General features: G+C 38.3%; 47 protein-coding genes. 30 read left to right on the forward strand and 17 right to left on the reverse strand.

The features are described from left to right. Positions 1 to 6: 6 nt before the first annotated feature. The 5 genes from PG840_RS12090 to PG840_RS12110 all read right to left on the reverse strand — a co-directional run bounded on the left by PG840_RS12090 (position 7) and on the right by PG840_RS12110 (position 5,609). Entirely contained in the window at positions 7 to 1,974 is a 1,968-nt protein-coding gene (locus PG840_RS12090; RefSeq protein ID WP_270613683.1) for an ABC transporter permease, read from the reverse strand. A 90-nt stretch (positions 1,975 to 2,064) separates the two neighbouring features. Beyond that, on the reverse strand, positions 2,065 to 2,208 hold the full coding sequence (locus PG840_RS12095) for a hypothetical protein (protein ID WP_173684410.1): 144 nt from the start codon (positions 2,206 to 2,208) through the stop codon (positions 2,065 to 2,067). Between the two features lie 58 nt (positions 2,209 to 2,266). Next, positions 2,267 to 3,502: a radical SAM/SPASM domain-containing protein gene (locus tag PG840_RS12100; protein WP_025580259.1), complete on the reverse strand. Its 1,236-nt coding sequence runs from the start codon at positions 3,500 to 3,502 to the stop codon at positions 2,267 to 2,269. 1 nt (position 3,503) lies between these two features. After that, entirely contained in the window at positions 3,504 to 4,604 is a 1,101-nt protein-coding gene (locus PG840_RS12105) for a radical SAM protein (RefSeq protein WP_117843972.1), read from the reverse strand. Between the two features lie 18 nt (positions 4,605 to 4,622). Continuing rightward, on the reverse strand, positions 4,623 to 5,609 hold the full coding sequence (locus PG840_RS12110) for a S8 family serine peptidase (protein WP_025580261.1): 987 nt from the start codon (positions 5,607 to 5,609) through the stop codon (positions 4,623 to 4,625). A gap of 525 nt (positions 5,610 to 6,134) precedes the next feature. Here PG840_RS12110 and PG840_RS12115 point away from each other — a divergent pair. The 12 genes from PG840_RS12115 (at position 6,135) to PG840_RS12170 (ending at position 20,883) form a co-directional block, all read left to right on the forward strand. Then, positions 6,135 to 6,515: a hypothetical protein gene (locus PG840_RS12115; RefSeq protein WP_025580263.1), complete on the forward strand. Its 381-nt coding sequence runs from the start codon at positions 6,135 to 6,137 to the stop codon at positions 6,513 to 6,515. A gap of 24 nt (positions 6,516 to 6,539) precedes the next feature. Continuing rightward, the gene (locus tag PG840_RS12120) at positions 6,540 to 7,250 is read left to right on the forward strand and encodes a conjugal transfer protein TrbL family protein (protein ID WP_004223652.1); all 711 of its coding nucleotides are present in this window, start codon (positions 6,540 to 6,542) and stop codon (positions 7,248 to 7,250) included. A 13-nt stretch (positions 7,251 to 7,263) separates the two neighbouring features. Continuing rightward, positions 7,264 to 8,187: a hypothetical protein gene (locus PG840_RS12125; RefSeq protein ID WP_025580265.1), complete on the forward strand. Its 924-nt coding sequence runs from the start codon at positions 7,264 to 7,266 to the stop codon at positions 8,185 to 8,187. Between the two features lie 2 nt (positions 8,188 to 8,189). Then, complete coding sequence (locus PG840_RS12130) at positions 8,190 to 10,013, forward strand: lysozyme family protein (protein WP_025580267.1); 1,824 nt, start codon at positions 8,190 to 8,192, stop codon at positions 10,011 to 10,013. An 11-nt stretch (positions 10,014 to 10,024) separates the two neighbouring features. Next, on the forward strand, positions 10,025 to 10,648 hold the full coding sequence (locus PG840_RS12135) for a DUF5038 domain-containing protein (RefSeq protein WP_025580269.1): 624 nt from the start codon (positions 10,025 to 10,027) through the stop codon (positions 10,646 to 10,648). Then, complete coding sequence (locus PG840_RS12140) at positions 10,645 to 13,827, forward strand: TraG/VirB4 family ATPase (protein WP_117843971.1); 3,183 nt, start codon at positions 10,645 to 10,647, stop codon at positions 13,825 to 13,827. Before PG840_RS12135 ends, PG840_RS12140 begins: the two co-directional genes overlap by 4 nt. Positions 13,828 to 13,881: 54 nt before the next feature. Next, positions 13,882 to 17,865 carry a VaFE repeat-containing surface-anchored protein gene (locus tag PG840_RS12145; RefSeq protein ID WP_117843970.1) on the forward strand — a complete coding sequence of 1,328 codons (3,984 nt, stop codon included), beginning with the start codon at positions 13,882 to 13,884 and terminating at the stop codon, positions 17,863 to 17,865. Between the two features lie 60 nt (positions 17,866 to 17,925). Next, positions 17,926 to 18,288, forward strand: a complete 363-nt coding sequence (locus PG840_RS12150) for a hypothetical protein (protein ID WP_054351054.1) — start codon at positions 17,926 to 17,928, stop codon at positions 18,286 to 18,288. Positions 18,289 to 18,734: 446 nt separating this feature from the next. Then, entirely contained in the window at positions 18,735 to 19,145 is a 411-nt protein-coding gene (locus tag PG840_RS12155; protein WP_004223692.1) for a zinc-finger-containing protein, read from the forward strand. A gap of 14 nt (positions 19,146 to 19,159) precedes the next feature. Then, the gene (locus PG840_RS12160; RefSeq protein WP_054337558.1) at positions 19,160 to 19,729 is read left to right on the forward strand and encodes a sigma-70 family RNA polymerase sigma factor; all 570 of its coding nucleotides are present in this window, start codon (positions 19,160 to 19,162) and stop codon (positions 19,727 to 19,729) included. Positions 19,730 to 19,742: 13 nt separating this feature from the next. Then, on the forward strand, positions 19,743 to 20,429 hold the full coding sequence (locus PG840_RS12165; protein WP_004223695.1) for a hypothetical protein: 687 nt from the start codon (positions 19,743 to 19,745) through the stop codon (positions 20,427 to 20,429). A gap of 13 nt (positions 20,430 to 20,442) precedes the next feature. Then, positions 20,443 to 20,883, forward strand: coding sequence for a hypothetical protein (locus PG840_RS12170; RefSeq protein ID WP_025580278.1), 441 nt, complete (start codon positions 20,443 to 20,445; stop codon positions 20,881 to 20,883). A 277-nt stretch (positions 20,884 to 21,160) separates the two neighbouring features. On the opposite strand, the gene PG840_RS12175 is transcribed toward PG840_RS12170, so the two are convergent. The 5 genes from PG840_RS12175 to PG840_RS12195 form a co-directional block, all read right to left on the reverse strand. Further along, positions 21,161 to 22,042: a sensor histidine kinase gene (locus PG840_RS12175; RefSeq protein ID WP_179976650.1), complete on the reverse strand. Its 882-nt coding sequence runs from the start codon at positions 22,040 to 22,042 to the stop codon at positions 21,161 to 21,163. 13 nt (positions 22,043 to 22,055) lie between these two features. Continuing rightward, entirely contained in the window at positions 22,056 to 23,657 is a 1,602-nt protein-coding gene (locus PG840_RS12180; RefSeq protein WP_117843968.1) for an ATP-binding cassette domain-containing protein, read from the reverse strand. A 19-nt stretch (positions 23,658 to 23,676) separates the two neighbouring features. Beyond that, positions 23,677 to 24,927 (reverse strand): radical SAM/SPASM domain-containing protein, encoded by a 1,251-nt coding sequence (locus PG840_RS12185; protein WP_025580532.1) that lies wholly within the window; start codon positions 24,925 to 24,927, stop codon positions 23,677 to 23,679. A gap of 280 nt (positions 24,928 to 25,207) precedes the next feature. After that, positions 25,208 to 26,017: an ABC transporter permease subunit gene (locus tag PG840_RS12190; protein WP_054337552.1), complete on the reverse strand. Its 810-nt coding sequence runs from the start codon at positions 26,015 to 26,017 to the stop codon at positions 25,208 to 25,210. Then, positions 26,004 to 26,933 carry an ABC transporter ATP-binding protein gene (locus PG840_RS12195; protein ID WP_015526838.1) on the reverse strand — a complete coding sequence of 310 codons (930 nt, stop codon included), beginning with the start codon at positions 26,931 to 26,933 and terminating at the stop codon, positions 26,004 to 26,006. The genes PG840_RS12190 and PG840_RS12195 overlap by 14 nt, the downstream gene beginning before the upstream one ends. Positions 26,934 to 27,154: 221 nt before the next feature. Between PG840_RS12195 and PG840_RS12200 the strand changes: the two genes are divergently transcribed. Continuing rightward, positions 27,155 to 27,829 carry a response regulator transcription factor gene (locus PG840_RS12200; protein ID WP_226824569.1) on the forward strand — a complete coding sequence of 225 codons (675 nt, stop codon included), beginning with the start codon at positions 27,155 to 27,157 and terminating at the stop codon, positions 27,827 to 27,829. Between the two features lie 374 nt (positions 27,830 to 28,203). Here PG840_RS12200 and PG840_RS12205 read toward each other — a convergent pair whose 3' ends face one another. Beyond that, positions 28,204 to 28,443, reverse strand: coding sequence for a hypothetical protein (locus tag PG840_RS12205; RefSeq protein ID WP_025580526.1), 240 nt, complete (start codon positions 28,441 to 28,443; stop codon positions 28,204 to 28,206). Between the two features lie 390 nt (positions 28,444 to 28,833). Between PG840_RS12205 and PG840_RS12210 the strand changes: the two genes are divergently transcribed. From PG840_RS12210 to PG840_RS12250, 9 genes are all read left to right on the forward strand, one after another. Beyond that, complete coding sequence (locus PG840_RS12210; protein ID WP_015526835.1) at positions 28,834 to 29,472, forward strand: single-stranded DNA-binding protein; 639 nt, start codon at positions 28,834 to 28,836, stop codon at positions 29,470 to 29,472. 99 nt (positions 29,473 to 29,571) lie between these two features. After that, positions 29,572 to 30,357, forward strand: coding sequence for a hypothetical protein (locus tag PG840_RS12215; RefSeq protein WP_055151549.1), 786 nt, complete (start codon positions 29,572 to 29,574; stop codon positions 30,355 to 30,357). Positions 30,358 to 30,370: 13 nt separating this feature from the next. Next, the gene (locus PG840_RS12220) at positions 30,371 to 32,188 is read left to right on the forward strand and encodes an AAA family ATPase (protein WP_015526834.1); all 1,818 of its coding nucleotides are present in this window, start codon (positions 30,371 to 30,373) and stop codon (positions 32,186 to 32,188) included. Continuing rightward, the gene (locus PG840_RS12225) at positions 32,076 to 32,453 is read left to right on the forward strand and encodes a helix-turn-helix domain-containing protein (RefSeq protein ID WP_225084396.1); all 378 of its coding nucleotides are present in this window, start codon (positions 32,076 to 32,078) and stop codon (positions 32,451 to 32,453) included. Before PG840_RS12220 ends, PG840_RS12225 begins: the two co-directional genes overlap by 113 nt. Then, the gene (locus PG840_RS12230) at positions 32,450 to 34,579 is read left to right on the forward strand and encodes a vWA domain-containing protein (protein ID WP_117843966.1); all 2,130 of its coding nucleotides are present in this window, start codon (positions 32,450 to 32,452) and stop codon (positions 34,577 to 34,579) included. The genes PG840_RS12225 and PG840_RS12230 overlap by 4 nt, the downstream gene beginning before the upstream one ends. Positions 34,580 to 34,596: 17 nt before the next feature. Continuing rightward, positions 34,597 to 35,334 (forward strand): hypothetical protein, encoded by a 738-nt coding sequence (locus PG840_RS12235; RefSeq protein ID WP_054337547.1) that lies wholly within the window; start codon positions 34,597 to 34,599, stop codon positions 35,332 to 35,334. Positions 35,335 to 35,396: 62 nt separating this feature from the next. Beyond that, complete coding sequence (locus tag PG840_RS12240) at positions 35,397 to 35,945, forward strand: AbrB/MazE/SpoVT family DNA-binding domain-containing protein (protein WP_055151554.1); 549 nt, start codon at positions 35,397 to 35,399, stop codon at positions 35,943 to 35,945. Position 35,946: 1 nt separating this feature from the next. Then, positions 35,947 to 37,002, forward strand: a complete 1,056-nt coding sequence (locus tag PG840_RS12245; RefSeq protein ID WP_117843965.1) for an SAM-dependent methyltransferase — start codon at positions 35,947 to 35,949, stop codon at positions 37,000 to 37,002. A gap of 288 nt (positions 37,003 to 37,290) precedes the next feature. Further along, positions 37,291 to 37,857 carry a hypothetical protein gene (locus tag PG840_RS12250; RefSeq protein ID WP_227295519.1) on the forward strand — a complete coding sequence of 189 codons (567 nt, stop codon included), beginning with the start codon at positions 37,291 to 37,293 and terminating at the stop codon, positions 37,855 to 37,857. Between the two features lie 49 nt (positions 37,858 to 37,906). Here PG840_RS12250 and PG840_RS12255 read toward each other — a convergent pair whose 3' ends face one another. The 3 genes from PG840_RS12255 to PG840_RS12265 are packed head-to-tail and all read right to left on the reverse strand — an operon-like array spanning position 37,907 to position 40,133. Further along, positions 37,907 to 38,494, reverse strand: a complete 588-nt coding sequence (locus PG840_RS12255; protein WP_054337544.1) for an SOS response-associated peptidase — start codon at positions 38,492 to 38,494, stop codon at positions 37,907 to 37,909. A gap of 42 nt (positions 38,495 to 38,536) precedes the next feature. Beyond that, entirely contained in the window at positions 38,537 to 38,845 is a 309-nt protein-coding gene (locus PG840_RS12260; protein ID WP_054337543.1) for a hypothetical protein, read from the reverse strand. 19 nt (positions 38,846 to 38,864) lie between these two features. Then, a complete protein-coding gene (locus PG840_RS12265) occupies positions 38,865 to 40,133 on the reverse strand; it encodes a Y-family DNA polymerase (protein ID WP_054337542.1) in 1,269 nt (422 codons plus the stop codon). A 410-nt stretch (positions 40,134 to 40,543) separates the two neighbouring features. Between PG840_RS12265 and ligA the strand changes: the two genes are divergently transcribed. The 8 genes from ligA (at position 40,544) to PG840_RS12305 (ending at position 47,732) form a co-directional block, all read left to right on the forward strand. Next, complete coding sequence (ligA, locus tag PG840_RS12270) at positions 40,544 to 42,559, forward strand: NAD-dependent DNA ligase LigA (RefSeq protein ID WP_117843962.1); 2,016 nt, start codon at positions 40,544 to 40,546, stop codon at positions 42,557 to 42,559. A gap of 10 nt (positions 42,560 to 42,569) precedes the next feature. Continuing rightward, positions 42,570 to 42,986 (forward strand): hypothetical protein, encoded by a 417-nt coding sequence (locus PG840_RS12275; RefSeq protein WP_004223763.1) that lies wholly within the window; start codon positions 42,570 to 42,572, stop codon positions 42,984 to 42,986. Between the two features lie 118 nt (positions 42,987 to 43,104). Next, the gene (locus tag PG840_RS12280) at positions 43,105 to 43,791 is read left to right on the forward strand and encodes a DUF3990 domain-containing protein (RefSeq protein WP_015526830.1); all 687 of its coding nucleotides are present in this window, start codon (positions 43,105 to 43,107) and stop codon (positions 43,789 to 43,791) included. A 3-nt stretch (positions 43,792 to 43,794) separates the two neighbouring features. Further along, entirely contained in the window at positions 43,795 to 44,040 is a 246-nt protein-coding gene (locus PG840_RS12285; protein ID WP_004223767.1) for a hypothetical protein, read from the forward strand. Between the two features lie 76 nt (positions 44,041 to 44,116). Next, positions 44,117 to 44,578: an NADAR family protein gene (locus PG840_RS12290; RefSeq protein WP_004223769.1), complete on the forward strand. Its 462-nt coding sequence runs from the start codon at positions 44,117 to 44,119 to the stop codon at positions 44,576 to 44,578. 86 nt (positions 44,579 to 44,664) lie between these two features. After that, on the forward strand, positions 44,665 to 46,023 hold the full coding sequence (locus tag PG840_RS12295; RefSeq protein WP_015526829.1) for an ATP-binding protein: 1,359 nt from the start codon (positions 44,665 to 44,667) through the stop codon (positions 46,021 to 46,023). Between the two features lie 196 nt (positions 46,024 to 46,219). Then, positions 46,220 to 46,966: an LPD11 domain-containing protein gene (locus PG840_RS12300; protein ID WP_015526828.1), complete on the forward strand. Its 747-nt coding sequence runs from the start codon at positions 46,220 to 46,222 to the stop codon at positions 46,964 to 46,966. Positions 46,967 to 47,006: 40 nt separating this feature from the next. Then, the gene (locus PG840_RS12305; protein WP_015526827.1) at positions 47,007 to 47,732 is read left to right on the forward strand and encodes a YkgJ family cysteine cluster protein; all 726 of its coding nucleotides are present in this window, start codon (positions 47,007 to 47,009) and stop codon (positions 47,730 to 47,732) included. 50 nt (positions 47,733 to 47,782) lie between these two features. Here the strand turns inward: PG840_RS12305 and PG840_RS12310 are convergent, their stop codons facing one another. The 3 genes from PG840_RS12310 to PG840_RS12320 form a co-directional block, all read right to left on the reverse strand. Beyond that, entirely contained in the window at positions 47,783 to 48,415 is a 633-nt protein-coding gene (locus PG840_RS12310; RefSeq protein ID WP_015526826.1) for a metallophosphoesterase, read from the reverse strand. 1 nt (position 48,416) lies between these two features. Beyond that, on the reverse strand, positions 48,417 to 49,574 hold the full coding sequence (locus tag PG840_RS12315; RefSeq protein ID WP_147417360.1) for a nucleotidyl transferase AbiEii/AbiGii toxin family protein: 1,158 nt from the start codon (positions 49,572 to 49,574) through the stop codon (positions 48,417 to 48,419). 66 nt (positions 49,575 to 49,640) lie between these two features. Continuing rightward, positions 49,641 to 50,411 carry a DUF6577 family protein gene (locus tag PG840_RS12320; protein ID WP_117457421.1) on the reverse strand — a complete coding sequence of 257 codons (771 nt, stop codon included), beginning with the start codon at positions 50,409 to 50,411 and terminating at the stop codon, positions 49,641 to 49,643. Positions 50,412 to 50,475 lie beyond the last annotated feature (64 nt).

The following is a 50,475-nucleotide window of genomic DNA, read 5'->3' on the forward strand; positions in this document are numbered from 1 at the left end:
TACTCGCTATTTTGCGTTTACTTTATATGAAGCAGCAACATCATCTATGGTAGTAAATTGGATAGGCATTTCATTTTGAAACATCTTTCTAATCATATCTTCTGTTTTTGAAACATTTGTATCACTTGTTGTTTTTATACTCAATTGATAAGTTAAATTTAATACATCTTTTCTTAATTCTTCCATATTAGATAAAGGCATATACACCATATTGTAGCCGCCATAATCAGCACCATTTTCTACAATTCCTACAACCTCATATTTTACTGGTACACCCTCGCTATCTAAAATATTAATTGTATCACCAATTTTAACTTCCCAATCCCATAAAGTTTCCCACTCACTTGCTTCCGAAACTACAATTCCATTTTTCTGTTGCATTTTCTTAAAATCTATTTCACCATCTACTAAAAATTTCTTTAAATTAGTAATATCCCCCGATTGTATTCCGTCCACAACAAAAATATCTGTATCGCCATTCGGTAATGTTATGTCACAAACTGTTCCTTTATACTGTTTAATTGATTCGACAGCTTGCATATCCTCTAATTTTTTTAGCAACTCTTGATTTAAAATATTATTTTTTTGTAAATCAAAATATTGTTTACTCGTATAAGACTGTGGTCCGTATGTTCCAAGTTCAATTTTTATTTCACCATTTGGCATTGATTTTTTTGCCATATTATATGGATCAATAGAATTTAAGTAGGAAGAGCTAGCCATAAGAACTATTCCACAAATTCCTAAAGAAAGTATTGTTAAAAACGTTTTTTTCTTATTACGCTGCACACTTAACAATGCTAATCTCCACAATGTAATTTTTTTATATGAATGTTTCCTATTTATATTTACCTCTGTATCTGCAAAATATCGTAATGCTTCTATTGGAGAGGCTGCAGATGCTATTTTTGCTGGTTTATAAAGAGATAACATTACAACAAAATAAACAAACGCACTCGCCATACCTGATATTAAAATAGTATTCACTAAATACCATCCTTTTGGTTGAATAAAGTAAGCTATAATACCCCCAAAAACACATCCCCAAAAACAACCTTTTAGAGTTAAAACATTCCCTTCTATTTTTATTATTTTTCTGATTTGCTTTTTAGTCATACCCAATGTTCTCATCTGTCCATATTTTCCAATTCTCTCCAAAACAGAAACAAAAAATATACTATAAATAACTATACTTGATATAATTGCAATGACTAAACTCACGCCCAAAATAACACTTATATATTGAATACTTTTCTGACTAATAAGAGAAAAATAATAAGATGAATAAACAATGCTATCCTTTGGTACATCTAATTGTTGTGCTATTTTATCAATTTCACTCTTTATTCCGGCTTCGTTCCAGCCTTGAGTATCGTTAATTTTAAAATATATGCTATATAAAGCCCCTGGCATTTTTCTTTCAATCAATTTATCAGATACATATATCGAATGTGTATCTGCAGTACTCTGCATAGGTAAAATTCCTGCAATAACATAGCTTTCTTTTCCATCTCCTAAATCTATCTCTATAGAATCACCTATTTTGGCCTTTGATTGAACCTCTTCTAAATATGAATCAGTTACTACAACTTCTTTTTCCATTTCAGGTAATTTCCCCTTTAATTCGGGATATCTTCCTAACTTTAGTAACGACTCTGTCATTGTTCTTATAGTAATTTTATAAGTCCCCTGGTTTAATGTCCCCAGTGTTCTAGTTTCTCCCATTTCAACATTCTTCATGGCTTTCATTTTATTGACAACCTTAGAATTAACATCCATAAATGTCGCTTGATACCGACCTTCAGCATCTTGAATTGAAAAACGTTGTGTTTGTACAAAATAAAGTGTTACCACTATAATTAATGCTGTTGACAATATTATCGTTAAAATGCCACAAAACTTCTTTAACCTCACACTATTCAAATCCTGTCTTGCTAAATGCCCTATTACCTTTTTTTCATTATTGCCTTTCATTTTTCCTACCTCAATTCTATATAAATTTACGAAAAATCCCATTTTCAAAACCAAATTCTGATTTTGAAAATGGGTTTTTCCTAGCACATCTTACTGCTCTGGTGATAACCAATAAGTACCGTCTAAGCAATCAGTTAAGCAATCTTTTCTCAGTTTACCGTAGCAAATAATGACGAGATCATACGCATTAACTTCTGCCTCTGTTAATTCCTTATTCTCTTTATGTTCCAGCATTTTGACTCCTCCTTTCATTAAAAATTTATATAAATAGTTTTCACTAATTATATACATATCACAAAAATTGCTGATACTCTTCCTCTTCACAAAATTTTATAAATCTTTCCAAATTTATTGCTATATTTTCATTTTTATCAAATATAAACATGCTATATATAAACATAATTTTTCTTAATGTGCAGTCAGAATCTACTCCTTCTTCTATAAGTGCTGGACACATTCCTCCACAAACACAATTAAATTTGCAAGTCTTACATTTTTCATTAGGCATATAAAATAACTTTTCCACATTGTCATTAGACAATATTTTTTCGATCGATTGCTCTATATCCGTCTCTTGTTCTATACTGCCTATTCGATATTTTTCTTTAACCAGAGAATGACACAAATATATATTTCCATCAGGGAAAAAAGCAGCCATTTTTCCAAATGCTGAACATGGATGGCTCAATTCTACCGCATGAAAAAGATTTCCGGCAAAACGTTTATTCGTATAGCCCTTTTCTATGATATATTTAGCAAAATAGCAGTATACCTTTAACCTTTCTTGATAATTTAATAATGGATAACCTCTATCTGCTGCACTCCCTGCATAATCTACAAAATGCAACAAAAAATCAGCATCGTAATATGCAGCCATATCTATGATTTCTCGAAGCAACATCTTTTCCTTTTCATTCTGATATGTAAATGTTAACACTACATCTATTTTGTATTTATTCAATAAAGCAATCTTTTCTTTTAATTGCTCAGTATTTTTATAATGGGCTGTACTAATTTCTATGGAATTAATAATTCCATTAAGGCTTTTAATAGTCTTTTCTGTTAATAGAGTCGCATTTGTCTGAACAATTATTTTTGTATTAATATTTTCCTTCAACTCTTTAAGAATATCTAGTATGTCCTCTAGGACAAACGGTTCCCCACCACTGACTATTAACTTTCTAGGGTTAGCCTTCCTAATTTTATCAATTACATGTTCTTTTACTTCAAGTTGAGACAATTTCTCTTTTTTGATATCCTTATTATTAGAACGCATAGCACAAAATTCACAGTTCAGATTGCAATAATCCGTAACAAATAGATAAATTGTATTCATCTGTTTTTTATTCTCAGGAAATGTCACATCATATTTCTTTCGCATTTTTGAAATTCCATCTATAATTTCCCGAATCTTTATGTCACCCTCTTCTTCAAATTCTTTTTTCTTCATTTTAAAACAAATATTTTTTTCTCTTTGGATAATTAGAACATATTCTCCAATTTCCACCACCCTATATTTATATCCCATACTACAACTCTCTCCTATAATGCTTTCGAAGCATTGCTACTTGTTCTTCACTATATTTTTCTCGAAATATATTGTTTACATGTCGAGTAAGTTCACAGTTAATTTCAGAAGGTATATAACAATTTCCTGTATTTTCGTAATTTCCAAATAAACAACTGCAAATTCTACATTTATTTTCTTTATACTCTTTACACTGTAAACATCTCGTATTTTGCGTTTTCTCTATTTTAATAATTTTTCTTATATACTCTGCATCTAACCCCTTGTCTACACTTCCTATCATATATTTTTTCCCAGTTTCTATACAAGGATATAACTCTCCTTTCACTGTTACAAATAACGAAACCAATCCTGCTTTACAAGGGAAAAAAGGCAAATAATCTGCTACAAAGCCTTCTAACATATCATTATAAAATTTCCATACCCATAGTTGTCCTCTATTTCTAGAAGAAATGTAATACTCAAATGCCTCATCAATTTGCTGAAACAAACAAATTTTATCTTCCTTATTCCATTTCTGATAGGCATTTATCTCCGTTTCTATATATCGAAATCCCAATTCATGTAAATGCCTAAATGAAGCTGAAAATTTAGTATACGTATTAGTATTAATAAGTTGTGCTGCATGTACAGCAATTCCTGTCATTTTCTCAAATTCTTCTTTGTATACAAGTTTTTCTTTAACTTCACTATAACTTCCAACACCATTCACAAATTTCCTGTTTTCATTATGAACATCCTCTAAACCATCTATGCTAATTTTGAATCGTACTCTTTTTTCAATCATAAATTCTATAATCTCTGTTGTAAATACAGTTCCATTTGTAGTGGTACTATAAAAAATATTTAATCCAATTTGTTCGTTTTTCTTTTCTATATAAAAAATAATCTCTTTCAAAAGCCCGAAAGCAAGCAAAGGTTCTCCACCAATAAAATACACACTTAAAGTTTTATCTTTCTGCTTGATGGCCTCACGCATAGCTATATCTATTGCCAATTGTGCTGTTTTCCATTTCATATTCACTTTTTCTTTATTTTCCACGTAGCAATATGAACAATTCAAATTACATCTTTTAGTAATTTCTAATGTTAATGAATACATTTACTCTCCTATCATCTACTAAAAATATAGCTGTTCTATTAAAATTCCTTTCTCAGTCAAAAACCTGTATCTATCATAATACCCCAAAAAAGGATATCGAATATAACAGTGCTTATAAGCATCACGGATATCATATACAAAATTTAGCAAATCCTTTTTAGCTGACATAAAATCGCTATATTTATCAATATCTATAAACAACTTATCGTAATAACCAACTATTTTTTGTGCTTCTAAATTATTTATGTCTATAATATGAACTTTAGAAAAACATTGTTTGATAAATTCTTTTTGCCTCTGGTTATCACTCCTATTAGTTACCAAAATTGCATTTTCAGAATTATTCTGTTTAACGCTACTTATCTGGTTCAGACTAGAAGACATTATTAAATCAACTATATCTTCAATCCCCAGATTTTTGTTTTCTCTAAAACAACTTATTATTCCCGTAAGTTTCGCTGTATACCAACTATTGCCTTGCATCAAATGTTCTTGATCTAACTGTTTAAACGAAACATAAGTCTTATTATTCAATAATAAATTCTGATTTCCACTCCTTTTGAGAATAACATTTCCGTCAAACTCACGCCTAATACCAATAACATTATCATACGATGCAGGATATGCAGTTTGGTTATTATTTGCATGTGCTGCCACTATTGGCACTGGACTTTTTTTACATAAATCATACAGCTCTTTTGAGAATGGAATCTCTACTCCTAAACTAATATTAATAATATCTACATTTTTTTCAATTAATGCTTCCAAACTTCTGTAAAGTAGTTCTCCCTCATTCCCAGCATTGCCACCTATTATATTATAAAGTAATATCTCAGACGTAGGATTTTCCAACAAAATACATGCACATACATATTCCGCATGAGAAAATGGGAAATTTTTATTTTTAATGCAATATCCTGGATTCATTCTTTTTATTTCTATCTTTTTGCCATAAAAAAACGGGTGTTGAAATATGGCATCTGAATCAATCACACCAATCCTCATTATACTCATTCCCCCTTTCATTTTAGATCTTATTCCATACGTTCATTCTCTTTTTTAAAATTCATATTCACATAAACATAAATCCTAATCCCCGAAGCTATATCCCAGTATCAATCTATATGCTTATTTTTTATGTTCAACTATCTAAGACATTTTCAATATACCCTTATTCTTTTTTTTAGTAATATTTTTTGTCTACATTGTCTTTTTTCTTTCCTCGTTGGCGCATACTATTCCTTTTTATGTCCCAACTTGGCACACTTCTGCGATTTACAGGGAAATCTACCCATGTTAGAATGATACTGTCAAAATTATATGTAGCGAAAACGTAGCTTTCCAGGGAATGCCTCTTCTCTGGTACAAGCTGCGTTTTTTAGTGCATGGAAAGGAGTATCACAACTAAATATAGAATAAGCGTTCCTCCGTATTGACCGGATTGAAGCTTTTATGAGGCAGGAAAACTATAAGCCAGGGCAAAGTGAAAGATCTCACTTTGCCCTCTTTTTATGAAGGAGGTTCATTTACTTGAAAAACCATGTACACAAAGAAGCCCCACCGGGCATGAAACATCATCGGAACTATGGAAAATATCTCTATACTGCCTTCCTCGCTTTCACTCTGATTGCCTGTAATGTACAACCCGTTATGGCTGCTACCATCTGGGACAAAGCTTCAGAAATCATGAAAGACGTATATAACCAGATTATTCTGATTTCCACCATTGCGGCTGTTGTAACTGCATCGGTTGCTTTGCTCTTGATGAATTTTTCCAAATCTGGAAAAACCGTGGATGAATCCAGGGCATGGCTCAAACGAATCATCATTACATGGGCGATTCTCAATGGTCTGGGATTTATCATGGCTTACATTACACCGTTCTTTGCCGGCGGGCAGTGGAATGGATAATGCAGATAAGGAGGTGGCTCTGTCATGGGAATACTTGACGGAATTGTAGAATGGATTGCCGAACAGGTCATGAACATTCTGGATTTGATTACTACTTCTGTTCTGGGTGCACTGGGATGTTCCATGGATACTTTTCTCCGTTATTTTCCAGCAGCGGAAACAATGTACCAGATTTTTCTGGCACTGGCTATCGGACTCATCCTTTTAAACTGGGTTTGGCAGCTTTTTAAGAATTATTTTATGGGGACAGGGATTGATGCTGAAGATCCAATCAAATTATCACTGCGGACATTTATGTTCCTTTTCCTGACATTCTATGCCAAGGACATCGTGGATCTTCTATTGAATATTGCAGGAACCCCGTATAGCTGGATTCTGACTGAAGATCTTCCACCACTGGAATTTGCCAAATTCAATTCTGTGATCACAGTAATCCTGGGGGTATGTGCCAATGGTGCTGTTGCCATTGTTGCCCTCATACTGGTACTGATCCTTGCCTGGAATTACATCAAGCTGCTTTTTGAAGCTGCGGAACGTTACATACTACTTGGAGTTCTGGTCTACACCGCACCTGTTGCGTTTTCCACGGGTGCTTCCCAGGCTACCGGAAATGTTTTTAAGAGCTGGTGCCGTATGCTCGGCGGACAGTTCTTTTTGCTTTTAATGAACGCCTGGTGTTTGCGGCTGTTTACTTCCATGGTCGGAACATTCCTTGCAAACCCTTTATCACTCTAGGAAGGAGGAGATTATGAAACATAAGAAAACACTGCTCTGCAGCCTGCTATTGATTTCTTGTCTGATTCTTGTAACTTCCATGCCGGTCTTTGCCGCTGAACTTACAGAAGCAGAGGTGCAGCAAGCTGTAGATGCACAGGGAAAAGAAACGGTCACCGGTAATGTCTTTATCTGGTTTCTGTGTGCCATTGCTTTTTTGAAGGTTTCTCAAAAGATTGACAGCTTTATGGCAAGTCTGGGAGTCAATGTTGGAAATACTGGTGGAAATATGATGGCTGAACTTTTAATCGCCGGAAGAGGTCTTGCAAGTTCCTTTCGAGGGCATGGAGGTGGAAGCCATAGTAGTTCCCATTCTTCCTCTCCCGGAAGTGCTGCAGTACAAAGTTCTTTCCTTTCCGGAGGATTAGCCGGAGCCGTTGGAAGGCAGACAGAGCGTTCTGCGGTAAATGCAGCCACCGGATATACCGAAGGACCAAGTATCGGAAATGCACTCTATCAGTCTTCCCTTGAAAAGGGCGGAGATTTTGCCAATAACGTTATCAGCAATATTGCTCAGGGAAACTATGGTCAAGTTGGCTCGATCAAAGGTGATGGGGCTGTTTCTGCATTTCAATCCTACATGGGAATTCAAAATGAAGATAAAACAGATCATTCCTATACCAATGTTGAAATTGGCGGCGGCAGGATAACAGGAGTTGAGTCCGGTTCCAATGGAGACAGCCGGGAATTTGCTATGTACCATGCCGATCAATATACGGCTCCTACCCATGGAACCTATGAAACTGTTCAATCTGTAGACGGAGCTACCTGGTACAAACAGTATGCTGAAAATACGGTATCCAAAATTCCTTATGATGCTGGCGATGGAAAGATAGCCTACAACGAATCCATTGTCCAAAAGCTTCCTCCTACTCCTCCAAGAAAGGATCGGATTTAGTGATGGATACAGAACGCTCTGGACTTGACGAAGCAATGGATGTAGGCTCCAGTACCATTTCTCACCTAAAGTCCTTAAAAACAGCAGCCACTTTCTCCAAAGCAGGATATGGTGCAGCCCTTGGCGGGCCTTTTTCAGCAGCGATTGGAGCAGTCATAGCCAACCGGAATCAGTTCGCTAAAATTCTCCTTGTTATTCTCGCCATACTGCTGCTTCCGGTTTTATTTATTGTGATGCTCCCTGGTCTGATCTTTGGAAGTCTGACCGAACAAAGCGATGTACTGAACAGCAACTCTATGATCAGTGAAAACATCCGTGCTTCCCGTGAAGCCATCGTTGAAGTGTTAGAAGAAAGCCATGAAGACATTCTGGCAGAGATCCATGCAGCAATTTCCCGTCTTCCACAAGGTGATACTGCATCCATCAATGACCCCTATACATACAGCATCTCCGTCAATGCCAATCTGCTGATTTCACAATTTTGTGCCAGCCAGGATGACTATAAAAACATCAACCTAAACCAATTAAAGAAACTCATCCGTGAAAACAAAGAAGGACTTTTTTCTTATGATGTAGCAACCGAGACAGTTACCATGGAAGTTACCGTTGATGGCGATGCAGAAGGAGAAGCCGGCACAGAACAGGGGCAGGCACAAACACAGACGGTTACTTTTACGAAACACACCTATACCGTTGTTTATGCTGGAGATTCCTATTTTGCAGACCATGTATTCCATCTTACAGACAAGCAGAAAGAACTTGCCAAAAACTATGCCGAAAACCTGACTGCTTTCTTTGGTACTGCTTCTTCCGGCATAGTAGCTGCTATCAATCTTAGCGATGAGGTATTGTCCTACCGCCCTGCTGTAGAAAGAGCTGCTGCGAAATATGGTATGAGTGATTATGTGGATTTAATTCTGGCAGTCATGATGCAGGAATCTGGCGGACGAGGGCTGGATGTTATGCAAGCAGCGGAAGGTGGATTTAATACCCGCTATCCCCATGTGCCAAATGGGATTACAGATCCTGAATACTCCATTGAATGTGGAGTACAGGAATTAAAATATGCCCTCGACAAAGCCGGCTGTACCGGACCTACGGACTTAGACCGGATTAAACTGGCTCTTCAGGGTTACAACTACGGTTCTGCATACATTGACTGGGCAATGGAGCGTGACGGTGGTTATACCAAGGAAAATGCGATTGCCTACTCTGATATGATGTGTGCAAGACCAAGCTGGCCTTATGACCTGTATGGTGATAAAGAATATGTGGATCATGTCCTTCGGTATTACCAAATTACTGCCAGTGGTGGCAGCTATCCCGCAAACGGTATGCAGATTCCACACTATCTCCAGACAGACTATGGAAACATTCCATACGGCGGGGGTTCCATCGCCAGCAGCGGATGCGGTCCGACAAGCTTTGCTATGATTGCCAGTTATCTTACAGGCACTACCATTACACCTATTGATGCAATATCCTGGTGCGGAAATTCCTATTACAAACCAGGAGTCGGCACTTACTGGTCTTATTTCCAGGCAGCGTCCGATCATTTTGGGTGTGGGGCTGTCACACAGACCAGTGATCCCAACCAGGTACTTCAGGCTTTATCTGAAGGTCATCCGGTCATCAGTTCCCAAAGAGCTGGGCTTTTTACCAGTGGCGGACATTTTATTGTCCTTCGTGGTGTAACGGCTGGAGGTAAAGTATTAGTCAATGATCCCAATGACAGTTCCTCCAAAAACTACATCAACCGTGAATTCGATATGATGACGGAAGTGCATGCAACCGCAAATGCCTATTGGATCTTCGCTAAAAAATAAAGGAGACACTTATGAACAGAAAAAAAGCAATTCTGGCTATCTTTATGATGGCCTTTTTAATTATCATCGGATTTGTCTTTCCCTCCATCTGGAAATCCCAAAAAGGAAACAAAAAATCCGAGACAGAAAATACTCAACACGATAATAATGAAAATACCGAGACAGAACAAGCAGAAAATAACGAATCCATAAGCTTTCAGGATTTTGAAGCTTTGGAAGACTTTTTCTCCAAGGAACAGGTGAAACTTTTTCAGGAAGAACTGACCTCCTATCTTAAAAACGTAAAACAGATGTCTCTAACTTCCATCCGTTTCCTTGCTGATGATACTACCTATCCCAATGCTTCTGATATTAATTTTTCGTTCCAGCTTCCGGATAAGTCCGTTCTTCCTGTGTACTACACTTCCTCTACTGGAAGATTCTTTTTCGGTGAGGAACGTACCCCTGATTCTGGAAAAGAAATCATCTATGAACGTCCGACAGATGACAAACTTCCTTCCATCACAACAGAGGAAATTGAACAGTTGCAAGAAGGCGGTTATGATGATACCTCAGTGAATTCGGAAAAAGCTGCCCCTGTCACAGAAGTTCCGGAAACTCCTTCCATGGAAGAACCAAAGGAGGTGCAGCCATGAACAATACTGAAGAACAACATCCTGTCTTCATCCCTCGCAATTTTATAGAAAAAGGGACCTTTATGGGCGGAATGTTTAAAATCCGTAATGCCATCGAAGGCGGTATCCTGGCAATCCTGATCACCATTCCTGTTATCAATCTGCCTCTGACACTCACTGTCAGGATTATTATTCTCTGTATGACTGCTCTGCCTGCAGCTATGATTTCTCTAATTGGAATCGGTGGGGAAAGCATTACTGCGTTTTTAATGAACGCTCTGCGTTTTCTGAAAAACCGCCGGGTTATTTACCGTATGGATGTACATCCGGAGCCGAAAAAAAAGTACCGGATAAAAAAGCCCCGCAACAAAGAACCAAAAACCAAGAAACGCAAACGGCATCCAAAACAACCTGCAGAATCTTCTTCTGAAGAGAACTGCTCACAGATGTCTTCCGAAGAGGAGACAAAAGAATCCTCTGCTATTAAAAAAAAAGAACGTCGGCAGTTTGATACTTCTACAAAACGTGGAATACGCAAACAGGCTCGTGAAGACATCCGGATTCTTAAATTTGAGTCCCGACAATTAAAAAAAGAACAAAACGTTGCACGTAAAAGTGCGAAAAGGCAGGCAAAACTTGAAAAACAACAGATAAAGCAGCAACTTTTGGAGGAACGAAAAAAAGAAAGAACTGCGAATAAAGCTTCCAACCAGTCATCTGCTGCTTCCGGGAAAAGCAAAAAGAAAAAACGAAAAGAAATCACCTTGGAAGATTATCTTCCTATTGATAAGATTGCCAATGGTGTTATCTACACGACAGACCATCGTTATGTAAAAATCCTGGAGATTGAACCGATCAATTTCCTCTTACGCAGTGCTAGGGAACAACAGGGGATCATTTTCAGCTTCATCTCCTACCTAAAAATCAGCCCTGTGAAACTGCAGATTAAGATGATCTCCAAAAAAGCGGATATCAACAAACATCTGGAACAGTCCCGTTTGGAAATGGAACGGGAATCAGATCCTAACTGCCGGCAGTTACAAAAAGACTATATCCAATTTGTCCGGCAGTTAAGTTCCAGAGAAGCGGTTTCCAGACGTTTTTTCCTAATCTTTGAATACGAACCTTTCAATGTGAATCGGAAGGTGGAGGAAAAGGAAATCCTGGCAGCTTTGGAAACTGCTGCACAGACCGCAAAAACCTTTCTATATCAATGCGGCAACGATGTGCTGGTTCATGACAATGAAGATGAGTTTACAACCGATGTACTCTACACTTTACTGAACCGTACCAAATGTACCGAAACCCCTTTGCCAAAACGGATTAACCAGGTACTGACCCGCTATATGGAATCTGGTCGTGAGCAGGAAGTGGATAACATCCATATCAATGAATTCATTGCACCAGAGTCTTTGGACTTTAAGCACAGTAACTATGTGCTGGTAAATGGCATCTACCATTCTTACCTGCTGGTGCCGTGCGATGGTTACAAAGCAAAAGTAATGCCAGGCTGGCTGTCCCTGCTTATCAATGCTGGCGAAGGAATTGACATTGACTTTTTTCTGCATAAACAGCCCAAAGATAAGATCCAGCAACGTCTTGGACAGCAAATCCGGATCAACCGTTCAAAGATCAAAGATGCCTCTGATACCAATGCGGATTTTGATGATCTGGATTCTGCCATCCGTTCCGGCTATTTCCTCAAACAGGGACTTGCTAATAATGAAGATTTCTATTACATGAATCTTTTGATTACGATTACGGCAGGTGATCTGGAAGAACTGCAATGGCGGATTCAGGAGATGAAAAAACTTCTCATCTCACAGGATATGGATCTGCGGTCTTGTTACTTCCTGCAAGAACAGGGATTTTTATCTTCCCTTCCTCTTGTAAACCTGGATAAGAAGCTCTATGAACTCTCAAAACGAAATGTCTTAACCACCGGAGCTGCCAGTTGCTATCCTTTCGTCAGCTACAGCATTTGCGATGACAACGGCATCCTATTTGGAGTAAATAAGCATAACAACTCTTTAGTGATTGCTGATATTTTTGACTCCAAACAATATAAAAACTCCAATATTGCGATTCTTGGCACTTCTGGATCCGGAAAAACCTTTACCATGCAGACTATGGCACTTCGTATGCGGCGTAAAGGAATCCAGGTATTTATCATCGCACCGTTAAAAGGTCATGAGTTTTATCGGGCTGCCAGAAATGTAGGAGGAACCTTTATCCAGATTTCTCCTGCCAGCCAAAACTGCATCAATGTCATGGAAATCCGAAAAGTAGATAACTCTGTCAATGAGCTGCTGGACGGTCCAACTTTAGACGCATCTGCCTTAGCCAGTAAGATTCAACGTCTGCACGTTTTCTTTTCTCTGCTCATTCCAGATATGAGCCATGAGGAAAAACAGCTTTTGGACGAAGCACTGATTAAAACCTATGCAAGAAAGGGAATCACCCATAAGAATGAATCCCTCATTGATCCCAAACACCCGGATCATTATAAAGCGATGCCAATTCTTGGAGATGTATATGATGTTTTGATGGAAACTGAAGATACCAAACGACTGGCTCACATCCTGAACCGTCTTGTCCATGGCTCTGCTTCCTCTTTTAACCAGCAGACCAATGTAGATCTGACCAATAAATATACCGTTTTGGACATTTCAGAGCTGACTGGTTCCAGTGATCTCTTAACGGTAGGGATGTTTGTTGCTCTGGACTATGTATGGGATAAAGCCAAAGAAAATCGTACCGAAGAAAAAGCCATTTTCGTAGATGAAGTATGGCAGCTCATCGGTGCCTCCAGTAACCGTCTGGCCGCTGAATTCGTTTTGGAGATCGCCAAGATCATCCGGGCATACTCTGGTGCCGGTATTTTTGCAACCCAGGACCTCAACGACTTTTTTGCTCTTGATGACGGAAAATATGGAAAAGGCATTATCAATAACTGTAAAACCAAAATTATTCTTAACATGGAAGATGAAGAGGCACAACGTGTAAAAACCATTCTTCGTCTTTCCGAAACCGAAGTTATGAATATCACCCATTTCCAACGTGGAAACGGACTGATTTCAACAAACAACAATAATATCACTGTGGAATTTAAAGCTTCCAACCTGGAAAAAGAATTAATTACCACAGACCGACAGGAACTCCTGGAAATCTTGAAACGCCAGGATAAAAAAGTCGGTTAATGTTACCTGCAGCCCGAATATGGCTGCTTTTCTTTTTAACAAAGGAGGAGATTTATGTTAAAACCAGCAAAACAACCTCATATCCGGCTAACCGCCCTTTTTCTTTGTGTCACGATGTTTCTTAGCACACTCTTTTTCAATGCCCATACCGCTTATGCTGCAGATGGAACCATTGATTATAAGGCAGGAGCCAAAATTCCATACGGGGACTATTATACTTCCCGCATGAGTTTTGATGGTAATAATACAGCTTATTGCGTTGAACCATTAAAGAAAACACCTGCTTCCGGACAATATCCTTATAATCTTTTAGGAAAGGATTCCCCGCTTAGAAAAGCACTCTACTATGTCAATGGTGGATACGGCTACGAAAAGCTCATAAAAGATCAATATTTCCAAGGATGGTCCGATGACAACTCTTATGTCATTGGTCATCTGGTCGTTTCCTATATCCACGCTGGAAATAACGGGGACACCGGTGCCTTCCATGGCGCACCTCAAAATTATATTGACAAAGCATTGGAAGTTGCCAACGCCATTGAAGGGCTTCCTGCCCCACCAGAATCCTTCCGTGCTTTTATCGTTCCTGGCAATGCTTCCCAAACTTTTGCAGGAAGCTGGTATCAGGTTCCAAACGGCTTTATCGAACTGCAGAAATCCTCTGCCAATACCGATATTTCCGATAAAAATGGCAATTACTCTTTAGAAGGAGCCAAATACGGAATCTACAAAGGGGAAGAACTGGTAGAAACTCTTGTTACCGATAAAAAAGGATATGCAAAATCCAAAGAACTGGCTGAAGGAAGTTACACCGTCAAAGAAATCAGTGCCCCAGAAGGATTTGCTATAGATACTTCCGCCCATAATGTTACGGTAAAAGCAGAAGGAACATCTACCGTAAAAGTAAAGGATATTCCTCAAAATAATCCCGTAAAACTGCTCCTTAAAAAGCTGGATGCTGACACACAGCAAAATTCTGCACAGGGAACCGGCTCTCTCGCCAATGCCGAATTTACAATAAAATTCTATACAGAGCAGTCAGCTACCGATCCCGGAGCAAATGGTAAGAAACCGGTTCGCACCTGGATATTGAAAACAGATGCCTCTGGAGAAATCCATTTTACAAAAGATTATTTGGTATCCGGGGATGAATTTTTCTATGCCAGTGATGGAAAGACCGTCTGCTTCCCACTGGGTACAGTAACCGTACAGGAAACCAAAGCCCCTGCCGGCTATCTTCCAAACGAATCTGTTTTCGTGCAGCAAATCACCAGTACCGGTACGGAAGAAACTATCTCTATTTATAACGCTTCTTCTGTCGAAGAACAGGTCTTCCGAGGCGGCGTCAAAATTCAGAAGCGGGATCTGGAAACTCAGGGAACACAAGCACAAGGAACCGCATCTCTTGCAGATGCCGAATTTACCATTACCACTCTGAACAAACAGCCAGTATGGGTAGGTGGAAAGCTCTATGAAAATGGTCAGGCAGTGCTTACAATCAAATCGGATACACATGGTATTGCTGCAAGTGCCGCTGATGCCCTGCCCCTTGGACATTACCGGATAGAAGAAACCAAAGCGCCTTCCGGATACCTAACCGATGGTGCAAAGGCTCTTGAATTTGACATCACCCAAAATGGAGAAATCGTAGATTTAACAACAGAAGAGACTTCTGTTTCTAACCAGATTATCCGTGGCGGTGTCAAAATCCAAAAACGGGATCTGGAAACAGGAGAAGCCAAACCACAGGGAAATGCTTCTTTAAAGGATGCAGAATTTACAATCACCAATCTTGGTCCAAATCCTGTTCTTGTGGATGGAACCCTTTACGAAAAAGATCAAGTAGTTCTCACTTTGAAGACAGATGAAAAGGGGCTTGCTTCCACCAAAAAAGATACGCTCCCTTATGGTCATTACCGGGTTGATGAGACAAAAGCACCGGAAGGTTATTTGAACGAGGGCAAACTCTCTCAGGAGTTTCATATCACAGAAAATGGGAAAATTTTGGATTTAACTGCAAAAGAAACAGCGATTTCCAATCAGGTAATCCGTGGCGATTTAGAATTCGTAAAGGTCTCTGACGGAGATTTAAACCGGCTGGCAAATGTCCCATTTTCCATTACCTCCAAAACTACAGGAGAAAGTCATACCATTGTAACAGACAAAAATGGCTATGCCAGTACTTCCTCAGAATGGAATAAGCACACTACAAATACCAATCGTGGGGAAACTTCTGAAGACGGAATCTGGTTTGGCGCTTCTAAACCTGATGATGCCAAAGGAGCCCTGATTTATGATACCTATATTTTGGAAGAACAACGCTGCGATTCCAATGAAGGTATGAACCTCTTAAAAATTGAGGTCTCTGTATACAAAAATCACGTAGTCGTGGATATGGGAACTTTAACGGATGATCAGATTACCATTGGAACTACTGCCCTTGACAAAGACAGCAACTCCCACTTTGCCAAACCAGAAGAAAAAATCACTCTGGTTGATACCGTAGAATACGAAGGCTTAAAGAAGGGACAGTCTTATAAGCTCATCGGTACACTGATGGATCAGGAATCCGGAAAGCCAATTGAAATAGATGGAAAACCTGTCACAGCAGAAACCACCTTCAAACCAAAAAAATCTTCTGGTTCTGCAAAAGTGACCTTTACGTTCAATGCCTCTTCTCTGAAGGGCAAAACAATCGTAGTATTTGAGGAACTGTACCAGGAGGATTTAAAACTGGCTGTTCATGCGGACATTACAGATCAGGATCAGACTATCTATTTCCCAGAAATCGGGACCACTGCAAAAGATAAGGAAACAGATATGAATCTTTCCCAAGCAGATAAAGAAGTTACCCTTGTAGATACGGTAGCTTACAAAAATCTTCTGCCCGGCGAAGAATATGTTATGACTGGAACCCTTATGGATAAAGAAACCGGAAAACCTGTCGAAATAGATAAGAAAGAGGTTACTGCCGAAACCACATTTACTCCTAAAGAATCCTCTGGAACGGTAGATGTGATTTTTTCTTTTGATGGGACCTCCCTTGCCGGAAAAACCGTAGTTGTTTTTGAATCTGCTACTTATGACGGCAAAGAATTTGCAACACACGCAGATCTTGAAGATAATGGGCAGACCATCTACTTCCCAGAAATCGCTACTACTGCAAAAGATAAAGCAGACGGAGATCATTTTACCAAAACCGATAAAGAGATTACCATCGTTGACACGGTTAAATATAGTAACCTAATTCCAGGAAAAGAGTATGCACTTACCGGTACCTTGATGGACAAAGAGACAAAAGAGCCTCTTCAGGCAGATGGTAAACCGATTACTGCCACTACGACCTTTACTCCTGAAGATGCCTCTGGCAGTATTGAACTTACCTTTACATTTGATGGCAGCATCCTGTCCGGCAAAACAATTGTTGTCTTTGAGTCTTTAACGTATCAGGAAAAAGAGATTGCTGTTCACGCCGATATAGAAGACCATGAACAGTCTATCTACTTCCCAGGAATTGGAACTACTGCGAAGGACAAAGCGGATGGGGATCAGGAAGCCGTTGCTACGAAAGAAGTAACCATCATTGACACCGTATCCTACCAAAATCTGATTCCGGATACTCCATACAAACTGGTCGGCACACTGATGGACAAAACAACCCAAAAGGAAGTTCTGATTGATGGAAAACCTGTCACGTCAGAAACAGAATTTACACCAAAGGATTCCAATGGTTCTGTCGAAGTCATCTTCACTTTTGATGGAAGCACATTGGCTGGTCATGATGTAGTCGTTTTTGAAAAACTTTTTTCCCTTGAAGGAGAAACAGCACTTGAAATTGCTTCCCATGAGGATCTGGACGATAAAGGACAGACGATAAAACTTACGGAAGTTCCAAAAGACACACCGGAACCTTCCAAACCAGTCAAGACTGGAGATGAAACAACCATTCTTCCTTATCTTTTACTGGCAGGTGCCGCACTCCTCTTTGCTGCCGGATTTGGTATTTTATATATCCGTAAGCGAAAAAAAGATAAGTAACTATCAATAAATATGCTCACAGGCAGCTTCTTACGGCTGCCTGCTATAAAGGTGATGAATATGGAACAATCTCGTTGTAATGCCGATGCCAAGCACATCCGGCATTTTTTAGATATTTGTGATGGAAATTGGCATTCCTGTATTTATGTTCGCTGCGTTTCCTGTAAAACCCCAGGTTATTGTAATGGCCCACACTTCTTATATCATCCAGATGAAAACGGCAGTCCTTGTATCCTGCCCATGGCAGATGCCCGTATGCTCTTCTCCCGCATACCGGAACCAACGGAATGCCTGTCCGCCATAACACTGGAACAGTTTCAGTCCTTATATGGACTCTACTTTGCAAAAGAAGCATTGACCGATAAGCCATGTCCTTGTTTTGCTTTACTGCGGCATCAGGAAGCATCCCATTATTACTGGTAAAAGGTTGCACTTTTGGTACTTTCTGCGTACAGGATAAGAAAGGAGGCGATTTTATGTTGAATTTCACTGCTATGATTCAAGGAATCGATACAATATTTACGAACTTAATTTTTATTCCTGCACTTTTAATCCTGTACCTGAAGTTTCGTCCGAGAAAGCCCTGGAGCAGACGCACCAGAAATCTGTATCGGCTATGTATAGCTCTGATTTCTGTTTATGTCATCCGGATTTTCTGTGCAGGGTTCATCTTTACACCAGTAAATTACTCACGTTTTGCAGACAGCGGTTTCTTTCCGCTTATCAAGGCACTGTTCTATTCTTAGATTTTCTGCCATTTTGTGCCATTTAGTCCGAATCTGGGAGTAGTTTCTATGCCCATCCTATGGGAATTCATCACCTGCTTTCTTACAATATACGTATAAAACACGTAAGCGAGGTGAATCTTTATGAAACAGAAACAAATCCGCTGCCCATACTGCGGCAGCATCGCAATTTTAAGGGATGCGTCCTATGTATATGGAAATAAAGCGAAAGATGGAAAACTCTATGTGTGCAGTCACTTCCCACAGTGTAATTCTTATGTAGGAGTTCATCCTGGCACTACCAATGCCAAAGGAAAACTGGCAAACAAAGAGCTTCGGCAAAAAAGGATCCAAGCACACCGGGTGTTTGACCAGATATGGCTAAACCACATCTTTACGAAATCGGAGGCTTACCGCTGGATTGCTGATAAATTCTGTCTGACTGCCAAGGAAGCACACATCGGAGAATTTAGCACTTATATGTGTGATCAACTAATTCTGGAATCCATGAAGATTCTGGAGAATAACCATATCCCTCTCAGGGCCATTGGTTGAAAGGGGGGATATGTATGATCATCCCGATGACAGATGATGAACGCCGATTGACAGAGGAGTACTTATATTTGGTACCTGAAATGGTAAAAAAATTGACTACTCGTTGTGCTTATGTCTCATACGATGAGCAGCAAGACCTTCTGCAAGCCGGAAACTTAGCTTTATGCAAAGCCGCCATGAACTATGACAACACCCGTCCCTTTGCAGTTTACGCCAGAGTTGCCATACGAAATGCCATTTACAGTTATTGGAGAAAACTGCAAAAAGAACGAAAATACACCTGTTCCATGTATGCATCTTCCGAATTTGACATGGAACCCCTGCTTGTAGACCAAAAAACCGAACTATGGCAGGAACAATGTATGAACCAGGAACCCATTTATAAGCACCTGCAGTCCTTAGAAGCGAGAAGCTGCAATACACTAAGAAAAGGAATACATGCCCTGCTCCTGCAGCAAAAAGGATATACCAACCAAGAAATTTCCAAACATTATGGTGTCCCAATGAATCATGTCCGGGCATGGCAAAGCAAAGCCCGGAAATACTTACAGCAGGATACCAAATTATATACTCTTTTATCTTGAAGGGAGAACGATTATGCTGACACTTTATACTGCAGTCGGAATCCTACGATTCCAGGATTCCATAAAGGAACATAAAACACCGACTGTTATCAATAACCGGCAGGAATACGGACTGACAGAAGAAGAATTCTTTCTGTGGAGCAGCCTCGCATTTCAAATCCGACAGATCCATGAATTGCAGTCTGCTTTTTCCGAACGCTTGAAAAAACATCACCGTTCGGAAAATATCCCCATTGAACCTTACCTGAATCGGCTGCTGCTTCGAGGACTGGTTGTAAAAGGGGATGGTTTAACTGGTGTGGATGCCCTGTACCGCCTCTTAGGAGAACTTTATATCAGCCCATTGCAGGACAGTTTTTCAGTACGGCTTTTTACCTGCATCTATCTCTGCATGAAGAAAAAACTGCACACAAAGGAACTGATCCATTATCTAAAAAAGCCGGCACGGACTGCTATAGAGGACACGGTACTCCAAATAGCAAAAAAAGTACAGATTTCTACGGCAGAGCTTGTAACCTGTGTAGAACAGGGCATCCATCCACAAAATACAGAGCAACTTTTGACGCAGCTCTATGAAACCTCGGATGCAACATTCCGTACCCTGGCACAGGATATCCAATTCACCCATGCCGGTTATCCTGTACTGGAAGCCATCAGTAATTTGTACCTCAATAAACAGATTGCATTTGAAAAATTATAGGAAGGAGCAAATTATGCCAAAACCATTTCTTAATAAGCTGATTGTCCATGGGGCAATCGGCTTTTTCTGTGTCCTATTTGGATGTATTTACGGATTTATAACAGACGACCAGATATTTCTCCTTATGAGTCTTTGCATCGGTGTTGGAACTGCCATACGAATTGTGAGTCTGCTACATACCATCAAGATGCATGACTATACCGAATTAACTGGAACCTGTACAAAACGTGAAGTCAGCCCACTTACCAAGAAACAGAAAATTATTTTCCGTTCCACTGACCAGAAAGAATATCACTTTACATTCGATAAAAATATCCGCCTTTTATCTGGACATTATTATCGCCTATATTTCCGGAATGTAGCAAACCTTTCGGGTGAAGAAAAGGTTACTCCGGATTTACTTGCGTATGAGGAATTATCCCTAAATGAAGATGTTTCCCCGAAGAACTCTTAGATTTCTTCTCTAAATACAATAGAAGTGGATATGCCACTTTCACATACCCACTTCTATTATGCTTTATAAGTTTTCCTTCTGCCGTCCCAGTGAAATGACAAAAACCACTCCGAACTACCACGTATTCTGTCTCAAGGATGACAGCATAACAGCAATCGCAGGGAATAATAATCTATTGTATTCCAGAAGACTCTTCAAAAAATGGACAGTGCTTTCACTTTCAGGGTTTCAAAATGCAGTAACCATATCTTTTATTTTTCTACTGTGACCAATTTTTTCATATTAAGGGCAACTTTATACTGACAGTGAAAATTCCCGCTTCATAATTCACTTGAATATCACCACTTATTTGTATTACTAGCTTTCTAGTAGCATACAATCCGATACCACTGCTTTTTGTCCTTGCTTCATCTTTTGTGTAAAACAAATCAAATATAGATTTTAATTCTTCATCACTAATATAATCAGAAGGATTGCTTATTTGTATATGACAATACTCGGATTCTCCCCACATGTAAAACATTATATCACCAGTACTATACTTTAAAGCATTATCTATTAAATTACATAAAATTCTAATTAATATTTTCTCTTGAGCAAGTATCCAAATGTTTCCATGTGGCAGTCTAATATCTAATTGTTCTGAGGCACGTTTTGAATTTTGAATATATTCCTTTAACAAAGAAGTGACTACCTCTGTAATATTGACTGATTTCATATCAACTTCGCTCTCTATTGCTTCACTCCAAAACAATAAATATAAATCGTCTACTAATTTTTTTAAATAATCCGCCTTTTTTTCAATATGTTCTATATAGCTATTAACAGGTTCATTCACATTTTTTTCTAATCTAATTAACTGCAAGTAACCAATAATAACAGTTAATGGAGTACGTAAATCGTGTGATAAATTTGCTACCATCTTTTTAAAATTTTTATCCTGTTTTTTTAGCTGATGTTCTTTTCGTTCATCTTCTTTAATTCGCTTGTTGATACTAAGTGCAAGGTTCTCAATATCTTTATCAAATACATTGACCGAGTAGATATGCTCATTATGTTCTATCCATTCTATAATTCTTCTAATTTCCCTCTTCAGATGAAAAATGTATAATATGCCTAATAATATAAACACTCCTGTTATTAAAAAGACAACTAGCAAACTTCATATCTCCTTATAATATTAGAATCTCATCACATGTATTCAAGATTGCATTATCATGTGAAACAATAATAATTATTTTATGATTTTTAATTTGATCGATCAACTGTAAAAATTGTTTTTTTCCACTCTCATCCATAGCTGAGGTAGGCTCATCAAAAATCATTACCTGACCGTCTTGCACTACTTGGCGAATAATTGCAATTTTTTGCTTTTCTCCACCGGAAATATTACTTGACTTTTCATTAATTTGCAAATCCCAATTATCTCTTTTCAAAATACTATCACCAAAGCAATCAACGGCTCTCTGTATACATTTTACATCAAGCTTTCGATATAAAGCAATATTATTATATATTGTATCTGCTATTAAAGTCGGCTCCTGTTCTGTTACACTGATTACATGTTCTCTTATATAATCCATATCTAAATTTCTCATTTCTGTATCGTTCCATATTATATTCCCTTGATATTCATCTACATACATACCCATTAAAATTTTAATAAGTGTACTTTTCCCACATCCGTTTTCTCCTTTCAATCCATAAACTTTCCCCTTTTTTAAGTTTGTAGAAAAACTTTTTATGGTTTCTTTCTGGTCATATGCAAAATTCAAATCCTGAATTCTAATTTGTTTGATTTCATTAAGTCTTATACACCCCTTAGACTGCTCCTTAATTTCTAAAATAGATTTTATACGTTCAAAGGATACATAAGCCTCTTGGTATTCTTGACCGTATGCCACTATTTCTTTTCCATATTCCAAAATCATATTAAAATATACTGAAATCATATAGAAATATCCTATTTGCATATCTCCAGTAAGTATCTTTTTTCCTCCAATCCAAAGTAAAATGCATACAGATATTGCCCCTACAATCCCTTCAAGATTTGCAAATGCCTGGATAGTCGCTTGTTGTTTAAATATAGATCGATATAATTTTTGATATGATGCTACTAACCTATTTGAAAAAAATGAACCCATACTATGTATTTTTATAAACTCTATTTTTTCTAATTGTTCCTGCAGTCTGGAGAAGAAATTGGATTTCTCCTCTTTCATTCCATAACTGCAATTATAAATACGCTTTTTGAAGCCAATATATATAAAAAAATAAAGTGCTAATAAAAACATTGTAACTATAAAAGCAATCGAATCCATTTTCCAAATCATAAATAAGATTATACCCGCTGAAAAAACTGAAAATATCAATTCAGTCAAGGAGCTGATGAAAAAAATAAGTACATCATTCGCATCATTGTTTATCCTTTGAGATAAGTACGATAAATCAGTTCTGCCAATTACGAGTGGCGAAACTTTTTTTAAATGATTTACAATTTCGAAATTTAATGAAAATGCTGCATTAGTCTGTATCCTTATATAAAGTATTTTATTGACATAGCAGACAATTTCCTTACCAACATACAATAACAGTAATAAAAATATGAATTTTAACATTGCTGAATATGTTGTTTCCACATTAAACATATTAATAAATTGTCCCATAGCAGCCGGTATAAATGTATTTAACCCGCACAGTATAATACCCAACAAAAAATATATCCCATATTCTATTTTATATTGAAAAACATATTTACTGCAAAATTTTATCATTCCAATTCTCCCTGCTATTTCATTGAGCCATTTCTTTCATCAGCTCCAACATCTCTTCTGCATTCCATTTTACTGAAGAACAAATCTTATTTTTATAAGCAGCACACCCACCATAACATACTGGAAAAAATGAACAATCTTTACATTCTTGATCCTTTACGACATCATAGGAAAGCCATTCTACAAATTTATTTGTAAGTTTGATTCCTTTTTCCAAATTACCGATACTTCGTTCACTATATCCAATATCATTCCAACATTTATACAACGCTCCATCTGGACCTATCACAAATGAATTTAAGCTAATTGCTCCACATACACCATAATTGCTCGGCTTAACACCTTGGTACATAAAGCCTCTCTTAATCCCTTCTTTATAAAACGCAATCTCTTCTTTTGCGTACTGTGGTCGTTCCATACATATATGATTATTACATACTCCATTAATATCATCTACTGGTGCTAAATAATAACCAACTCTACCTTTTAAACCATATCTTTCTAGCCAATCAAATATTTCTGTTGCTTCGTTTATATTTGTCTTGTCAACATTAATTCTTATCGAAATATTCAAAATATCCGCACATTCTCTTATATTGTCCAATATATGTTCGAAGGTAGGCTGATGATTATGGAGAATCCTTCTACTATCATGGGCTTGTTTTGAACCATCTAAAGTAACTTGAATATAGTGGATGTCCATGTCTTTTAATTTTTCAGCTACTCTTCTAGTCAATTTATAACCATTTGTGACCATATCCGCATTATATTTGCAACCAAGTGGCAAAACAGACTTTATCTTTTTGGTTAATTTTTCAATAGTTTCAATTGCCAATAATGGCTCCCCTCCATACCAAGATACCGTTAATTCATGTATATGCTGATATTTTTCTTTGAGCTGCGATGTTAATTGATCCTGAACAGTCTCAGACATAGTAATATATTCTCTCCCTTTTTCATAGCAATAGGGACAACAAAAATTACATGCCATAGTTGGGGCAATAGTTAATGTAAGATTTGAATCCGCAAACCTTTCTATTTTATTTCTTATAAGCAATTCTGCAAATTCATCTTTATCATCTTCAACTAGCATACCACCCTCTAATAATGCTGACTCTAAATCAGGCTTTGAACATTTTTTCCCTTCTTTCATTTCATAATATGATTTTTCATAATCAGTATCTAATTCCAGTATTGCAGATGTGACCGTATTGTAAATCAAACAACTTTTATCTTCTTTTTTCTCTATATTGTATCTTGATAATTTCATTATTATATCCTCTTTTCTTAATCTCTTGTTTTCACAGTGTTCTTTGCAATAATGAAAATGTGCCCAGCATATTGCTGAGCACATTTTCCTTTACTGACTACAAATATCTTTAGTAACGAATTACACATGTAGCCTTTTTAGATCCACAACCTTTATCATTGTAAACCCAGCAGATTCTTGTACTTTTGTCCTCTGATGCTTTGTTAATCCACTTCATTGCAATATCCTCCTGTAAAATATTTATTTATTTCAAAGTAGTAAGAGCTACTTGAAACACAAATTAAAGTTCTTGACGTTTCAATGCAAAATGCATTAAAACTATCCCCACCAGGCACGCACCCATACCATACATAATAGTTCCAACAACAATCCCATTTGTCATCCGATATCCACAAATATTATACATATAAGTGGTCGGGTTCATAACACAAAATGCTTTAAGAAGCACTGATTGATTTTGAAAATTCTCATATACCATAGGATAAGTAATCGCACCTGCAAAGAAATATACACATGATAAAGCTGCCACAATTCCTGTATTCTTTACTAAAACCGTAATCAAAACCGCCACAGCTTCCATTCCAATCATAGCTATCATATTTAAGGTAACCATTCCGATAAAAATCAAAAATTCCTCACCTTTATAATGAAAACCATACTTCCATGCTAATCCTAAGCCTAATGCAGTTTCCACAATATAATAGAGAATAAAAAAGTGAACATTTATCACCAGTAATTTACTTAAAAATAATTTGGTTCGATTTATCCCATATACGACAGAAGCTCTTATTGTTCCTTGATGAAATTCTGCAGATACCATTGTCGTAATATAGACAATTAATCCAATCCAAGAAAAAAAATTAATTGATAATGCAAATCTTGCGATTTCTGCAGCTTTTACATTATTCATGTCGTCTATGTAGCAAATCCAACCAATGCTATCTATATTTCTATAATCACCAAAAGTCATAAACAATGTATCATTTCCCACAACGAACGGTATAAAAAAAATAAATGCCATAAATACTAAAACCCACTTCGAGGCTCGCGAATATTTCATTTTATAGTACTCTGCTTTAAGCTGTCTCATTCGATTTCACCTCCGATAATAGATTTGTGTAATACTCTTCTAAGTCTTCTCCTTCATATCCTATTTTTTCTACACCAACTCCTCCATATACTAATTCTTTTGTTATATCAGAAATATTTTTATTATAACCAAATACCTTAATCACATTTCTTAAATAAACTTTTATTTGACTTTCTGGATACCTCTCATCTAAAATGCAACTAGCCTTTTCCACATTGTCTACTTCGATATGAACATGACGACGACATTTCTCATCTAATTCTTTATCTGTAATCTGTTGTAACATTTTTCCATGATGTATAAATCCATATACAGTTGCAAGTTGATGTAACTCTGGCAAAATATGACTGGATATAAGTATCGTTGTACCATCTTCTTCATTCATATTCTTTAAGACTTCTCGCACATATTTAATTTTGGTTGGATCTAAGCCATTTATTGGTTCATCTAAAATTAGCAACTGTGGGCGACCAAGCAATGCAATTGCAATTCCTAATCGCTGTTTCATCCCTAAAGAAAAAGCCTTCACTCTTTTATTTCCAGCGTCCTTTAAATCCATTATTTCCAGAACTTCATCAATACTACTTTTTCCTGGAATTCCTCGTTGAGTACGCTGGATTTCCAAATTTTGGCGTGCTGTCATGTCCATATACAAAGCTGGATTTTCAATTAAACATCCTATCTTATTTCTTTCATCTTCAAGATTTTTTTTACCAAATAAACTTATCTCACCTGAAGTCGGCTTTGTTAGTCCTGTAATAACTTTCATCAGGCTACTTTTTCCTGCACCATTTTCTCCAACCAGTCCATATATCTCGCCCGCTTTTATCGTAAGATTTACCTGATTAAGTACCATATTTTTTCCGTATGCTTTACAAATATCTTTTGCTTCCAATATTTTTTCGGGTTCTTTCATTCTAATCACTTCCCTCGTTTCTTAAATCCTATAATGATAATGATAATGTCTAATTCTAACATTTCTCTTAAATCAGTTCTTAAATTTCCATAAAATTATAAATTTATCTTTATATTTTCCCACTCGCCTATGAAACCTTCAAATTATTTAAAACAGTAACTTGTATGAAATTACAAATCATGTTAGTATTTTTACCATACCTATTACCAAAGGAGTTTATTATGATTGATATATTATTAGTAGAAGATGATAAAGAAATTTGCTTTATTCTTACAGAATTATTAAAAAGAAACCCTTACAATGTTTCAGCATATCACAATGGGATAGAAGCAATTGAAGCTCTTTCCTCTAAAAAATATGATTTAATGTTATTAGATTTGATGCTTCCCGATTTGCCTGGTGAAAAAATACTATTTCACCTAAAAAAACACAACAATTCTATTCCAGTTATTGTTATATCTGCCAAAAATCAGCCTGAGATTCGTATAAACCTTCTCCGATCCGGTGCAGATGATTATATAACTAAACCTTTTTATCATGAAGAAGTTCTCGCACGAATAGAAAGTGTTTTGCGCCGTTGCAGCGAAAGTCCCCAAACGGAATATTCCTTTAAAGATATTCGCATAAATGTGGATGATCACAAAGTACTTGTAAATAACACAGAGCTTACTCTGACTACTACCGAATATAACCTCTTACAGCTACTAATCAAACATCCAAAACAGACTTTTACAAAGGAATCTTTATATCAACTTATTTGGGGAAAAGATTATATTTCAGATGATAATACTCTCAATGTCCATATAAGCAAACTAAGAAAAAAACTAGAGCATATAGGAAACCAAGCCCCTTATATCGATACTGTATGGGGAATAGGTTATAAATTACACCGTTAGAATAAATTCACGCAAAAAATACCATTACAAAGATTAATCTGTAACGGTATTTTTTACCCTATTCACTTTTTTCATACTTTCAAACAACTAGGTATACCCTCAACAATTTTTTCAGGCACAAACACTTCATTAACTATCACATACGTCCAAGCACCATCTGAGTTATCCGTAGTTTTAGACACTACAATGGCTTAACTTCCACGCAGTATATATTAAATCTACGAATTACAAATGCAAAGACACAACTTCGAACCACTACATATTCCTTTCCAAGGTAACGGTGATTGTGGTCTATGAAAATCATTTGTATTTCAGCTGACCATAAAAAACACCGTTGCAGATTCACTCCCCCACAACGGCATCTTTCATTTTTTTTATTCGATTTTATCTTCTCCTGTTGCCTTTATAAATCTCATAACCTCATCAATGGTTTTCCCAGATGCTACCAAAGCCTTAAACAGCTCATCTTTCTGCTTCTCTTCTATCTCTTTTTGAATCTCTTTTGCTTTATGACGCAGTTCCTTTAAATCGGACTCTTTTGTACGAATCTCCTGTTCCACATACTCCAGTTGCTCTTCCAAAGATGTGTTTTCCAGTTTTTTTCGTCTTGCCATAATGCATCCTCCTAATAATTTTTCCTCATTCTACCACATTTTATCTACTCTGAAAAGGTAGTAGTGTTTTATGAAAATTTTATATCTATTTGGGATTATCCTCATAAAATACTACACTTCCAAGCATTTTGACACAAAAATTATTATTTCGAATCGCAAAATACTATATATGGTATTTTATCATTGACCTTCGCTATATCTTGTGTTACTATGATATTGTATTTAAGTTTTGTGTTATCCCTTTATAGGGTGTCTGGATACTATCTCCAGTACACATGCAGTTTAAGTTGGAAAATCGTGTCATTATAATGCCGTTTTATACGGTGCTATAATGGCACTTTTTTTATTTATCACTATTTTATCGCCCAAAGGGCAGAAAGGAGAATTTTTATGTCATCTATTATCATTGTAACAGGAAGGGTAACTGCCGATCCGGTTATGCAACAAGCAAAGAATTCCGGAACTGAATACATCAGTCTGGGGCTTGCTACCAACCAGAGAGGTCAAAGCGGAAAGGAAGAACCCATCTTCTATCAGTGTTACTGCAACAAGTTTCTTGCAGATCGACTGATAAAAGCCGGTGTCAAAAAATCAACGTGTCTCATGGTCTACGGAGATTTAGAACTCCATCCGTATATTCACCAGAAAGGCAATAATGCAGGTCAAGCAGCTATCACGCCGCAAATTATGGTAAAGGACTGGCAGTTCTTACCTGCGAATCGTAATGATACCAATGCAGCAACACCTGTACCGGGGAATCCAATGGTCGGAAATCCAAATGTTCCACCAGTACCAGCAAACGGTGCTACTTATAATGGAAACCCGGGAATGAATCCTTCCGGTACCGTGCCTACTGGCGCAATGCCAGTCAATAACAATATGATGCCACAGGCCGCACAACAGATGTCTTATGCTCCGGCAGGGGGATCGGCTTATGCACCACAGGGATTTACGGCTGGCAATGTATCTGGTGATGGATTTACCAATATTCCGGAAAATACACCACCACAGCAGCTTCCATTCCCGTAAATTATCAAAGATCCCTAAAATGAAGGAATTGCGACTTTCCAGTATCTACTGGTCTGCTGCAATTCCTTTTTCTATTGAAACAAACATGGAGGAAATGAAGTGAATACACAAAAGAAATTTCTTAAAGTTCTAAGTATGCTCACAATAATTTTGTTAATTGCAACTATATTCATACCAGGAAATGGAAATCGTAATGCAGTCGCAAGTATCGGAATCCTTGGCATCCTGCTGCTATTTCTTTCCACACTTCTTCCTAAAATCTATAAACTGACTCTAAACCTACTCAAGAACCAGGGCAAAACAAGCCCTTGGTCTTCTTTGAAATCATCTGAGCCAGTTTCCGAAACAGAAGAATTGCTTTGGAGACAAATCAGCTATCAGATTACCGACAAACTACAGGCTGCATTTCCAAATGCAACATGGGAATTCCAGAAGCCGCCATCCATGAAGCAGCTTCTTTGCGGAAATCCCATACGTCTGAGAACCTTTCATACGGAGGACTACAACTTTGCGGAAGCACGTATGAACCAATACGGATATCTGGAACTTCAAATGCTGACCATTGCCAGCCTCAAAAAGACTGTCACAGTTACCGATGAGGACGATGTTCCTTTTGCTGATCCGGAATCCTGGTATTCCTTAATTGGCAAGAAAAAACTGGAGAACCTTATCGGACAGCTCCATGCGAAAGGACACCATAAACTCTATATTAATGAAAACGGGCAAATTTACATCCAAAATGGTGATACAGCGGAAATCAAGGATTGTTTTGATTATTTCCCGCCACGAAACTATTGGGATATTCTCATTTCCATCTTCCAAAAAGATGAATTGACCGCAAAAGAAAAGGACCAGGCACTAGAATTATCCTGGATAAAAGAATAAAGGAGGAAATACTATGCCAAATACAAACTTTGTCCCTAACTGGACTTTTGAAAGAACGCTACCATCTCCATTTGACAGCTATTCCGGGAAAAGTGCAGTGATGAAAGACATCGCTTCCAAATACTGTAATCAGCCTAAAAAACGGGCTACTCTCCATTCTGCTACTTTGCAGGCAGTTTTTTCTTATATGAATTTGGAAAATCCACCTGCTGGAAAAGCAGAGGAAGAACTCGGAGCCATTGGAAGCCAGGCAAACAATTTTACAATCGCAGAATATCCAAGCCGTACCGGGTTGCTGCATGTAGTGGTCTACAACCGTATGACTGGGAAATTTATAGCCGGAAAGTATGAAAAACCTTTGGATCTGGACAGTAAACCAGAGCCATATCAGTTTAAAAAAGATGAAGATTCCGGAAGTGCTCTTTATTTTGCTTTAATGCCTACTTTCCTTTCAGATGACGAATTCAATGAAAAATATCAGGAATTAAAGCAACACCGTGATGACGGTTTTCCTGACCTGCCCAAAGCTGCAGAAACGGCTGCGGTTCTTTGTGATAACGTGTACCGCAGGATCCGTTATGGTGATTCCCTTCCTATCGGGAACATCAAAGTTGACACTCCTGCAAATGGCGTGCTCCAAAGACTTACACCACTGAATATCCAAAAAGGTGTTTATGCACCAACGGAAATTATCCAGGGTACCTTTCAGGTATTAAAAGGTGGACATCACTATACTGCTTCCGCCGTTTCAATTCCCAAAGAAGATTTTGTCGATAAATACATCCTGTCCAATTCTCGGACATTAACTCCCCAAGAAGAATCAACCGTTCCTATTCTCGAAGATTGGTATGTAATCCCAAAAGAAATCCAAAGAATATGCGAACATGCCAAATTAACAACTGACAGCAAGCAGCCTATGAGGAATTTTATGCTCCGTGGGCCTGCTGGAACGGGAAAGACCGAAGGTGCCAAAGCCATTGCTGCAGGACTTCACCTTCCTTACCGATGCATCACCTGCTCGGCAAATACAGAAATTTTTGACCTTCTTGGACAGATTTTACCTGATGTAGATGAAAAACAGCTTTCTTTGGTAGGGGAACTGCCCTCTTTTCAAGACATTACCCTCGATCCGGCTACTGCCTATGAAAAATTAACGGGTACTTATGATGAAAAGGTATCAGAAAATACAGTTTATGAAGAATTGATCCATCATATATCTGAGGAAATGAAGCAGAAACAAGCTGCTACCTCCAGCAGCCAACAGTTCCGCTATGTGGATACACCACTGGTTGAAGCCATCCGAAACGGCTATCTGGTAGAAATACAGGAGCCTACGGTGATTGCCAATCCTGGTGTACTGGTAGGACTTAATTCCCTATTGGACCGTTGTAACAGCGTATTTCTGCCAAACGGGGAAGTCATCCATCGGCATCCGGATACTACCATTATAGTCACAACTAATCATGACTATGCCGGCTGTCGTCCCATGAACCAGTCTGTCATTTCAAGGATGAATATGGTCATAGATATGGATGAACCGGATGAAGAGACCATGGTAGAGCGTGTTCTTGCTATTACCGGATGTTCCGATAAAAAATCAGTACGTACCATGACACAGATTGTACGTTCCATCGCACAGTATTGTCAGGATAACCTGATAACAGATGGCTGCTGTGGAGTCCGGGAATTAATTGCCTGGGTTCAGTCTTTTATGGTATGTGGCGATATACAGGAAGCTGCTCATTATACCATTTTATCTTCCGTCACTGCCGATTCTGAAAGCCGTATCGAAATTGAAGGTTCTTGCTTGGATACAGTTCTTGCATCATAACACACTATTGAGGAACACCTTTTATACCGAAGCCGAACTACGCAAAACTCTGGCAGAAAATCTCGTTTATTTAAGAAAATCCAAGCAGACGAAACTCTCTCAGAAAGCCGTAGCAAGACTTCTGCATCTACCGGAAAAAACAATTATGAACTATGAAAATGGGCATACGCTTCCATCTGCTTACGCCGTCTTTCGGTTAGCCCAGTATTACGGCTGTACAATGGAAGATCTCCTAACCCAAAATATGAAAAAGAAAGAAAGGTGAAAAAATTGAATAACACTCAAAAAGCTTTAAAAAGAATGATCCGGGATACGGAGTCAAAAATCACTGATGAAGAACTCTTTCTTTCATCGGCTTTCCAAAAATACCAAACATCTCTGGCGAAAGCGGCTACTGGCCGTTCTCGCTATGGACTTCAGGTGCTTATGGAATGGGACAGTTCTGAAAATGCAGACATCGCTTATACAGATAATTATAGAATTCACTGTAACGCCGCAAACTCGATAACCCAAAGCTTTCCTTCCCGATTTCTGCGGTCACAAAGCCTGACTGGTCTAACTGGACATGAAATCGGACATCTGCGTTACTCTGATTTTGCATCACTACAGCTTTATCTGACCAATATGGAAAATGGTTCCTTCTATCCAGAAGCACCAGACAATCTGCCTTCTGGATACAAGGCAAATCTGCAGGACATCTTAGATGCCATGGAAGAAAAAGATAACGCAACGTGTCTGACGCTATCCCGCTGTGCTGCACAGTATAATAATATACTGGAGGACATCTACATTGAAGCCCGGATGTGTGAAGAATATCCCGGAACTTTTAAGCAGGGAATACAGATCAATAATCTGCGGATGTCTGAATTGATTCCTTCTATACAGGAACAAATTGACTGTGGCTATCAGCCGTTTTCCATTATGAGCAATTTAATTTTGTCTTATTGCCGGACTGGTAATATAAATAACCGCACGAATTATTCTGGAGAATACACAGACACCCTTTCAGACTGCATGGATTATATTGACGATGCTTTAATTGCCACACAGGGGAAAGAACGCTTACGTGCTTCCAACTATCTTTTAGTACTTTGCTGGAACTATATTCAGCCTATGGTAGAGTTAACCAGAGAGTCTTTAAAAAAGCAGGATAGTACCCAAGTTGGCGATGCTCTGGAGGATCTGCTGCGGAAAGAATCAGGTAGCGGATCTCCTCTTCCAACTGGTAAAAACGGAGGAATCCCTAAAAACATTCCAGGTCCTACAGTAAAATCAAAAACTCCTATAACCTGTGACTTATCTGGTCTTGATCCAAATTACAGGCAAGATGCAATCAACCAGGCAGAAAAGGTACTGCAGGAAGAAGGAGGAAGAATTGAACTTGCTAAAACTACAGCAGTATTAGATGGAAATAATCCAGGAATCACATACGCATCACAGTATGCCGGTTCCGGTTATGAAAATGCAGCGAATGATCTTGCACGCATCCTAAATGATGTTGCTACGGAAAAAGCCCAAAATGATTATGAACAGGAATTAACAGAAGACTTGCAAAAATCGGCGGATGAAATACATTACGGAAATGCCCATGCAGGCATCCATGTAACAATCCACCGCATCAATCCAGTTTCCGACTTTTTTATCAAATCTTATCAAACAGTTGCTTCCCCTCTTTTGCGGACCTCCAAAAGGCTGCAAAGTTCCATTCTTCCTTTATTAAAAGAAGAGGCAGAAGGCGGGAAACAAAAAAACCTGTTATTTGGTAAAAGGCTGGATATGCGGGCTTTACACCGAAAGGACGGCGGTATCTTTACCAGAACCAGGCTTCCGGATGAAGAACAAAAACTTTCCGTGGGACTTTTGGTTGATGAAAGTGGTTCTATGGGCTGGGGAGATCGTATTACCCATGCCCGGAAAACTGCAATCGTGCTGTATGATTTCTGTATGAGCCTGGGAATTCCTATTACCATTTATGGGCATTCTACAGATTCTAAGGGGGTTGCTTTGTATTCCTATGCTGAATTTGATTCTCTGGATGCCTCTGACCGTTACCGGCTGATGGATATGTCTGCCCGTAATGGCAACCGGGATGGAGCTGCACTTCGTTATGTTGCGGAACACCTGGCAAAGCGTCCGGAATCACAAAAACTCCTCATCATAATCTCTGACGGACAGCCCGCAGATTGTGGGTACAGTGGTACGGAAGCAGAAGCAGATCTTCGTGGTATCAAGAATGAATATCGTAAACGTGGCATTGTGATCTTTGCTGCAGCAATTGGTGATGACAAAGAAAACATCCGCAGAATCTATCAGGATGGTTTTTTAGATATTACCAAATTAGAAGATTTGCCCAAAAATATGACACAGCTTGTAAAACAATATTTGAAATAGAAAGAAGGAAAACATACATGAGTGAAAATTATCAAAACTCAATTACAGATCAGATATGCAAAGTACAGACCAGTAAAAAATTAATTGCACTGTATGACCGTCTCCGCTACACAAGTTATAACAGCTATGCACAGCTTCATGCAAAAGGAGAATTTGAAGAAAATGGTCATAAAGTTCACTCCCTTATTGGAATCTCCATACAGGATTACTCTAGTGGTACCGGTGATAAAAATATTATCACCCGTTTTCATCTGGCACCCGAACAAATTCAATTTCTGCTGTCCAGAGTTACCGCTGGCTTTCCTGAATTTGAATGGTCGCAAAGCAAAATATTTGGTGTGCCGGATGGCAATGGCTATTCTACTGCACAACAGTTTTTTATTTCCCGCCACGTATATAACAACCAGCAGGAAATACTGACCAGCCCATGGAGAATTCAAATTAATAACGGAAAAGGTATCAAGAAAAAGAATCATAACGGCGGCACTTATATGCAGGCTCAAAGTTTTATCTCTGAAAAAAGTGCTTTTATCCAATTGACAGATATGGATTTTTATATGCTGTTAAAACGTGCTGATTCCTATATCGTAAATTGGGAAAACTACGTTGCATCCTTCCTGATTCAAAACGGCAAACAACAATTTAAAAAACAACAGGACGCACGAATGGCACAAAATATACAGCCGCATGAAATGTCTTCCTATATGCAAGAACAACCACAAGAACAATATCTGAATGGTATGTATGTCGCTTAAAGAATTTCAACAAAGAAGCAGCCGAAAAGACTGCTTCTTTTTATAAAGGAAAGGAGATTTCTATGGATTATGCCACAACACTAAATATTGACCAACAAGGGCGGATCATTATTCCTGCCAAAGTAAGAAAAGCCCTACAGCTTCATACAGGCGATGTATTGATGCTGGAAGCTGACACACGCAACATCTGTCTTCGTAAATGCGACTCCCATATCCCTATGGATATCCGGTTAGACAGTTTTCTGGATATTTTACATAGTAATGTCCCTTGCCGGATCCTGTTATGTAATGATTCCAAAATCATTGCTTCCAAGAATTATCATACAGCACTTAATATGCCTGTAACAGAAAGTATTCAAAGGCTTCTGCAACAGGGAAAGATGAAATTATTCTCTGAAAAGGAACGCATATACCCTACTATGACAGGAAAATATCCCATATCAGTCTTTTTCCCTATTTCTAAAAAAGACGAATTTGGTGAAACGTTGGGTCTTTTACTATGTGCAAAAAACCAACAGCCTTTCAGCGAAATGGATTTAGGCTGTGCCAAAATGACTGCGGCGGCGATTTCCCGCTACATCCAACAAAATTATGAAAGGAAGGTGACATAAAATGAATGACTTAATGCTGCATCGGGCAGCACAATTATTAGAAGCTGAATTTGGTCCCCAATGGCGTACTGTCGCTGACATGCTTGGAACGGAAGGATTGCGAAAACGTGTAGGAAAGGAACTGACTTCTTTCATGGCATACCCAGAACGTGGAGCAGGCGGTAACAGCCAGTGGCGTGGTAACTGCTCCCCCGAAGTGGTTGCAGCACTTCTACGCTATTGCCTGGACGATAAGCGATATTACGGAAAAGATACCAGCACCTTTACCCTCTTAGATCCTATGAGTGGCTCTGGGACTTCAAAGGCGGCTGCTGACCGTTATCAGGTACGCTCCCTGCTCTATGATCTAAATCCGGCACCTGCGTATGGAAAAGGTAACTGGAATGCTCTAAAAGATGAAGTAGAGGATTCCGCTGATCTCATCTTTTTCCATCCACCCTACCATAATATGATCCAGTATTCCGGAAATATCTGGGGAACCCCTCACCCGGACGACCTATCCCGCTGTGAAAACTATTCGGATTTTCTTGAAAAACTAAATCACTGTATCCGGAAATTTTTCCTGGCACTTCGGAAAGGTGGGAGGCTTGCCATACTGGTAGGCGATATGCGGCTCCATGGTAAGTTCTATAGTATGCAGAATGATTTAATGCGGATGGGTGATTTTGAATCCTTTCTGGTAAAGGGCCAGTTTAATTGTGTTTCTGACAATCGGACGTACAAAAAGCCTTTCATTCCCATTGTGACAGAATATGCTCTGTTGCTGAAAAAAACAGATTCTTTCATTATCCCCTTCAGCATCCGGCAAGAAGGTGTGTTTTATGTACAAAATACAGATATTCTTGCACTGACTTGGCATCATCTAATCCGGATGACAATGGAGAGTATTGGAGGAAGAGGGGCTTTAAAAGACCTGTACGATTTATTAAAGGAACACCCAAAAGCGAAAAAGAATCCGCATTATCAGGAACGTATCCGTGCCACCTTATATGAACACCCAGACGAATATATACCTGTATCGAAAGGATATTTTCGTTTGAGTTACCCTGTTACATAAAAACGAGCCATGAAAAACAGATTTTCTATGACGCTACAAAAGGAGTGTGAACACTATGACAAATCGAAAGCACCATGTGAAAAATAGACAAATAACGACACTCTCAGGATGGTTTCATTCTTCGCTACGGGTTGGGGAACGTGCTATTATTTCTGGAGTCAATGGTTTCTCTATTCTGACATCTCCTATCCTAACGATTTTGGAAGTATCAAATGACAGTATCGTTTTCGAAACAGAAAATACCATTTACCATTTGGTTCATACACCAGAGACCGTATCGGAAGTGATGTGTGCTTGAATAACATATATGAATTGGGAAGCAGGCTTTGTGAATTGCTTTCAACTTTGAAGAAAAACCGAGAATACGTTCCACTTGAAATTTTACAAACACAGTATCGGATTCCTTATGAAAGCCTAAAAAAGCAAATTGGTGATACAGCAACAGCTTTTGTAAAAGAAATTACATTATCAAAGCTTATGATAAATCCAGATGTATCTCTGGAAGAGCAGATTTCTGTTATCCAACAGGCAATTACAACATCCGGGATGCTCAAAGAAATGAGCTATACCTTATCAAAACTGTATGATGTGGAACTACTGCACAGGCAGGCATTAAAATTAAGGACATATATTGAAGATGCTCTATATCCATATATTGCCCTTCAGGATTGCCTTGTCGTTGATATGGAACGTATAGAGGATACGCCAATTATCTACAATACAATTACCCAAAAGGTTTATGAGAATGGGCAATGGAGTAAACAGAATTTGGATCTGCATGGGAAACTATTAATCTATGTAAAATCTAGTCCTCCTATGCCTGCAGCAACAGAACAAATAAACAATGGATTCTAAATTCAAAAATTTTTATGTCAAGAAGGGAAACTTTTATGGGTTTCCCTTCTTATGAAAATAATTTCAGTTGTTCATATTCTGCTGTCCGATTCAACAGTATGGGCTTCTTAGCAAGAATAAATTCTACCGCTGCATCCTCCATAATCCAATCTTCCAGTTCTTGTCGTTCCAAAAGCAATGGCATCCGTTCATGCACTGGTGCTACGGAAGCATTTGCCTGCGTAGTCAGAATTACAAAACGATTTTGACCATTATAGATTTGATAACACCCTGCCATAAATAATGTGGCATCCTGCTTTGGACTTTGAAAAGTATATTTTTCTTTGTTTTTACTCCATTCGTAAAAGTGATGGGCAGGAATCACACATCTTCGATGCAGCACACTGTCCCGAAAGGTCTTCTTGTCCAGTATCGCCTCTGCCCTTGCATTGATAAGCAGTCCCTTTCCCTGGAACCCCGGAAAGCCCCACTGCATCTGCCTCGCAGCCACTTCCTTACACTCCTTTGTAAGAATGACTGCAGATTCAGACGGGTGGATGTCCTGTCCATGCTCTATCTTTAAACGCTGGTCCAGTTTCCTTACAATCTTTTCAATTTCCCGTGAAGTTTCATCATCCACATAATATCTTCCGCACATTTTCTGTCCTCCTTTTTCCTATTTTACTTCATCCCTGGTATCTTATACAACCAGTTTCCATGCACAATCCTCCGGACAAAAGAGAAGCACAAAATTGATTTGTTTTCCCAAAAGTACCGCCTGACATCTATACTTCCAGTTCAAAATTCCCGCATACCACTGCTTTTCTACAGTCAGAACCTGGATATGATTGATTTGAATAATCTCTTCATCCTCCCCTTTTACCTTCAGCATCAATGGCAGAGATTTTCCGGTAGCTGTGAACCAGCACTGGACTGCCACCTCATGATAGGTTCCGGATAAAGGCTCCTGCTCTGTATGCTCTGTATTTATTCCGATTCCAAATGCCACCTTTCCTTCCCCCTTCCCGCTATTCTGTCTTTAATTTCTCATAGTCCACAGAACGTTTTTCCCGTGAAATGCCACCACTCATGTGATCAATACACCCACCTAAAAAAGCCGCACGTATTACCGAATCATTCCCATACCGTTTTCTGATCTGATCTATCGTTTCATCCATTTTTTCCAGTTTCTCATAATCATTCGTATCAAACAGATTTAGTTGTCTCATATTCACCTGATCCTTGATGCGGCTGGTATGGATTCCCAGATGCCGGATGGGTGTCCCATCCCAGAGCTGGTCAAATAACTGGCAAGCACACTGATGAATCTCTATCGTAATATTGGTTGCATTCTGAAGCGTCATCTGGTGACTGGCATAACTGAGATCATAATTCTTGATCCCTACTGCAATCACTTCTGCCCTGACTCCTGCTCCACGAAGTCTGCTTCCTACTGTCTCTGCCAAAGCCAACAGCACCAATTTTGCTGTAGATGCATCTGTCACATCAAAAGGAATCGTTGTAGAATTGCCGTATCCCTTATTAGCAGGCGGGGCCGACTGGACTACAGACACATCAATCCCATTTGCAAACCCCCAGACAACTTCCCCATGTTTCTTCAAATGTTGTTTTAAGTAACTCGGATCACTCTTTGCCAAATCTCCTATGGTCCGAATTCCCAACTTGAAAAGTGTCTTTGTTGTTGCCCGTCCTACAAAAAACAAGTCGCTTACCGGCAATGGCCACATCTTTTTCTGTAACTCAGACTTCCATAGTGTGTGCACTCTGTCGGGCTTCTGAAAATCACTTGCCATCTTAGCTAACAGTTTATTCTCTGAAATACCGATATTCACTGTAAATCCAAGCCGTTCCTTAATCTGTCTCCGCATCTTCTCCGCCGCTTCCACTGGTGTCCCCCAAAGCAATTCCGTTCCAGTCATATCTACAAACGCCTCATCTATCGAGTATTGTTCCACTGTGGGAGAATACTCTTGCAAAATTCCCATAAAAGCTTTGGAACACCTCTCATACAATCCATAATTCGGAGGCACTAAGATAAGATTTGGACATTTCTGTTTTGCTTCCAAGATTGATTCACCTGTCTGTATCCGATATTTCTTTGCTGGAATGGATTTTGCCAAAATGATTCCATGACGCATCGCCATATCCCCACCTACCGCTGACACCTGTTCTCTTAAATCGCCTTTCCATCCCAAATGATGCAGCCGATATACCGCTTCCCAGGACAAAAAGGCAGAATTTACATCTATATGAAAAATCACTTTTTCCAAACTCACGTTCCCCTCCTTTATATCTCATTATATAGAACATACGTTCTGAAATCAAGAGATAATATTTTCCATATCCATGCTTCCTCTATATATAGTAATTTTCTTCTCAGAATAAACAATATATAGTGCTTTTATATTGACACATACTACATATAGTGTTACACTTACTATGTAATTATTATTTGTGTCATCCGGAAAGGATATACGCACGCAGTTTAGGTTTGTAAAAGTGTCAGAAGTATACCACGCTACCAGCAGGGACTTCTGGCTTTTTTATTTTGCAGGAAACTGCACGCATTAGAGAATGAACATCCGTGTCATTCTCTTTTTTTATGCCTGAACGCAAAGAAAGGAGGAAGAAAAACCGGAACAAATAAGAATTACAACTATACCATAGAAAAGGAGACAAGAATAAAATGAACCACTCTAATGAATTATCAAACGTGGAAAAAATCAAACAACTGGTGGACCATCTGAATTTACAGCGTAACGCTTATTATAATGAGAACAGTCCGAATATCAGTGATGCGGAATATGACCGAATCTTCGATGAATTAGTGGAATTAGAAAAGCAGACAGGCTTTGTCTTATCCAATTCACCGACACAAACCGTAGGCTATACTCCCATCAGTGAACTTCCCAAAGTAAAGCATCCGGTCCCTTTGCTCTCTTTAGATAAGACAAAGCAGGTACAGGACTTGATAAGTTTTGCCGGTAAGCAGCCAGTTCTGTTTATGCTGAAGTTGGACGGATTAACGACTAAATTAGTCTACGAAAATGGAACACTTGTAGAGGCTTCCACGCGTGGCGACGGAGAAATTGGGGAACTTATCACCCATAACATCCCTGCATACGTTGATGTCCCTCTCTCAATTCCATATAAAGGCCGGCTGGTGATTGTTGGAGAATCCTTCATCCCAACCCATGACTTTGAGCGTTTAAAAGAAACCCTCCGAGATGGAAAAGGAGAACCTTACAAAAATGGGCGAAATCTGGCTTCTGGCTCTGTGCGAAGTCTTGATCCGGCAAATTGTGCAGGACGCTGTCTGCACTTTATGCCTTTTAATGTTCTGGAAGGTCTGGACTCTCCATTTCTCTTTCCAGACAGCAGAGCTATGAAAATTTCCAGCCTGTTTGACTATGGTTTTCAGCCTTGTCCTTATATTGCTGCAAACCATCCCTTAACCTCGGAACTTGTAAATCAGTATATTGAAAGGCTGACTGATCTGGCAGGCAAAAAACATCTGCCTATTGACGGAATTGTAATGATTTTCGACAGTCTGGACTATTCCAAAAACTGCGGGCGTACCGGACATCATTATAAAGATGGACTGGCTTTTAAGTTTGAAGACGAAACTTACGAAACCACTCTTCGCAATATAGAATGGACACCCACCCGTTTCGGAGAAATTGCACCTGTGGGAGTTTTTGACCCTGTGGAAATTGACGGATGCTCTGTTTCCAGAGCAACCCTTCACAATCTGACCTTTATCAAAGAATTAGAATTGGTGCCAGGTTGTAGAATTTCTGTATCAAAACGTAATATGATCATTCCTCATATTGAAGAAAATCTGGAACGTGGTCATTACGTAGATGCAGTTCCTCCTGTATGTCCATGCTGTGGTTCTCAGACTCGTATCTATCAAAGAAAAGGAAATGATGGGCGTCTCATTGAAACAGTGCATTGTGACAATCCCAACTGTGATAGCCAGATCCGAAAACGCTTTACACATTTCGTTGGAAAAAAAGCAATGAACATCGAGGGACTCTCCGAAACTACCTTGGAAAAATTCCTGACTTTGGGTTATCTCCAGACATTTCCGGATATTTACCATCTAAATGAACATCAGGAAGAAATCTTACAGTTGGAAGGTTTCGGTAAAAAATCCTTTGAAAGATTATGGAATTCCATTACTTCCAGCCGGAATACTACCTTTGTCCGGTTCCTGGTTTCCATGGATATTCCTATGGTCGGAAGGACCAAAAGCAGGATTTTGGATACAGTATTCCACGGCAGTCTACAGGAATTTTTTGATGCTGCCTCTGATGACTATGATTTCACCCAGTTAGATGACTTTGGTGATACTCTGAATCAGAATATCCATGACTGGTTTTCTGATGAAAACAATTTAATTCTCTGGCACGAACTCCAAAAAGAACTTATATTTGAAGAAAGAAAGGAAATGAATACTATGATGAAAGAAAATGTATTTACAGGATGTACTATCGTTGCAACAGGAAAACTTGCTCATTTTACAAGAGATGAAATCAACTCGAAGATTTTAGAGCTTGGAGCAAAAGCCGGCAGTTCTGTCACAAAAAAGACAGATTATCTAATTTGTGGGGAAAAAGCCGGCAGTAAATTAGCAAAAGCCCAGTCTCTCGGCATTAAGATTTTATCTGAAGATGAGTTTCTTGAAATGATTGCGTAAGGAGAAATCTATGAGTATCATTACATCCGTTTTTCATATCTATGGATTTCTTATTACAGAAGAGGCTGCTAATCTTATCCTTCGATATACAGAGGAAGTTTTTCCTGATTTATACAAAGAGTTCTCTGATCCAGAATCACTCTTAGCCTTTCAGGAATATCTTTGTGAGAAACTTGATGGCTGTCGTTATGGCACTGCTGAGTCTATGACGGTATGGAGGATCAAAGATCAGGAAGAACTGGACTTAAATCCAGGAGAAGAATTTTATATCATTGAACTTAAAAATTCTTCCCACTTATTTTCACAGGCGTATTCTTCTTATACGGAAGTTATCCAAGAAATTCAAGAAACGTTTGGTGAATTACTTCCTCCCGATTTTCCATTAGATGATTTTCTTGTGGAAATCATGGGCGAAGTTTGGGGATAGTGAAATGGGGTGACGCCCCATTTCAAACATCTTTTGCAACTTTACATTTATAGTTATTTTACCGTTGGAAAGCACCTTCTTTTTTGATATAATGAAAGCAAATGGAGGGATAACGTATATGAGTATTCAATCAGATATAGAGATGCTATCAATTGAAGCACTGGAATATTATGCTAAAAAGCACCAAATATCAGAAGACGATGCCTTTAATATTTTCTACAAACATCAAGTATTTGAAAAAATACTGGTACAACACGAAACGTTGCACCAATTAGATATTCATGATACTTTTCAATACGTAGAAGATATTATAGAAGAAGATACGCCCACGCTTGTTCTTTTCCATGGCTCCAATATTGCATTTGATAAAATCGATTTGAACAAATCACATAACCGTCGTGATTTTGGTCGTGGATTTTATTGCACAGTTCTCGAACAGCAGGCAAATGAATGGGCGAACCGCCTGTACTTGCGTACTCATACTGGCGGCAAATATGTGTATCGGTATATCTTCCAGCAATCCGAGGAACTAAAAATCAAACATTTTGCCACCTTGGACAAGGAATGGTTGGAGTTTGTCAAACTCAACCGTACTGTCGGCGATATCCAGCATCACTATGATGTTGTAATTGGGCCTGTTGCGGATGATAATACCATGGAAACTGTACAACTTTATTTGTCCGGTATCTTGAGCGTGGATGAAGCGGTTACAAGGCTTCGGTATAATAAGGTTAATAATCAGGTTTCCTTTCACACCCCACTTGCTCTTGAACATCTGGTATTGGAATCTCGAAAGGATGTGTAAAACATGGAAGGTAAATATTTTTTTAACGGAAAAGATATTTCAATGAATCTGTATATTCAGATCCGGGATGTTATCGATATTATTATGGAAAAGAGTAATCTTTCCTTTCCGGATGCCATGGGCAAATTTTATCATTCAAAAACTTACAAGGCCCTACAAAATACAGAAAATACTCTTTGGGCGGAATCTGCCGGCTATATTGCAGACCGCTATTACGAAGAACAAGAAGAAGCACAAATAAACAAATAACAAACAAAAAAATATGTTTAAGAAGGAACTGCTTACCATAAGCGGTTCCTTTTTTGTATAAGAAAGAAGGGATTACATGTATATTAATACCTATTCGAATCATTACCAGCAAACAATTGACCACTTTCATGGAGCATACGCTTTTCTTAGTAACTTCTATCCTTCCCGGATATATTACCGGGGCTACTGGTATGCAAATAATGAGGCTGCTTTCCAGGCACAAAAGACCATTTCCCCTAAAGAACAGCTTCAATTTACCAAATTAAGGAATCCAAAAGATGCAAAAAAACTGGGAAGAGAAGTGCAGCTCCGTTCAGACTGGGAAAGTGTAAAGCTTATGTACATGTATGAAATTTGTATGTGCAAATTCATGCAGAATCCTACCCTATGTAAAGCATTACTTGCTACTGGGAATTGTCACCTTGTTGAAGGAAACAACTGGGGAGATTACTTTTGGGGTTCTGTAAATGGTCATGGCGAAAATCATCTGGGCAAAATTCTTATGGATATACGTGCAAAGCTTCAATTTGAATGTTAAAACATAATTTATCCAATTTTGCACTGTATGAACTGCAAATATTTTGCTATAATGAAAGATAGATTTTAAAGAAAGGATTTGTGCTTATGTATCTGAAGCGTTTTGTCTATGACCGTCTTCTGGATTGGAAAAATGAAGGAGGTCATAGTACCCTGGAAGTCGGTGGAGCCCGTCAGGTTGGAAAAACCTACCTGATACAGAAATTCGCTGACGAAAACTACAAACACAAAATTTATATTAACCTGTTTGAATTAAGCGGCAAACAGTTTATGGAATGTTATAAACAGGCAACCGACTGGACACCTGGAACAAAACGGCGGGAGCATCCTCTCCACGATGCCTTCCAGTTATATGAACCGGACTTTATTGATTCTGAAGATACCGTCATCATTATTGACGAAATCCAGGAGTCTTCCGAAATTTATAACCGTATCCGGGAGTTTACACGTCACTTTAAAGCCCATTTCATCATCACAGGAAGCTACCTTGGACGGATTTATGATCCAGAATTCCGTTATTCCAGCGGCGATGTCACCAAACTCACCATCTATACGCTTTCTTTTGAGGAGTTTTTGATGGCCTATGATCAGAATCTGTATGGCGATTACAAAAAAATATCTCTTGTTTCCTCTGAAGCAGAAGTCTATAATCGCTTAAAGGAAACCTATGAGCTGTACTGCCAGATTGGTGGCTATCCCAAAGTGGTCGAAAACTATCTGGAAAACCGGAACATCGTAAAAGCTCAAGGCGAACTCGTAAAAATCATTGATACCTTTACCAATGAATCCATTCGCTATTTTACGGATATTTTGTATACCAAAGTGTTTACCCATATTTTCTTTTCCATCTGCCGTATTTTAAATCGTGAAAAGAAAGGATTTTCAGAAGACAGCATCAGTGAAGAATTGCAAAAACTGGTAACCAAAGACTACTCCAGCAATATTTCAAAGGCTACCTGCAACCGTGCCATTAGCTGGCTGTACTTTTCTGGAATCATTGGATTCTGTGCAAAAATAACAGAAATGGACATTCTGGATTTTAAGTCTGCAAGCCGCTGCTACTTCATGGATATGGGGCTGGCAAATTATTATCTGACACGTACCGGTACCGATTCCCGTGTACTTGCAGGCACATTAAATGAAAATTATGTCTATATCAACCTGAAGAAACGCCAGGATTTTCCACCGGAAATTTCCTTTGAAACCCCAGCTTTTGCTACTTACCGAGGCGGAGAAATTGATTTTTTGGCACAAAGCCTATCTTCTTCCACCCGATATTTAATAGAAGTAAAAGCCGGAAAAGGGACTGCTTCCACTGCCCAGAAAGCTCTGGCTCAGGGAAAAGCAGATAAGCTTCTTTATTTAAAAGGGGCAACCAAAGGAGGAATAGACGGAAAAACAGAAACACTGCCTATTTATTTATTGGAACAATACAAGTTTAATTAAATTTATGTTTACGAAGAGACTACTTGCGAGTGGTCTCTTTTTATTTAGAAGGATCACGAAAAACACAGCACTGAATTAGTGAAAATTTATGAATTTATGAGAATTGGCATAGATGTGATGTTACGGAAAAGGGGTATGGATTTATTCTATTCCCTCTTTTGTCAATGCCAATTCCCATCAAGAAAGGAAGAATTACATGAACAATACAACAACTGAATTACAATGGGGAGATGTCATCTTCAAACCTGGACAACGTGTGCGGACAACCGATGCCAGCGATTATGCAGGATTGGATGGTGTTATTTTGGAAATTCATACCGGCGAAGATAAAGAAACCGACAATCTGACTCCTGATATTCACTGTTGCTTTGATTTTCCTGAGTCTGAAGCAGACATTCGGAAACTAGAGGAACGCTTTTCTTCTCTTTACAATATGCCAAAAAAACTGGATGATCTTGCTTTGGATGAAGTGATTATGTCCCCGGATGAACTGATTTCTATTCCAGAAGAACCCTCTCGTCTTCTTCATTATATTGGTACAGACGAATGGGCTCGCCCGGTATACCAGGATCAATATGGGAAGTTGTGGAAAGATGTAGAACTTGGTGACTTTGAAATTCCTCATCTGCACTCTGCAGTCGGAAATGAATTTGATGGAGAACCGGATATGCCTATCCGGAAACCATTTAGAATTTTAACAGATAAACCGAAAAATCCTTATGAATTTCAGTACATGATGCTTAGTCGTTTACAAAGCGACTGTGAGTATTACTTGAATTACGGAAACCGTTGTACTGGACATCTGTACTATCACAATGAAAGCAAACAAATTGCCGCCATGAAAAAACTCTGGAATGAATTTCCGGATGATGGGAAACCAGAATGGTTGACATGGAAACAAATCCTAGAATACGAAAAAGCAATGTGTTCAGACACAAAATAATAGAACCGCCATAAAAATATTTTTTTTAAGGAGAATGATTATGAATTCAATAAAAGAACTAAAAGAACAATTAGGATATGAAGAAATCGGTCTCGATGATACATTTACATTTCACTGTACCCAATGCGGAAAGTGCTGCATTCACCGGGAGGATATTCTCTTATCCCCGAAAGATCTGTTTAACATAGCAAAAAAATTTCAAATTACACCAGCGGAAGCCTTGGAACAATATTGTGAAACTTATATTGGATGTAACTCCCGTTTCCCGATAGTCCGCCTGAGACCACAAGGAAGTGTCAAACGCTGCCCTTTATTAAAGGATCAGAAATGTTTGGTTCATGATGTAAAACCGACTGTCTGTGCCATGTTTCCGATTGGTCGGTATCTTACCCTTTCTGCGGATGATAGTTTTCCGAAAAATCCAGAAGAACTGTCTGTTGGATATATCTTTAATAATCCTGAGTGCGGAGACGGAATCGAAACACATACCGTCCGGGAATGGTTTCGTAGTTTTAACATTCCACTAAAAGATGACTATTTCTTTACATGGACAAGAACACAGGCAACACTCTGCAAACATCTACAATTTCTGGAAGAACACATATCAGAAAAGACCATGATTTCAATATGGAATGCTACTTTGATAACTCTGTATCTGAACTATGATATTACAGAAGATTTTCAAACGCAATTTCAGCAAAATTCAGATGCAATCCTATCCTTAATTGAAACACTAGGAACTGTTGACATTCCTAAGAAATCATAAACAACTATAAATACTTTGAGCCGACCAGTTTTGGACGGCTCTTTTTCATATCACTTTACATTCTGGCAGCTCTTTTGTTTCCTGTTCTTATCACACGCAATCCATTCATCCAAAGTAAGCGGCTGATAATTTGAATACATACAAAAACAGTTAATCATATTACATGGAATATGCTGTGTTTCCCCCTGTGTATTCAGAAATGTTGTTTCAGATGTGATTCCTTGAAATCTTTCCAGCAATCTCTGATCCTGCGTATCGTGTACATGTCCATACAACATATAGGTTTTTGGGTTTCCTTCTGCATTCAATTTATACTGTCCGTTATAACACATAATAGGATAATGACAAAGTATCACTTTTCTCTTATTATCGCTAAGTTCCTCATACATTTTAATCCACTCAAAGCGTGAACTGTCGAAGTTTGGATCCTTGACATAGTGGTCATGGTTTCCCTGTATCAGATATAGACGTCCGTTCAATTTCTGAAGCAACTGGTTTGTTTCTTCAGATTTCCCCCATGATAAATCCCCTAAGATAACAACTTCATCCCTATTACGCACTTTACTATTCCACTGTTTCAGCATATAATCATTCATTGCATTTACATTTGCAAATCCACGTTTATCCATTTTTGTATTCAAATTTTCATGAAAGAAATGTAAATCTGCAATATAATATCTCATTTTATATCATTCCCTCAATCTTGTTTAAATTATCAATATTTACAACTGCCCAGAACACTCTTTTTAAATCTTTCCCTTTCAAAGTTGATGCCGGGATTACCGAATCTTTACCAAATTCCTGAATAAACTGATTTCTGAGTTTACGAATTTTTTGTCCTTTTTCTGGTCCCGATAAATGCTCCATACCTAATTTTTTTTCAATCTCTAATGCCTGTTTTACCTTATCCCAACCCATGCCTGAAATCATCAGTTCATACATCAAGCGAACCAGGGATGCTCCGCAGGCAACCGTTTTGGGATCATACTGCACTTTCCTGTTTAAATATAACGAATGAAAATCATTAATAAACTTTTTCAATTCTGCATCTTCACCGCTATCGGCTTGTTGATAACGCAAAAGCTGTTTCTCAACATCTTTTACGATATATTTAGGTTCATAATCTCTTCCCTCCAGCGTGCTCCCCAGTGTAATCTTCCTTGTATTCCATTCTTGTTCTGCCCGTTTTAAATACTTTTCTTTCACAACAGAGCATTGCATCTCGGATATACAGTTTCTGGACAACATCATAATATCATAGAACTGCTTCACCTGTTCATCCAGCCTTTCATTTTGTACGCCAATCGTATTACAACCTAATGTGGTGAGCTTATCCGCAAATAAATAATTCAATGGAAGGATCTGATAGTTCCATGAACTGTTTACCGCAAATATGTTTTCTCCCGTTCTTCTTTCATATTCCCATTTTTCTGGCTGGAGAATAAATTCTATTTTTAATTCCTGATAGGGAATACTCTCTCTCTCCATATTACGTTCTGCATTGGATAGTACAGAAGGAACTTTCGTGTAATATGTATGTAATGGAAGATTTGTTTTCGGATTCTTAGGGCTATGTTTATGAAAGTAAAACAATTCGTCTTCTGTCCCCAAATATTCTTCGATTTTCCTCAATGTTTTCTTTATTTCCTCTTCTGTTCCAAAAAATAACATATCAATGTCTACACTTGTTCTTTGAGCATCCCTTGGCAGATAAAACTGCGTGGCTGCACCACCTTTCAATATTATTTTATCTCCTAGTATTTTCTGAATATGCAAGAATAATTCAAGATCCCATAAAAACAGTTCCATTCTCGCCATATTTTTAAACCCAAATTCTTCCATTCTCTTCTGAAAGGTTTCTCTCTGAAATGCTTCCTCTTTATGAAATAACTTTTTGTAATCCAAATTTTATTCTTCCCTTCTAAGTATTTTTCCAAACTCTATTGCCGAATCTGTAATAAACCGATTTTCAACGATAAAGCGAATATCATATTGTATATTCCTTCTTGATGCTACTGTTATCAGCTTCTTTTTATCTATATTTCCCAATCTGCTGAGATTCTGATAAATTCTTACCAATTCTTGCAATGATAGTGGATATCCGTTTCTCGTTATTGCAAAATAAAGATCTGCAAAAGCCTTCTCTATACTTGCCAGACCTTCACTACTGTACTGAAAATCCTCCGTTGTGTATAAAATCACCTGCATATTATGGCTACCTGAAAACATAGCATCTTCATACATTTTTTTCGTGTATTGTGGTTCTATCACCTCAAATCCTTCTGCTAATAAATTGTTATATATTTCCTCTTTTGCTGCTTTTTCAATAAATGCAATGACAGGATATTGTTCTGGTATGTGTAACATATATTTTGCCAAAATATCCAAACCGGATATATAATAATAAAATCCCAGCTCATCCATGTAATTTTTCAATTTTTGGGCTGTTTCACATAAAATAATTCCCTGTCTGCCTTTCAAATCATTGAAGGAAAATACACCGTTTCGCACTCTCTTAATGTAACCCGCCTCTACTAATTTAGAAAGATTCCAATATAAAGTAGACTTTTTTAACTCCGGGAAAAGGGGAATTACTTCATCTGTATAAAAGGTAGTTTGATTCCCAAGATTTTGTTTGATTATCTCGTATTTTTTTTCTAATGCTGTTTTGCTATTCATACTACACCTACTTTCTTTTCGTAGTATATCACATAGCACCTATAAAAACAATAAAATAAACGCA

The organism is Coprococcus sp. AM97-35 (assembly GCF_027697525.1).
In the GTDB taxonomy this organism is placed as follows: domain Bacteria; phylum Bacillota; class Clostridia; order Lachnospirales; family Lachnospiraceae; genus Allocoprococcus; species Allocoprococcus comes.

Excerpts from the sequence above, each read along its gene's own strand:
- PG840_RS12090 (WP_270613683.1), bottom strand. The coding sequence starts at position 1,974 with ATGAAAGGCAATAATGAAAAAAAGGTAATAGGGCATTTAGCAAGACAG.
- PG840_RS12095 (WP_173684410.1), bottom strand. The coding sequence starts at position 2,208 with ATGCTGGAACATAAAGAGAATAAGGAATTAACAGAGGCAGAAGTTAAT.
- PG840_RS12100 (WP_025580259.1), bottom strand. The coding sequence starts at position 3,502 with ATGGGATATAAATATAGGGTGGTGGAAATTGGAGAATATGTTCTAATT.
- PG840_RS12105 (WP_117843972.1), bottom strand. The coding sequence starts at position 4,604 with ATGTATTCATTAACATTAGAAATTACTAAAAGATGTAATTTGAATTGT.
- PG840_RS12110 (WP_025580261.1), bottom strand. The coding sequence starts at position 5,609 with ATGAGGATTGGTGTGATTGATTCAGATGCCATATTTCAACACCCGTTT.
- PG840_RS12120 (WP_004223652.1), top strand. The coding sequence starts at position 6,540 with ATGGGAATACTTGACGGAATTGTAGAATGGATTGCCGAACAGGTCATG.
- PG840_RS12125 (WP_025580265.1), top strand. The coding sequence starts at position 7,264 with ATGAAACATAAGAAAACACTGCTCTGCAGCCTGCTATTGATTTCTTGT.
- PG840_RS12130 (WP_025580267.1), top strand. The coding sequence starts at position 8,190 with ATGGATACAGAACGCTCTGGACTTGACGAAGCAATGGATGTAGGCTCC.
- PG840_RS12135 (WP_025580269.1), top strand. The coding sequence starts at position 10,025 with ATGAACAGAAAAAAAGCAATTCTGGCTATCTTTATGATGGCCTTTTTA.
- PG840_RS12140 (WP_117843971.1), top strand. The coding sequence starts at position 10,645 with ATGAACAATACTGAAGAACAACATCCTGTCTTCATCCCTCGCAATTTT.
- PG840_RS12145 (WP_117843970.1), top strand. The coding sequence starts at position 13,882 with ATGTTAAAACCAGCAAAACAACCTCATATCCGGCTAACCGCCCTTTTT.
- PG840_RS12150 (WP_054351054.1), top strand. The coding sequence starts at position 17,926 with ATGGAACAATCTCGTTGTAATGCCGATGCCAAGCACATCCGGCATTTT.
- PG840_RS12155 (WP_004223692.1), top strand. The coding sequence starts at position 18,735 with ATGAAACAGAAACAAATCCGCTGCCCATACTGCGGCAGCATCGCAATT.
- PG840_RS12160 (WP_054337558.1), top strand. The coding sequence starts at position 19,160 with ATGATCATCCCGATGACAGATGATGAACGCCGATTGACAGAGGAGTAC.
- PG840_RS12165 (WP_004223695.1), top strand. The coding sequence starts at position 19,743 with ATGCTGACACTTTATACTGCAGTCGGAATCCTACGATTCCAGGATTCC.
- PG840_RS12170 (WP_025580278.1), top strand. The coding sequence starts at position 20,443 with ATGCCAAAACCATTTCTTAATAAGCTGATTGTCCATGGGGCAATCGGC.
- PG840_RS12180 (WP_117843968.1), bottom strand. The coding sequence starts at position 23,657 with ATGATAAAATTTTGCAGTAAATATGTTTTTCAATATAAAATAGAATAT.
- PG840_RS12185 (WP_025580532.1), bottom strand. The coding sequence starts at position 24,927 with ATGAAATTATCAAGATACAATATAGAGAAAAAAGAAGATAAAAGTTGT.
- PG840_RS12190 (WP_054337552.1), bottom strand. The coding sequence starts at position 26,017 with ATGAGACAGCTTAAAGCAGAGTACTATAAAATGAAATATTCGCGAGCC.
- PG840_RS12195 (WP_015526838.1), bottom strand. The coding sequence starts at position 26,933 with ATGAAAGAACCCGAAAAAATATTGGAAGCAAAAGATATTTGTAAAGCA.
- PG840_RS12200 (WP_226824569.1), top strand. The coding sequence starts at position 27,155 with ATGATTGATATATTATTAGTAGAAGATGATAAAGAAATTTGCTTTATT.
- PG840_RS12205 (WP_025580526.1), bottom strand. The coding sequence starts at position 28,443 with ATGGCAAGACGAAAAAAACTGGAAAACACATCTTTGGAAGAGCAACTG.
- PG840_RS12210 (WP_015526835.1), top strand. The coding sequence starts at position 28,834 with ATGTCATCTATTATCATTGTAACAGGAAGGGTAACTGCCGATCCGGTT.
- PG840_RS12220 (WP_015526834.1), top strand. The coding sequence starts at position 30,371 with ATGCCAAATACAAACTTTGTCCCTAACTGGACTTTTGAAAGAACGCTA.
- PG840_RS12235 (WP_054337547.1), top strand. The coding sequence starts at position 34,597 with ATGAGTGAAAATTATCAAAACTCAATTACAGATCAGATATGCAAAGTA.
- PG840_RS12240 (WP_055151554.1), top strand. The coding sequence starts at position 35,397 with ATGGATTATGCCACAACACTAAATATTGACCAACAAGGGCGGATCATT.
- PG840_RS12245 (WP_117843965.1), top strand. The coding sequence starts at position 35,947 with ATGAATGACTTAATGCTGCATCGGGCAGCACAATTATTAGAAGCTGAA.
- PG840_RS12255 (WP_054337544.1), bottom strand. The coding sequence starts at position 38,494 with ATGTGCGGAAGATATTATGTGGATGATGAAACTTCACGGGAAATTGAA.
- ligA (WP_117843962.1), top strand. The coding sequence starts at position 40,544 with ATGAACCACTCTAATGAATTATCAAACGTGGAAAAAATCAAACAACTG.
- PG840_RS12275 (WP_004223763.1), top strand. The coding sequence starts at position 42,570 with ATGAGTATCATTACATCCGTTTTTCATATCTATGGATTTCTTATTACA.
- PG840_RS12280 (WP_015526830.1), top strand. The coding sequence starts at position 43,105 with ATGAGTATTCAATCAGATATAGAGATGCTATCAATTGAAGCACTGGAA.
- PG840_RS12285 (WP_004223767.1), top strand. The coding sequence starts at position 43,795 with ATGGAAGGTAAATATTTTTTTAACGGAAAAGATATTTCAATGAATCTG.
- PG840_RS12290 (WP_004223769.1), top strand. The coding sequence starts at position 44,117 with ATGTATATTAATACCTATTCGAATCATTACCAGCAAACAATTGACCAC.
- PG840_RS12295 (WP_015526829.1), top strand. The coding sequence starts at position 44,665 with ATGTATCTGAAGCGTTTTGTCTATGACCGTCTTCTGGATTGGAAAAAT.
- PG840_RS12300 (WP_015526828.1), top strand. The coding sequence starts at position 46,220 with ATGAACAATACAACAACTGAATTACAATGGGGAGATGTCATCTTCAAA.
- PG840_RS12305 (WP_015526827.1), top strand. The coding sequence starts at position 47,007 with ATGAATTCAATAAAAGAACTAAAAGAACAATTAGGATATGAAGAAATC.
- PG840_RS12310 (WP_015526826.1), bottom strand. The coding sequence starts at position 48,415 with ATGAGATATTATATTGCAGATTTACATTTCTTTCATGAAAATTTGAAT.
- PG840_RS12315 (WP_147417360.1), bottom strand. The coding sequence starts at position 49,574 with ATGGAAGAATTTGGGTTTAAAAATATGGCGAGAATGGAACTGTTTTTA.
- PG840_RS12320 (WP_117457421.1), bottom strand. The coding sequence starts at position 50,411 with ATGAATAGCAAAACAGCATTAGAAAAAAAATACGAGATAATCAAACAA.